Here is a 56856-nt window from a genome sequence, read left to right on the forward strand (position 1 = left end):
AAGGGAGCAGAGAAAGTCCCAAACACGATCTATAAAAGATTTTTTTGTTTCAGCCAAAGTAAAAGTCTCCTTATGGAAGTCTGTCCGAATAGATGACAGATTTGGTCACTATATCTTATCTAGCGACACTGAATGAGGTCAACCGAATGATAGCGGAGCGGTTTAACTCAGGAGAACTACGGTACGAAGACTGTCAAGGGATTGAAAAGGTTTTCGTGAGTTCGTTGAGAATGAAGATAATTGTGGCAGAATATAGAAATGACTTATAAACGGCTTACCTGCTTTGCATTGCGGGGTGAGCGGTTTTGATTCATGGACAAGAGAATACGAGTCCTTGTGCAGGGTCCTGTATTCCGGGATTCCGAGATCGTGCAGAGGACGGGTTGAGTGATGACAGGTCTCAACCTGACAACATGGGGTAGCCATTTCCCGATGGCTGGACGAGTGGCAACTGTCAACCCTGATTGTTGAACAATTATAGTTCTGATGCTCTGGAAACAGGCATGCAAAAGCTGACGGCACCCCGCTGTAAAGGAGCAGCAGCACAGTGAGTGCAAGGATCAGTCGAAACTTATTGTTGGGTTTGTGTTTAGTCACCGTTGCCCTCAGTCGGAGAACAGAATTCAAGTTTACAGATAAATCGGTCACATTGTACTTGTGGTTCACTTAATCTGCAAGTGGAATACCAGTATGGCCTCGTTATCGCAATAAACTGCGGCCAAAAAACTATCAAACCTTTGAACATACTGAAATTAATAAGATAAATTAGAGATCGACGGCCTTAAGTTGTTCCAGTAATTTTTTCTGCTCCGTAGTCAATTGATTGGGAACCACAACTTCTATGACGGCATAAAGGTCTCCAGCTGGTCTTTTTCCCGAAGCCGTTACGCCATATCCCCGTAATCTGATTTTTTGCCCTGGTTGCATGCCTGCGGGAACTTTGACCCTTTTGGGGGTGTCAAGGGTTGGAACTTCAATGGAGGTTCCCAGACATATTCCGCTGTAAGGAATCTCAGCTTTGACGAGCAGATCGCGCCCATCTCGGGTAAAAATCGGATCAGGCTCAATATCGACCTGTAGGTAAAGATCGCCCGGTAAGCCCCCCGCTGGATTCAGTCCCCCTTTGCCAGACACGCGTAATTTGCTCCCTTTTTCGATGCCTGCCGGGATCCGAACCTTGATCTGTTCTATTTTCCCATCATTCTGGTAGTCGATACGTCTCTCTCCGCCCTGAACGGCAAGACGAAAGGGGATGCTGATCTGCATGGAGTAATCTTGCCCTTTGGCCGGAGCCCGGTTACCACGCATGCCGCCACCACCAAATAAGTGACTGAAGATATCTTCAGCACCACGGCCACCACCGCCACCGAAGCTACCAAAGATATCGCCCATGTTCATATTACGGAAAATATCTTCCTGGCTGAAACGTTGATGGAATCCGGCGTCGCCATATTGATCGTACTGTTGACGCTTATCTTTGTCGGATAAAACCGCGTAAGCTTCAGTGATTTGTTTAAACTTCTCTTCTGCTTTGGTGTCCCCCGGATTTTTATCGGGATGATATTTTTGTGCAAGTTTACGATAGGCTTTTTTTATCGTAGCGGCGTCATCTGTGCGGTTGACACCGAGTACAGAATAATAATCTTTAGACATGCTGTGATGTTCCTCCATTTGAGCGTGATTAACACCCTACTATAGAAGTCGTTTTGTGAAGCGTCAAGAAGAAGATAATAGTATGACTTCACTGTCTTGACGTTAACCGGGCGACAAGCTACGATGACGACAAATTCACACTTTTTCCCCATTATTCAGGAGTATTTATGACCCGTATTGCGATTGTTGGAGCTGGGATTTCCGGCCTTGCCACCGCTTATGCCATCGAGCAACAGGCAAAGCGAGCTGAATTTGAGGTTGAAACTCTGGTTATCGAAAAAGAATCGCGAACTGGAGGGAAGATTCTTTCGGTAAAGGATAATGGTTACCTTTGTGAATGGGGACCCAACGGCTTTCTTGACAATAAACCGATGACTCTTGATTTGTGTTGGCAGTTGCAGATTGAGGACCAATTATTGCGATCTGATGATAACGCCCGCAAAAGATTTATTTATGCCGATAAAATTTTGCATCAGATGCCTGAAAACGGCCCCGCATTTTTAAAGTCTAAATTGATTTCCTGGCCCGGTAAGTTCCGTCTTGCGGCTGAATTGGTGATTCCTAAACGGGTGCCAGGTGGCGATGAGACCCTGGCTGAATTTGGTCGGCGGCGTCTTGGAGAAGAGGCTCTCAACAAGCTCATTTCACCGATGGTTTCGGGAATTTTTGCTGGCAACCCCGAAACCATGAGTCTGAAAAGTTGTTTTCCCCGTATTTATGAATTAGAGCAGGACTATGGCGGTTTGATCAAAGCGATGCTCAGGTTGGCTAAGAAGAAGCGTGCTGAGGTCAAAGCGGGTAAGGCGGTAGCGAGTGCGGCGGGTCCCGGTGGAGTGTTGACCTCATTTCAAGGTGGTATTCAGGAATTGACAGATGGCGTTGCCGCTGCTTTATCTGGCACTGTTTTGACTGGTCATGGGGTTGTTCGGATTCAGCAGAAACAGGGCGGAATCTCTCTCCGACTCGATGACGGACAGGAGCATGACGTCGACATGGTTGTCACTGCTGCACCAGCCTATGCCGTTGCTGAGATGCTCGATGAACTCAATGATAAGAGTTCCAAGATTCTTCGACAGATTCCTTACGCGACCATGAATGTGGTCTGTTTTGGTTATCAGAAAGAACGGATTGCGTTTGATCTCAACGGCTTTGGTTATTTGATTCCCAAAGCTGAAGGGTGCCACACCCTTGGGACTCTCTGGGACTCCAGTATTTTTGCCAATCGGGCTCCAGAAGGGAAAGTGTTACTCCGGTCAATGATGGGTGGCGCGGCCAACATGACCGCCATTGAGTTTTCTGAAGATGAGGTAAAGGCACGGACCATGAGTGATCTGAAGCAAATTATGGGGATCAACTGTGAGCCTGAATTTATCAAAATTTTTCGTCATCGTCATGCCATACCGCAGTATATCAGTGGCCATGCACAACGGTTGTTGGAGCTGGAATCATCGCTGCAAGATTCTCCCGATTTGATCTTGACCGGAAATGCTTTCTACGGAGTGGGATTGAACGATTGTGTGAATGCCGCCAATAAAGCTGCGGAAAAAGTTGTCGCCCGATTGCAGGCTAGGGTTAATTAGACCGGTATGGTCTTTGGTTGAGGGGGGTTACAACTCTTCATCCATATCATCGGCGAGTGTCGTTAGCGGAGCATAAGTCATAAGGCGAATTCCCCCTGATCGGGAATTTTCAATGATTGATGTGGGACCAGAAATCTCATCATCTATGGTCGTCAGTGCTTGCCCCAACGCCACGACAACCCCCTCTTTTGCTGCGCCGAGAATATTGATTTTGGGATTTGCTGTTGGGTGCTCTGCTCTTGCAAAGCTTTCCAATTCTTTTGTGAATACTTTTTGTTCTGCATCGAGTTTGGCCGAACGTTTTTTTAATATATCAGAGCGCAGTTCGATGGCTTCCCGCAGTGCTTTACGGGATTTTTTTAAAGGGTTTTTGGCTAAAAGAGTTAACGTCTCTTTAATTGTTTTAACTTGCTTTCCCGTGCTTTTCAGTTGCGTTTTTAGATATTCCAAGCGGTCTTCTTCCGGGAAATAAACTCCGGAAGTGACGTAGGTTTTGACTCCGGCTCTGGCTCCCAGGATTTTGACCTCTATCCCTTCGAGAGCGACTGTTTCACCACCCGTAATCAACCCCTTGGCAACGTCAATACGACCTGTTGATTTTAGTATTGAATTTCTCACCTCACGTACAATTGAGATATTTCCTTGGCACTCAACAGTGACATGGTTGAGATAGTTGGCTTTTAAGTCCCCACGACAATGAATTGACCCCGAACCCTGACCCGCCATGGTGCCAATCGTCACAGGACCTTCAGACTTGATCTGACAATTTCCGACTGCACCTGTAATGGTTACCCCTTTGGTCGCGGTGATGTTGAAGTCATCAAGGACATCGCCTTTAACGACGACAAGTCCATTGAAGTTGACGTGGCCAATAGAGAGATCGACATCTCCGGAAATAAGAAACTCATCCAAGACCGACAGGGTGTTTTTATCGAGGACAGCGCGGCCAGCTTTTGTTGCAAAGACGTGAGTCCCTTCCGGGTTGATCAAAACCCCTTCGCCCGCTACAAAAGGACTGATTTCACCCTCTTTAGCTGGCAGAGGTGTCCCCGTGATCGTCTTACCATCGACCCCTTTTGTCGGTGGGTGGATAGAGCCGATCTGTTGATCTTGTTCGACATTGGAAAAACTTTGAACCGCTTTAAAGTCAACCCGGCCTTTTTCATCCATAGGCAGGGGGGTGTCTTCATCTCCGGTTGAAACAATCAGTTCGAACCAACCATCATCACCTTTGACCGGTTTTATTCCCGTTGCCAGAATAACGCTTTGTGGATTCTCCCCCTGAGCCGCTTCGGAGCAAAAAATAGCGACTTGTTCCAGATCAACAGATTCGACAATGGCGTTCTTTTTTAGCAGGCTTATTAACTCTGCAGGTGGAATGCTGTTCGCGGTGTCATGAACGGTGATGCTGGCATGACATTCTAATTGATGGTCATGTGCTTCTAATGTTAAGTCGTAAGCATCCGTGACATATTCGGCGATTAATTTAATCCCAATCGCGACATTTTTTTGAGTGGATGTAGATTCCATAATACTCCTCTTGTTTGCAAGAAGGACTTTGATTATAGCATGGGAAATATTTCAAGTGTTTATTTCTCTTAATCGTATTTAGGTGGGGGATCGCTTGACGCTCGTCTAGTTGCTGGTTATTCTTCAGGATATTTAAGGGAGGAAGTTGAAATGTCCGAAATCGCTGAAAGTTTTAAGCGTGACCTTGCCGCAGTGAATTGGCGCGAGCTGAGGATTCATTTGCAGCGGGATGCTATTATTGTTGTTGCTGAAGGACTTGATCTGGTCACGGTCGGAGTCGCTGTCGCTGAAGATAACAAGGGGCTTGTTGAGGGCTGGATTGCTGCTCATCAATTGGGAAAACCAAACGAACCGCAGTTACAAAGTTGGGAGCAGGAACCCGACAGAAGGTTTAAAATGTTGATCGTCCAGCCCTTTATCTTGATACAAGATGACAATAATGGCTGATTCGTTTGTTGCCTCACTCAGCCATTATCAGAGTTCTATGGTGTTCAATCCCTGGAAGGATGTTGACCCAGAGCATGATCAAAGTGTCCAGGGTCCACAGATCCGCAGGCGTCAGCTCTGCCACTATTTGCAGGAGCGAATCGGAATTGCTGATACCCTTCTTTGTGCTGAAGCGATCGGTTATCAGGGCGGGCATTTCAGTGGTATCCCGATGACATCAGAGCGGCTTCTGCTGGGAGGATTAGAACATAAAAATCTGTTTCCAGAGATGGTCTTTCGTGACTTATCGCCACAGCGTACGAGTCGCACTGATATTAAAAGTCACGCTGTTCAACAACTTGGATTTACTGAGCCGACAGCAACGATTGTGTGGGGCTTTTTAGCTGATCATCAGGTTGATACGCGACGGATGATTTTGTGGAATGCGTTCCCCTGGCATCCCTATCATCCCGCGAAGGGTCTGTTGAGCAATCGTACCCCTGATGATGCGGAACTGATGGTTGGCCATCAGTTCTTACTCCAGTTGCTCAAACTAGGACAATTTAAGCAGGTTGTTGCGATTGGTGAAAAATCGACTTTGCAGCTGCAACAATTGGGGATTGCCGCTGTCAAGGTACGGCATCCTGCTAATGGTGGCGCTGGAAAGTTTCGGGCACAGATGTCTGATTTATTGCAGAATTGACGTTCAGCAAAAGCAGCAGTCCATTTCCGGCCGATTGTGAAAATGAGGTGTTATGTCAATTGATATTTTAGAGAGTCAGATTGCCCGTTTTCTTGCCAGTGAGGCTCCAGAGGTGATGTCGATTAAAGGAGCCTGGGGGGTCGGTAAGACCTATGCCTGGAATAAATATCTGGTCAGCGCAAAAAACCAGAAGAAGATTGCCCTGAAAAAATATTCCTATGTCTCCCTTTTCGGGGTCAACTCTCTTGCCGATCTCAAGTTTTCTATTTTTGAAAACATGGTTGACGAACAATTTTTTGGCCGTAGACCAACGATTGAGACCTTTAAAGAAAATACCGCCCATCTCCTCAAGTCGTTGGGGAGAAAAACCCTGCCGATCATCTCTTCAAGTGCATCAATTGATCACTACCATTCCATCATCAGTTCACTGTCATTTCTCTCTTTGGGAAAAACAATTATCTGCATTGATGACTTTGAACGTAAAGGAAACAGTATCGATGCTCAGGATATCTTAGGTCTGATTACCCTGCTCAAGGAGCAGAAGAAATGTAAAATCATTCTGATCCTCAATGATGAAAGCCTCAGCAAGGGATCATCTATTGATTATGTCAGGTTGCGGGAGAAGGTCATTGATACCGAGTTACGGTTTGCGCCAACTGCCGCTGATTGTGTTGCCATTGCCCTGAGTGATAGCAAGGTTGCCCATTTATTGGGGAAAAATGTGATTAAACTCGGGATTAACAATATCCGCATTATCAAAAAGATTGAAAAATTGGCGGCATTACTGCTGCCACATCTGCAGAGTTATGATGGCCAGGTTCTTTCCCAGGCGTTACGGACAATCAGTCTGTTGACTTGGTGTTATTATGGGCAGTCAAGTGACACCCCTGATTATAGTTTTGTGATTGGCCGCAATAGCGCCTTCGGTGATCTGGATGATGAAGTGATGCTTTCAACTCAGCAACAGGTGTGGTGTGCAGTTCTCAGGGGCTATGATAACTACTCCGTTGATGAGTTCGATCTGCAGATTGCCAAGTTGGTTGAAAATGGGTACGTTGATGAAGAGGGGCTGCAAGAAGAGGCTGCGCGGCTCAATGAGAAGATTTTGGCCGCTCGTTCGGAAGACTCCTTTCAGGAAGCTTGGCGGAAGTTTCATGGTTCGTTTGATAGTGACGATCAGGAGGTTATCACCTGCCTGTCTGATAGCTTTAAACATAATGCCAAATATATCAGCCCGGTTAATCTGGATGGGACAGTCCGTTTGCTCAGATATCTTGGAAAAGATAAGTTGGCGACAAAGATTATCGATCTATACCTTGAAAAAAGAAAAACAGAGCCCGAGCTTTTTAACCTTGAGATCTCTGCGTTACCTGGAAAAATCAAAGATCCTGAGGTCATAGAGAAATTTAAGAAAAAATATGCCTCACTTAGTACCAAGCGGTCCCTGCTGGAAATCTGTGATCAAATTCTTGCCTGCGATAGTTGCAGCGATGAAGAAGAGATGCATATGTCACAAGCATCAATTCAAGAATATATCGAGTTATTCAAATCGCAAAAAGGACAGAAGCTCTCTCAATATGTTGATCTGTGTCTCAAGTTTCGCCGCCTTGGAGGCACAACCGAGCAACAGGAATTTATTTCGGAAAAATCAACCGAGGCGCTGAAGATGATCGGTAGAGAGAGTCGCTTGAATGCCAGTCGGGTCAGGCGGTTTGGGATAAAGGTTGAATGAGGCTGTTTTGTGAGACCCTGAATTATTAACCAGAGATTTCCCCGTTTTTTATGGAGTTGCTGATGCTGAATAGCTTGAAACGAGTTACGGTTTTTGCGTTGATCTTTACGCTAACGGGTTGTAGTGGCGTTTACTACGGGGCCATGGAGAAAATAGGTGTCCACAAACGCGATATTCTTGTTGATCGGGTGATTGAGGCGCGAGACAGTCAGCAGGCGACCAAAGAGCAGTTTGCGTCAGCGTTGGAAAACTTCAATCGTGTGGTCAACTTCCAAGGGGGAGAGTTGGAAGATAAGTACCGTGAGTTGAAGAAGGAGCTTGATGCAAGCGAAGATCAAGCTGATGAAGTTCACAACCGGATCAACGCAGTTAAAGATGTCGCTGAGGCCCTGTTTGCTGAGTGGGAGGGAGAACTGGAGCTGTACAACAGCGCCAGTTTACGCCAGGCGAGTGAGAAACAGTTAAAACAAACCAAAACCCGTTACAATCAATTAATCGGGGCAATGAGAAAAGCCGAATCCACGATTGCCCCTGTCCTTAATCCTCTGCGTGACCAAGTGTTGTTTCTGAAGCATAATTTGAATGCCCGTGCGGTTGCTTCTTTGCAGGCAGAACTCACTCGGATCGAGGTTGATGTTTCACGCCTGATCCGCGATATGGAAATCGCGATGGATGAAGCGGATCGTTTTATTCAGACCCTCCAAGCGGATTAAGCCTCTCCATCGCGGAATAGATCACGGCTGCTGTGTCGCTGAACATTAAAGTTTTTGACGGGTATTGTTCTGTGGATAAAGGATTGACTTCTGCCGCTGGATAGATAATCTATATAAACAATTATTGCTATTCATAAAAACAATGGAGGGTTTGATGACATTACGTCAACTTGAGTTATTTATTGCGGTTGCCGAAACAAAAAGTTTTTCTCGTGGTGCGGAGCTGATTGCTTTGACCCAGTCGACGGTCAGCCAACATATTGCTGCCTTGGAGCGCGAAACCAACACCAGACTGTTAGATCGGACCAACAAAGGGATTTTTCTTACCGCGGGCGGTGAGATTTTTTTACAGCATGCTCGCCGCGTGTTGGCGGAACGAGATGTATTACTTCAGGCCATGGCGGGATTGCATGGGTTGGAAAAGGCGACTCTCAATCTGGGAGCCAGTAATATCCCTGCTAATTATTTGATTCCCTGCTTTTTGCCTGTCTTAAAAGACAAGTACCCAGGGATTTCTCTGACGATGAGAATTGGAGATAGCAAGGAGATTCTTGATGAGTTGAAATCCGGGCAGCTGGAATTAGGGATTGTGGGGGGGCGTATTGACGATGATGTCTACAGTTATGACCCCTTGCTTAAGGACAAGTTGGTGATGATTGTCGGTCCTGATCACCCTCTAAAAGACCGTCAGTCTATCACCAAAGAGGAGTTGAAAAATGAAGTGATTGTCGTCAGAGAGGAAGGCTCGGGGACTTACCAGGCGCTGCAAAATGCATTTTTGTTGGCCGGTATTGATCATGCATCATTCAATATCGTTGCTCAGCTTGGTAGCAATGAAGCGGTAAGGCGAGCGGTCGCTGCTGGCTATGGTTGTGCTTTTGTTTCTGATCTTTCAATCCAAAATAATTTACGTCATGGAGAACTGTTTAAAATTGATGTTGAAGGCTTAACCATCGATCGTCAGCTCTGGCTGGTCAAGTTACGTGAACGCACCGCTTCACCGGCATCCATCGCCTTTTCTGAATTGCTAAAGAGTAGCGCCATATTAGATAATTTGGGGCAGTGCTGTAATGTTTAGCTCTCATTGATATCGGCCAATAGATTGATCCCGTCCCCACTAAAATCATGGCAACGTCCAGAATTGTTACTCTTTCTCATGGCGTTTGCAGTCCCTTTAAGTTTCGCCGCTTGGCAGGCTTTATTGAACAATTTTGCGATTGAAAGAGCAGCATTTACCGGCAAGGAGATGGGGATGCTGCAATCGTTGCGGGAAATCCCCGGTTTTCTTGCTTTCGGTGTTGTGTTTCTGTTGCTCGTGGTCCGGGAGCAACGTCTAGCAACAATTTCTTTGCTGTTGTTGGGGATGGGAACTGCTCTGACAGGTTTCTTTCCATCGGTCGTTGGTCTTTATGTGACCACGGTGATGATGTCTCTTGGATTTCATTATTATGAAACCATGCAGACATCTTTAACCCAGCAATGGATTGAGAAAGGGCGGGCTGCCGAATTCTTTGGCCGGCTCATCGCTGTTGGTTCGGTTGCGGCGATTGTGGTTTTTATTTTGATCTGGCTGGGGACAAACTTTTTTAATATTGATTATCGCTGGCTCTATCTTGCTTTCGGGGGGATGACCGTCATTATTGCTTTAACGGTATGGGTGATATTTCCCGCCTTTCCTCAGCACAGCGTGCAGCACAAACATATGCTCCTGCGCCGGCGCTATTGGCTTTACTATGCGCTGGTTTTTATGTCAGGCGCCAGGCGGCAGATATTTATGGTCTTTGCCGGATTTTTGATGGTGGAAAAGTTTGGCTTTACCGTCAGCAATATCGCCATGTTATTTATGCTGAATGCTTCGTTCAATGTTCTCTTTGCCCGCAAAATTGGCCGTTTGATCGCTCGGTTTGGTGAACGGAATGCTTTGTTGGTGGAATATACCGGGTTATTCTTTGTCTTTGTGGGTTATGCTTTAGTTGATGTCGCTTGGGCTGGCGCCTCTCTCTATATCTTGGATCACCTGTTTTTTGCTCTGGCAATCAGCATTAAAACCTATTTTCAAAAGATTGCTGCCCCCGAAGATATTGCTTCAACCGCCGGAGTGAGTTTCACCATCAATCATGTTGCTGCGGTCTGTCTCCCCGTGTTTTTTGGGCTTCTCTGGCTCACCTCAACCTCTTTGGTTTTTTATGTCGGGGCCTTGCTGGCTTTGGTTTCATTGTCCCTTTCACTGTTGATCCCCCGATTTCCGCAACAAGGTCGAGAAACCCTTCTGAGTCATTGACGACTTTTGTCGCAGCTATTTGTTTGTTTCCGGAGAATAATTCCACATTATTTTATGTGGTTCAGTTTTTTGTCAGAACGTCATGGTAGGTTTAGTAAACCTTTACGTGAAAGGCAGGAAAATGGAGAGAAAAGCTCTGGTCGTTGATGATGATGTTTATTGTCTGGATATCTTTATTGAATACCTGCAGGACAAAGGCTTTAATGTTGCGTCTTCTCTGAATCCCACCTGTCTGTTGATTGAAAAAAAGCTCGCCAAATGCCCCATGGACGTCCCTTGTTTTGGCATTATCCTTTCTGATAACCAGATGCCTGAGATGACTGGTCTGGAATTTTTTCAATATCAGAGCCAGAGAGGCTGTAAAATTCCTGTTCACCGCAAAGCTCTGATATCTGGTGATATCTCTCCGAAAGAACGGGATATTGCTGAAGGTATGGGTTGTCAATTATTTCAAAAACCAACCTCACTTGAATCTATCGACGCGTGGATTGATTCTGTTCTAGACGAACGTGTTAATTTGTAGTGATGCGCGCTGGAGTCTATCCGGGGAGCAGGCCAATCATCGCTGAATCAGCGTCGATTGGCAACGTTGCTGCTGGGTGAAGATTCAATATCCCAGAAGTGTGAACGAACCGAAGACCATCTGCCAACAACTGATAAGTAGAAATATCAGTGTTGCCCACAGTGAAAACCATAGCCAGTTTCTCTCAATCCTGTCGACCTCTTTTTCTATGCTTTCATGCTGACGTAACGGCTGACAGATCCCCGGGAGCATCCCATATAAGGTGGCGATAAATAGGGCCGCATAGATAGGATAGCCAACATAACCATAATGGCTCTGGAGCATATCAAAGGGGCAATGGTGGCTGGGCATTTGATAGATGTAAAGGGAGATAAATGAGATGATTGCACCTAACGAGATAAAGAGCATGAGTACGGCTGTCATAAACAGCAGGGGTCTCAGGATGGTTGCTTTAAACCTGAGACAGGCAGATAAAACGATCAAGTGAGTGCCCGTCATGGAAAAAAATAACAGCATCGCCTGTCGAGCGGGCATTCCCGCCAGCTCACTGACGACACTTTCTCCGTCCGCACTAAACAACGAGCCGCAACATGAGGTGATGATCTCTGGTTGTAACCCACGGAAATAGCGCCACTGAAGATAGCCATCCAGTGCCACAAGAGGAGTGAGTAATAAGAGAGCAAAGTATTTTTGTCGTACCAATGGGCAATCCTCTGTTCGCTGATCGAGACGGTTCAAGATCACCCAGAGGGCTGCGGCAAACAGTAATATTCCCTTGATGAGAAGAACCAACCAGCCGACCAGATTGGCATTCAAGGACCCCGTAGCGCACATGGCACCGACAAACAGTTGATGGATATCCTCAGCGGTGGCGATAAACAAGAATGCTGAGAAAATTTGAAATCCAAGAGCATAATTCACCAGGGTGGAGACCAACCAGGTTTTCCGTTCCAGAATGATTTGCCCTTCTGAACTGCTGCTGGCATCCCAACTTAAAAGGATCCTGATCCCTAGCCCGCTGGCTATCAACATCACCAGCAGGGTAAGGAGTGATCCACTAAGGAGAGAGAGAATTCCCGGATGCAGAATCATTGGTTTTTGTCCTCGACAATTTCGCCATGGCGTAAACTGACACGCCGCTGAATCAATGGTGACTGATAGATAGCTGGGTCGTGGGTGGCAATGATAATGGTTTTTCCTTCGGTATTCAGGTTGGCTAAAATACCCAGCAGAATTTCAGACAAGTTACTGTCGAGGTGAGCTGTGGGTTCATCAGCGATAATAATATCCGGGTTGGCAACTAACGCTCGAGCTATGGCAACCCGTTGCTGTTCTCCGCCAGAGAGCTGCTTCACTTTTTTTCTCATCATTTTCTGCAACTCAAACCGCTCCAGAACTGCGCCCGCTGTTTTTTTCATCACACGGAACGATTGATTTGAAGGGTAGAGCGGTAACATCACGTTTTCCAGGACACTGACGTCGCGCAACAGATTGTATTGTTGGAAGACGAAGCCAAATGATGTGCGCCTGATTTGCGCCAGAAATCGTTCTGGAAGTTTGGAGACCAGGCGCCCACGTAATTGAATGCTTCCTGATGTCGGTTTCGACATACAGCCAAGCAGGCTGAGTAACGTGGTTTTTCCGGAGCCACTCGGTCCAGTGAGGGCAACAACTTCACCTGCGGTAATCTTTAAAGAGATGTCCCGCAAGGCAATGACTTCATCGGGTTGATGGCGATGATAAATTTTATTCAGGTTTGTAATCGTCAGTAAAGGCGACATATCTCAGCCTCTCATTATCTGTTCGGGGTCGGTCACAGCCGTTTTCCAGGATGGAATGATAGTGCAGACAAGATAAGGGCCGATGGTCAGGAATGCGAGGACAAATAGCTGGTAAAAATCGATAGCGGGGGTGAGTTGAAATTTTGGGAACAGAACCGACCACCCTTTAAGTAGTGGCACCAGTGCCGGTGCAGCGAAAACAAAAACATGAATCCAGGCGGCAAGGATACCCAGCAGAAAGGATGTCAAGGAGAGGACGAGTCCCTCCCAGAACTTGGCGGTGAGAACGTCAGCCGTTTCCCAGCCCAGTGCTTTCAGGATACCGATTTCCTGTTTCTCTGTGGCACTGATTCCAGTCGCCTTGTCCCAAGCCAGGATGCAGAAAGAGATCAGCGCGGCAATCGCAACGGCAAGCATCATCCCGCTCCGCCAGTTGAACAGTGTGTCGTAGGTATGGAGAATTTCATCACGGCTGATGGGGCGGGTGTCAGGAAGCAAGTATTTAATTTTCTTTGCCAACGTTTTTATTTCACGCGGATTGTAGACCTCAACAACCAGATCAGTGGCCATTTCTGGATCCATCGAAAAAAATGTTCTTAAGGTTGTCTCTGGCAGAATAACCAGATCGTTGGTTAACAGGCTGGACTCTGCTTGAAAGATGCCGGTAATTTTAAACCTGTTGCTCTTTTGTTCGTTGTCTTCAAGGACCAGGTTGTCGCCAATGGCAGGGCCAAAGGCATCAGCAACCCCCTTGCCGATAGCACATTCTTGCGGGTTTTCTGGTAGGTTCCCATCCAATAACAGCAATTCTGCTGGCGGATTGTTGCTCCCGATTAAGGTCAGATTGGCTTTGATCAAAGAATCATAGTAATAACCCCAGACTCTTGGAGTTACCGATTTGACGCCTGGCAGGTGTTTGATGGTTGTGGTGTAGTGCGTCGGAATTAAATCGTGACGACCCGCAGAAATCCGTTGAACAGTCAGAGCCGGGGCTTCAGTCAAACTTCCGGTGGCCTCCTCTTTTAACGCATGGGTTAAAAATAACACCGAGCCGAGAGTGGCAATTGTGAAGGCGTAGACAACGATCAGAGAGAAGTTTTTTGCTTTCCGGCGGATCAGGCTGGAGAGGGTATATTCGAGTATTTTTAATTGCCGGCGCATCAGTCCTGCTTCTCTGTTGAAGGTTGAATTCGAACCTGGCTGGCAAATCCAATCGGTCGCGGAGGAATCATCGATCCCGTTGGGAAGTGCTCAAATGCGCCGGGAAAATCCTGAAATGCGGCAAAGACATCGGCCTGAGTGGGGTGCCTGGTATAGCGTGCTTCACTGCTAAGGGAGAGGTCGCTAATGCCCAGAACTTTCACTAGTTGCCGCTTTGCAGATGGATCACTGCTCTGAGTTGTCCCGACTAACAACAAACTGGTCGTTGCCGCTGCCAAAAAGGTGGTCAATGCCAAATAAGCGATTGCGCGGATCATCAGTTCGGCGGCAATAGGTCAAGGGTTATCTGCTCAAATGTCAGGATCTGTGAACCAGAGTGATCACGCATGAAAGTTTCCGCTAACTCTTTTCCTGCAACCGGGATCAATTCTTTGCCCATCGGTCCGTAGACATCACTGCCTGCGACAAAAAAGACTTCATCCACTAGCATGAACTGAGCGCGGTAATATTCGGTCACATAAATTGCGGTAATCTCTCCTTTGGTCCCTTCACCTTCGCCCTCCGGCAATTCCAGATAATAACGGAACAGGTCTTTGCAGCCGTCAAAGAAGATTTGCTGACCATCTTTAAGGACAATTGTGGCAATCCAGTCGGGGTAGGGGGCGACAAACATCCCGCAAACGGGGCAGCGATCTTTTGGCCCTGGCATCTTGGGGCCCGCAGATAGAGCGGCAGTGGAGAACAAGCCGACAAGACAAACCATCACGAAGATTTTTTTAAGGAGTCTCTTCATGGGCTTTATTGTTTCTTCATTTTCATCTTCTTCATGGCCCTCATTTTACGAATTCGCTGGGTATCCTGGTACATGTCTTCGTAACTGGCTTTCATGGCTTGATCAAAATTGGCAATGACACCACCATGACTGGCAATAAAAGCCTCAGCATCGGACTGCTGTGCAAAAGCCCATTTGGCTCTCGAGGTCATCACTCCCTGTTTGTCACCACCAAGAACCCATACCGCTGTTTCAGCGGTGAGAAGTGTTCCGGTCTGATAGTCAGCGACAAAGAGATGTTTCGGTACGCGATCAATCGCATTGGCGAACTCAAGAGCCATACAGTGAATACTGCAGGTGCCGACTTCGCTACCATCCTCATATTCCACCAGCATGCGACTGTGACCAAACTTGGTTCGATCCATCCCGCAATAACTGCAGGTGGCGTGGACAACTTGATCCTGATGTTGTTGCGCTAGAGCAGGAGAGCCCGTCAGACTGAGCAGGAGGATAAATAGCAGAGCCGATAATCTTTTCATCTGGACACCTCTTGGGACAGGGTAGTTGATTGACAATGTGACGAACGGAAAAATGTTTTGTATGAATTTTATACCATGGAACCGATAACTCAACAAATGGCGCTGTAATTATTTGTGAATTCAGCGCCAGAAGTTTGCGATTAATGACAATAACGTTTTTTTTAGAAAAAGTTATTTGCTAAAGTTGATCATTTTGGTAAGCTTTACATCTGTTTTTATTCTGTTAGAGTATGGAAACTATACATTGATATTTTCCAGGGAGGCCTTTTGCTGCACAAAGTTTTATTATTACTGTTGTTCCTCTTGGTGGCTACACCGGTATTTGCGACAGACGGACGGGTTGAGTTGGTTGAACGTCTCGGAGAGAAAATCCCTCTGCAGTTGAATTTTGTTGATTCGACTGGTGTCAATGTCAGTCTGGAAGAGCTGGTCGATCGTCCGACTCTGATTGTCCCGGTGTTCTATGATTGCCGCAATGTTTGTAATATGATGCTGGGAACTCTTTCCGCTGTTCTGCCAGAAGTTAAGATGGAGCCGGGTGAAGCATATAATGTTATAACTTTTAGCTTTGATCCCTTAGAGACTCCCGCAATGGCGGCCCACAGTAAGCAGACATTTCTGACGGCAATGCAAGCGCCTTTCCCGAAACAAGCATGGCGTTTTCTTACTGGCACGCAAGAAAATATCCTGCAGTTGACGGATGCAGCCGGTTACTATTTTAAAAAAGAGGGTGACGAATTTCTCCACCCGATCACCGCGTTTATCGTGACCAAAGACGGAACCATTGTCCGCTATCTGCCGGGACAGAGGTTTTCAGCTATTGATATGTCGATGGCTTTATTTGAAGCAAGCGAGGGTCGCATCGGTAAACCGATCCGTCAGGCTTTGCAGTTTTGTTTCAGTTATGACCCGGAAGGTCGCCGCTACGTATTTAATCTGATGCGAGTGAGTGGCACGGTTATCTTGTTAACTCTTGGCAGCTTTTTGCTCTTTCTTATTTTGAGCGGTAGAAAGAAGAAAAAATGACAAATGAGCCTCTAAAATACACCGGTTTTTACAGCGAAAGTCCCCGCCCTGGAATCCTTGGTTGGCTTTTGTCTACTGACCATAAGCGGATCGGTATCATGTACCTTGTCTGCATCGTGACAATGTTTCTTGTTGCCATGTGTCTAGGTCTTGCTCTGAGACTGGAGTTGATCGCACCGGGCCCGACGATCATGGGGCCGCAGACCTATAATGCGACTTTTACGGTCCATGGCATTATCATGATCTTTCTGTTTATTATCCCGAGTATCCCGGCGGCTTTCGGTAATCTGGTCTTACCGATTCAAATCGGGGCCAGAGATGTCTCTTTTCCGAAGCTGAACCTTCTCTCCTGGTATTGTTATATTATTGGTGGAATTCTTGCTGTCATCTCTATCTTTGCTGGCGGTGGAGCACCAGATACGGGTTGGACTTTCTATGTCCCGTTCAGTACCCAGACCACGACCAACGTCAATCTTGCCGTCACCGGGGCGCTGATGCTGGGTTTTTCTTCCATGTTGACCGGGATAAATTTTGTCACCACAATTCACCGTTTACGTGCAGAAGGGATGGGCTGGGGACGGCTGCCAATGTTTGTTTGGACTCTCTACTCTACGGCCTGGATACAAATACTTGCGACCCCGATGCTCGGGATTACCCTGATATTGATTGTCTTGGAACGTGTTTTCGGGGCGGGGTTGTTTGATGCTGCCCGTGGTGGTGATCCTATTCTTTATCAGCATCTATTCTGGATCTATTCGCACCCTGCCGTTTATATTATGATCCTCCCTGGGATGGGGGTTATCTCAGAGATTATCCCAACTTTCTCCCGAAAACCTTTGTTCGGTTACTGGGCTATGGCTTTTTCCAGCCTGGCTATTGCTTTTGCTGGGTCTCTGGTGTGGGCGCATCATATGTATGCCAGTGGCATGAGTGACTTTGCCATTCTGGTCTTTTCATTTTTGACATTTATTGTGGCTATTCCGAGTGCAATAAAAGTTTTCAACTGGGTTTCAACGCTCTACAAAGGGTCTATTCAGTTAGCTCCGCCAATGTTACACGCCCTTGCTTTTATCTTTAACTTTGCGATTGGCGGTCTGGGTGGTTTGGCTCTGGGAGCTGCAGCCAGTGATATCCATTTGCATGATACGACTTTTGTCGTGGGCCATTTTCATTACACCATGTTTGGTGGAACGGGCTTTGCCTTTTTTGCCGCGCTCCACTACTGGCTACCGAAATTTACTGGACGCATGTATAACCACAAAATTGCTGTGATCAGTTGGGGGCTGGTGTTCGTCGGTTTTAACGTCACCTATATGGCGATGCAAGCTGTCGGTGTTCAGGGGATGCCGCGACGCTACTATGATTATTTACCTGAGTTCATGCCTCTGAATGTTGTCTCCACTGTAGGATCCTGGGTTCTTGCCATAGGCCTGGTGATGATGTTCGTCAATCTTTGGAATGGTATTCGTCGGGGCCATCCCGTTGGTAAAAACCCATGGGGCAGTGCGACTTTGGAATGGACAATCCCTTCACCGCCACCAATGGAAAACTTTGGTGAAGAGGATCCGATCGTGACCAAAGGTCCTTATGATTATAAAGGGGTTGTTGCCGATGAGTATTGAACACCGTGATGATACAGGTGCCCGCTTTGGTATGTGGTTGTTTCTTTATACCGAAGTGATCCTCTTCAGCGGGCTATTTATCCTCTATTCTGTTGGATTGGCTAAATTTCCACAGCAATTTGCAGAAGCGAGCCATAAGCTGAATATCTATTTTGGAACAATTAATACCCTGGTCCTGTTAACCAGCAGTTTAACCATCGCTTTGGCGATTACAGCGATTCAAAAAAATAAAATAAAGCTCACTCTGAATCTGTGCTTTGTTACAATTTTTCTGGCCATTGTCTTTTTGATTAATAAATACTTTGAGTGGTCTGCCGAGATTGGTCATGGCATTTATCCTGGGTCTGAACATCTAGCAGAGATGGGACCTGGAATCACTGCATTTTTTAACCTCTATTACTTTACTGCCGGTCTGCATGGGTTCCATATCTTGATTGGCGGTACTCTGATTGCTGTTGTTGCAACATTGATTGCCAAAGGTAAGGTGACCAGTGATCGCTACACATTGCTGGAAAACAGTGCCCTTTATTGGCACCTGGTCGATCTGGTCTGGATCTTCCTGTTTCCGCTTTACTATTTGATTCTGTGAGGTGATCTATGACAGAGCATAAACATGAACCTGTCCCTTTCCGGACATTTATTCTGATCTGGTTTGCATTACTTGTCTTGACTGTGGTGACTGTTGCCGTTTCCCGGGTCCACTTGGGGGCATGGAATATCTGGGTGGCATTGACCATTGCCTCAATCAAATCAAGTCTGGTGGTTTTTATTTTCATGCACTTAAGGCAGGAATCAAAACTTTTTAAGATCGGGCTTTTGACCCTGCTGATCATTGTCGCAATCTTCATTGGGCTGACTTTTACCGATGTGCTTTACCGTTAGGGAGACATTGTGAACCAATTGAATAATCCTACTGCACAAGCCGTTGATAATGTTTTGATCTATATCTTTGGTTTCTCATTGCTTTTGCTCTTGGGAATCACTGTTGTCACCATCTATTTTGTGGTCAAATATCGACGCTCTAAATGCCCTGAACCGACATCCCAGGTGGAGGGCAGTTGGTTGCTGGAAACGATTTGGACGGTACTTCCAATCATTATCGTGATGACCATGTTCTGGTATGGCTGGAGTAATTATGTCGGTTTGCGTGAAATTCCGGCAGACGCTATGGAGGTCAAGGCAACTGCACGGATGTGGTCATGGCAATTTGAGTATCCCGATGGGCGAAAAGAGACCAAACTCTATGTGCCTGTGAATAAACCGGTTAAAGTGCTGCTCTATTCAACGGATGTCCTGCACAGTTTTTTTGTTCCGGCATTTCGGATCAAGCGTGACACCGTGCCCAATATGGAATCATATGTCTGGTTTCAAGCACCTGAAACCGGAAGTTACGATATTTTTTGCGCTGAATATTGCGGAGTTGGGCATGCTGACATGACGACCAGTGTTGAAGTACTCAGCGAAGAAGATTATGCCCAGTGGGCAAGTTCTGCGACCGTTTCTGCAGACCCAAGAGGCTTAATTGTTTTGAACGAACAGGGCTGTATTGGCTGTCACAGTCTCGATGGCACTGAAAATATTGGTCCAAGTTTGTTTGAACTAGCTGGTAATCCGCGCGAGATTGAGAAGGACGGGAAGACGATTGAAATCATAATTGATGAGGCCTATTTACAGCGAGCTATTCGTGATCCTGACGCTGAAATCACTAAAGGTTTTGACCCGATGATGCCAGCTTATGATGAAGAGGCCATCAACAATGAAGACCTTCAGGCTGTCGTTGATTATCTCCTGGGCAAAGTGGCAGAAGAAGAGCCTGATGGAGACAGATTAATGGTTGAAAATGGTTGTATCGGTTGTCACTCTCTTGATGGCAGTGAAAGTATCGCGCCAACGTTCAAGGGGATCGGACAACGTGAGGTTACGATTGAGCGTGATGGCCAGTCTGTCACTATCAAGGTTGATGCCGAATATCTCCGTCGCGCATTGCTTGACCCTAATGCGGAAATCGTCAAAGGATTTGCGCCGATGATGCCGGCAGCTGATTATTTAAGCGCTGAAGAGATTGACGCAATTATCAAACGCCTACTTCAGGAATAAGGTTTAAGCTTTATGCCAGTCCCGACAATTAATAATCCGACAAAGACACTCCCTGCTCAGATAGCGAGCCTGTTGCAAACCCTGCGGCAACTTTTTCGAGCTGAGTTATCAGCGATGGTTGCTCTTTCTGCCTTGGCGGGTTATTTGTTTTTTGGAGGCCTCTGGAGTCCTCATCCTTTGCTGGTGACAGCTGGCGTTGGCCTTCTGGCCGCCGGTTGTTCGGCATTGAATCAATGGCAGGAGCAGGATTTAGACATGTGTATGGAGCGTACCCAGAATCGGCCATTGCCAACGGGTCAACTTGCTCCGCACATCGCCTTGTTATTGGCATCTCTGGCAATAAGCGGCGGCTCACTTTTGCTTTTAGCGTTACCCGGAAGTCTTTCTCTTTTGCTCGGCCTGCTGGCGGTTATCTGGTATAACGCAGTGTATACTCCATTAAAGCGTCACACCGCTTTTGCCGCTATTCCGGGGGCCATATGTGGGGCATTGCCACCATTAATCGGTTGGACTGCAGCCGGTGGTGATCTGCTCACCCATAAGGCATTAATTCTGGCCGGTACTCTGTTTGTCTGGCAGATTCCACATACGTGGCTTTTGCTCTGTCGATATCGTGACGATCTGCAACGTAGCGGGTTGCCGAATATTTTTAAAACCATACCGACACAAAGACTATTGAGGATCAATAATTGCTGGTTGGCGGGCCTGTTTCTTTGCTATTTGCTCTTTCCATTGTTCGGCTTTATTCACAGCCCGCTTCTTATGGTCTCTTTTGTTTTTGGCCTTTTTATTATCGCATTGTCAATTCTCAAACAACCTGCTGATGTTAAACGGGCAGACTCAGTTTCACGCACATTTCATCTCACCAATATTTCTATGGCGTTGTTCCTCACGGTGCTGATTCTGGATAGATTGGTCAACTAGTTTTTTTGGTCTTTCTTCTAAACAGGTCTGTTTTTAAGCTGGAAACGCGATCCAGAAAGAGAAAGCCATCCAGATGGTCCAGCTCATGTTGAATCGCTACGGCTTCAAAGCCTTCAGCCCGAACCACTTGGAATTGCTGGTTTTGATCAACAAACTGCACGACAATAGATTCTGAACGGGTCACATTACCGGTATAATCGGGAACTGACATGCACCCTTCCCGGACGACTTGATTCCCCTCTCTTTCGGTGATTTCAGGGTTTACCATCTGCAGTAAACCGTGATTCTCTTGCTTTTTCCCTAGTTTACTTTTAGAGACATCGACAACTGCGGCGCGTCGAAGGTCTCCGATCTGTGGGGCTGCGATACCAACTGAATGTCCAGCTTCAACCATTGTATCAACAAGATTCTGCAGCAGCTGCTGCACTGATTCATCAAAATTGACTATCGGGTTACAGTGTTCTTTCAGGCGTGAGTCAGGGTAGACAAGAACTTCTTTGACAGACATCGGCTTTAAAGCTCCATCGTTGCTAGTGAGCGGACAGAAATATCAACCTGCAGCTTCTGTTTTAATGCTTGCATCCAGGTTTCAATATCTTCGATTTCAGTGTTTTCTGGGAGCATGGCTTCCAGCATCATCACGTAGACCAGTTTTCCTGTCTCACCAATCAATTTAGTGTTCAAATCGGTAATATTAATATGGCGTTCACCCAATTCTTTGGCGACTTGATAAACGATTCCAGGTTTGTCGGCACCATAGACAGAGATCATACAGAGTTCCCCTTCCATTTCGGTGCGGACTTCACCGCCAGGCTTCAGGGTGCGGATAAACACAGACAGATTGTGTTCTTCAAGGGGTTTGAATGTATCGCTGAACTCTTCTACTTTTGAAATCTCCGGGTTCGAGATGATCAAGATCATCGAAAATTGCCCGCCGAGAATTGAACAGCTGGAGTCGGCAATATTAAAACCATCGTGAAATAGTATTTCTGTCACCTGCGAAACAATTCCGGGGCGATCACGGCCAATAATAGTCAGGGCAAAATGTTGCACACATTCCTCCTCTTTGGAAAGTCAGGGTTATCTATTGAGATTGTTTTTTTGCTATTATGGACAAAAAATGTATGCATGTCTTCAATATTTATCCCTATGGTGATTTAGATAACCATTCGTTGCTGCATAATCTTGAAAAAGCGATTTAATTTAGGTTACTCACGAAATCCTAACAAATAGCGCTGATGCTGCAAATCTTTAGGTCTCTAGAATATTAAATAGCTGTGAGGTTTTATGGCAGACCAGAAAAATTCCATCCTTGTTGTCGAAGACGAAGAAGATATTCTTGCTTTACTCCATTTCAATCTGATTAAAGCCGGATACAATGCCGATTGTGCATCCCACGGAGAAGAAGCTTTAGCGGCTATCGCGGCGAAAAAACCCGATTTAATTCTGCTAGATCTGATGCTGCCAGGAATTGATGGTCTGGACATTTGTCGTCGGCTACGGAGTCATGAGGATACCAATGGAATTCCAATTATTATGCTCACTGCGCGTGGCGAAGAGAGCGATATTGTTCGTGGATTAGAATTAGGAGCGGATGATTACGTGACCAAGCCATTCAGCATTAAAGTGTTGTTGGCCCGTATCCAGACAGTGCTTCGGCGTAAAACTCTGTTGCAACAGGAAGCGGATCAGACTGAACTCGTGCGCGGTGAGCTCAGGATCCATTCCGGTCGGAGTCTTGCCCAGGTTGAAGGGAAGACAATTGATTTAACCTTTACTGAGTTTAAGGTTCTTGAAGCATTAGCCAGTCGTCCGGGTTGGGTCTTTACCCGCTATCAAATTGTTAATGCCGTGCGCGGTGAAGACTATGCTGTCACTGATCGGGCCGTGGATGTCCAGATTGCAGGATTGAGAAAAAAGCTTGGTTCCTGCAGCTATTATATTGAAACCGTTCGTGGGGTTGGTTATCGCTTTCGGGAGGAATTGTGAAATTACATCGACGCCGTCTCATCTGGCAACTTTATCCCTCTTATCTGATCCTGATTTTCGTCGTTTTACTGGTTGTCGGTTGGTCCTTATCCGGGATGCTGCGCAGCTTTCATTATCAGCAGGTTGAGGACGACTTAAGAGCCCGTGCAGAATTGGTTGAACCGCAACTTCAAGGACACTTAACGATGGGCGATCAGGATCTGCTATTACCCGTTGTAACGCGCCTTGGCGAGCAATCCGGGACCCGTATTACGGTGATTATGAGAGATGGCAGAGTCTTGGTCGATTCTGATGAAGATCCGCGGTTGATGGACAATCACGGCCAGCGAACAGAAGTTGTCGAGGCTCTTGCCGGGCAACAGGGGACATCGATCCGCTTCAGCAATACCTTGGGTGAATCGCTGATGTATGTGGCGATCCCTGTTTATGATGGGGAGCAGATAACCGTCGTTATCCGTACTGCGTTACCCCTCTCTGCAGTCGATGAGACACTTCAGGAAATTTACTGGCAACTGTTTCTGGCTGGGCTGATTATTGGAGCTCTTTTGGCTCCGGTCTGCTGGTGGCTCTCTCGACGTATCAGTCGCCCTTTGGAGTTGATGACCGCCGGTGCGCAAAAGTTTTCACAGGGCCTTCTGGCTATTCCCCTCGCTGTCACCGGATCTGAAGAGACCAGTCGACTGGCTGAAACCATGAATCTGATGGCCGCTAAGCTCGCTGATCGGATTGAACAGGAGATTGGCCAACGGGCTGAAATTGAGACTGTTCTTGGGTGCATGATCGAGGGGATTATTGCCGTCGATAATGATGAACAGATCATCCGTCTGAATCGGGCTGCAGCTGAATTGTTCAATGTCCCACAACAATCGAATGCCGGGCGACCGATTCAGGAGGTGATTCGTCAAGCTGAGTTGCAGCGCTTTATTCAGCAAGCACTGAGCCAGCCAGAACCGCTTGAAAGTGAATTGGTTATGTATGGTTCTGAGAAGCGCTACCTCCATGTTCAGGCAACCCCTCTGACAGGGAAAGAAGATAGCCGCATCGGGGTGTTAATCGTGCTGCATGACTTGACTCGTCTACGGCGTCTTGAGTCTGTCCGTCGTGACTTTGTCGCCAATGTCTCCCATGAGTTAAAGACTCCGATTACTGCCATACGTGGTGCCGTCGAGACCCTTTTGGATGACGAATCTACCGATGTCGCCAGTCAGAGATTTTTACAGATTATTTTCAAGCAGAGTGAGCGGTTGAATGCACTGGTTGAAGATTTACTGAATCTTTCGAGGATTGAACAGGGGGTGGAGACGGGAGGTTGGGAGCTCAGTTGTGAACCCCTGCTGCCGATCCTTCATAGTGCCAGGGCTGCCTGTGAAAGTCTCTTGTCTCAGCAGCAGGTAGGACTCGATATTATATGCCCAGAACAGCTTAAAAACAGGGTTAATGCGCCATTGTTAGAGCAGGCGATTATTAACCTGTTGACCAACGCGATCAAATACAGTGAAGCAGGTAGCCATGTTCTGATTGAGGTTATCGAGCTGGATGAATTCGTCAAAATCCGGGTTGAGGACTCCGGCTGCGGGATTGCTGCGGAACACCTGCCTCGCCTTTTTGAACGCTTTTACCGTGCTGATCTTGCCCGTAGCCGCAGCTTGGGGGGAACCGGACTCGGGTTAGCGATTGTAAAGCATGTTGCCCACGCCCATCAGGGTGAAATTACGGTGAGCAGTGAGGTGGGCAAAGGGAGTTGTTTTACTCTGTTGTTACCACGTCGCCAGAAGCCAGAAGTGGTTTAAGCGGACATGTTTAGTGAAATACTTACGTATTGCTAACATATTCCTAACATTGTAAGTGCATCTTCTCGACCATCAATTAACGATAAAATTATCAAGGAGATGGTCAAACAATGAAACAACAGAAATTAAGGATTTGTACCTTAGCCCTTCTGGCTCTGGTGCTCTTCGCGTCGGCTGGTATTGCCAGCCCCCTCAAGGTTGATGTCAACATCAGTGACTATGTCAAAGTTCAAGGCGTTGCCGGCAACCTCAACAGTGTTGGTTCAGACACGTTGAACAACATGATGACTTTCTGGGCTGAAGGTTTCCGCAAAAAATACCCGAACGTCAATATCCAGATTGAAGGTAAAGGTTCCAGTACCGCCCCTCCAGCACTGATTGAAGGGACCAGCCAGCTTGGTCCGATGTCACGTGCAATGAAAGCAAATGAAGTTCAGGCGTTCGAAACCAAATATGGTTTCAAACCCACGACTATCGGTGTTGCTCTGGACTCGTTGGCTGTTTTTATTAACAAGGACAATCCCATTGAAGGGTTATCCATTCCTCAAGTCGACGCGATCTTCTCAAAAACTCATAAAGGTGGTTTATCGAACGCTGCAACCTGGGGCGACGTGGGCCTGAGTGGCGAATGGGCCAATAAGCCTATCAGTCTCTACGGTCGTAACTCTGCTTCTGGGACTTATGGGTATTTCAAGAGTAAGGCCCTGTTTAAGGGTGACTATAAAGATAGCGTGAAGGAACAGCCAGGCAGTGCATCTGTTGTCCTTGGTGTGACTGAAGATAAGGCTGGTGTCGGTTATTCGGGGATTGGTTATAAAACCTCCGGCGTTAAAGCCATCGCTCTGGGTAAAAAAGATGGTGAAAAACAATATGAGCCTACCTACGCTAACGTTATGAATGGCAAATACCCACTCGGTCGGATGCTTTATCTCAACGTTGTTAAAGAGCCAAACAAACCATTACCCACTCTGGTAAAAGAGTTCCTGAAGTTTGTCCTTTCAACCGAAGGTCAGGAAATTGTCATCAAGGATGGCTACTTGCCACTGACTGCTGAGTTGGTTAAGCAACAGCTTGCACTGCTTGACTAGTTGCCGGCTCAAAAGTAAGAGGCTGCCACGTTAAGGAACAAGCCCTGCCCACCCTTCTGGTCAGGGCTTGTTCTGTGTTGCGATAAAACAGGGAAATTTATGAATCCAGCTTTTTTAAAAAAAGTGAAACGGAATGACCGGATTGCTAGATGGGTTATTACCGTTGGTGGGATGGCGATTATTTTCAGTGTCATTTTTATTCTGATTTTGATCGCAGAGGTCTCTTTGCCGCTATTCCTCTCTCCGGATAAAGATCTGCATGCCAGTTTTCAGTTAGAAGGTAGGGCTGCTGAAGAGAAAATTCTGGCTATGGGGGTGGATGAATATCTGGAGACTGGATACCGTCTGGATCAAGCCGGGAGGGTCAATTTTTTTAATATCGCTGATGGTTCTGCTATTGACAGCCTTCAACTTGTCAGTGACACAGGGTCGAGACGCTTGATAACGGCCCAAACTTATGGTCGCCTGAACCATATGCTGGTGTGGGATGATGGCAGTGTGACGATTGAGAGAGTTAAGTTTTTTCCGTTTTTTGATGAAGCTGATGACAATCAGCGCAGTATCAGACATGAATTGGAGCATCGTGCCATATTTGCCCCGCCAAGCTATGGATTGCCTGTTAAAACTATGGCGCGCGTCAATGATGAGGGACGACAGGTGCGTGTTGACCTGTTCCGCTCAGGGATCTTTCAAATCACAATCATAGAAGAAGAGGAGAGCCTTTTTGGTGCCGGTGAACGAGTTCAGGAAAGCCATCAACTAGAGATTGATAGCGTCGGTGAAGTGACCGCAATGACACTGTCAACCGATGGGATTAAACTGTATCTAGGCACCTCTAAAGGTGAAATTCTACGCTGGGATCTCAGCGAGATTGATCACCCGGTGCTCGAAGAAACGACGCAGGCATTCCTTGACCAACGTGAAATTACAGCTCTAAACATGGTCTTTGGTGATGTTTCGCTGATTGTTGGTGATCAGCAAGGTGGTGTTTCCACCTGGTTCCCGGTCCGGGATGCTGATGTGGGCTGGAAGCTGACGCAGATTCATCAGTTGCATGGACATGCCCATGCAGTGCAGGACGTACAGCCGAGTCCACATGATAAGTCAGTTCTCAGTATTGCCGCTGATGGTATTAATGTGAGCCATATGACGAGTGAACGTTTCCTCGTCAATATCGCTAACGGGGCTGAGAAGATTGAAGCCTTTGCGCAGTCCACCCGTGGCAACGGAATTATTACTCTTAGCGATCATGGCACCGTGCAAAGTTGGAAGCTCGATATCCCTCACCCCGAAGTCAGCCTTAAGACTCTTTTTGGAAAAGTCTGGTACGAAGGGTACCCGGAGCCAACCTGGGCCTGGCAGTCATCTGCGGGAACTGACGACTATGAACCAAAATTAAGCTTAACCCCGCTGATTTTTGGTACCCTCAAAGGAACCTTCTACGCCATGCTCTTCGCGGTCCCTCTGGCGATCTTCGGTGCGATCTATACCAGTCAGTTTGCCCGGCCAAAATTCAAGGGGATTATCAAGCCTGCAGTTGAGGTGATGGCCGCTATCCCGACAGTTATCATCGGTTTTCTCGCGGCACTCTGGCTTGCCCCATTAATCGAACGCTCACTCGGATCGATGTTTTTGAGCCTGATTCTGGTTCCAGCGGCACTAATGCTCAGTATTGCTCTGTGGCAAGGGGCACGAAAATTGTCCCCATTGAAACAGGTTGAGCGAGGATATGAGTTTCTTGTTATTGCTCCAGTGATTGTCCTCGCCGTTGCAATAGCGGCGATTCTTGGCCCAGGTTTGGAGGACTGGCTTTTTGCTGGTGATCTGAAACAGTGGCTGTTTAATGAGACTGGCACCCGTTATGATCCACGCAATTGTATTATCATCGCTTTTGCCATGGGTTTTGCCGTAATCCCGATCATCTTCACGATTTCTGAGGACTCACTGTCCAACGTTCCACCGAGCCTGAAAGCGGCATCCTTGGCCCTTGGAGCCAGCCGTTGGCAGACTGTTTGGCGAGTTATCCTACCATCAGCCAGCCCCGGAATCTTTGCCGGAACCATGATCGGTTTTGGTCGTGCCGTTGGTGAAACCATGATTGTGCTTATGGCCACCGGGAATACCGCTATTATGGATCTGAGCATCTTTAATGGCATGCGTCCGCTATCGGCTAACATAGCGGTGGAAATACCGGAAGCGCCTGTGGATGGTTCTCTCTATCGGACCTTATTTCTGTCTGCAGTGATTCTCTTTATTATGACTTTTATTGTTAACACGGTAGCAGAAATTGTGCGTCAGCGACTGCGAGCTAAATATGGTCGCTTTTAGGATTTGATGATGTCTACAACGACTAAAAATATGAATAAATACTGGCGGATTGGTGAGCCGATGGTGTGGCTTTCCGGTGCTTCATTGGCGATAACATTGCTGACGGCGATTATTCTTCTGGCGGTGATTATGATCAACGGGTTAGGGGTTTTCTGGCCGGCAGAACTGCAACGTCTTGAGCTGCAAGACGGCAATCAGGTTATTGGCAGGTTAATTAAGTCTGAACCGACAGCAGATGGAAGTGCCCTTAGACGACAATATAAGATTGCGAATAGGGATCTGTATGGACTCGACTTTCGCTGGATTGATGAAGATCAAATTGTCAGTCAGGAGGTCCCGCGGAATCTGCTTGTTCTGGAGCGGATTGAGCATGGTGACTTTTATGGTGAGCTGAAGAGTCTGAACCTTAACGGGACAACCCGGACCGCCTCATTACCGGACCTGACTAAGGCGTTAATTGAGGTTGAAACAGAGATTCGCGGGCTTAGAGAACTGGAGGGGAAGCTCAAGGATGCCAGTTATCTGATGGAACAGTTGCGGTTGAAAAAGTTGAAATTTGATTACAAAGGAGTTCCCGCGAACGATCCTAAACAGGTAGCGTTGAGTCAAGAGAAAGCTATTCTTGATGAAGAGTTTGGCCACTTGATCGATATTCAGACTCGGCAAAACGCCCGGGCTCGTGAAGATACCGCGATGTTTACTGACGCTTCAGGTCGGGAAAAAGAGATTGTCCTCGCAGATATCTTTCAAGTGTATGCACCCAATAGTATGGGGTTGGGTGACAAAATTGCTTTTTACTCCGCCAAATTGCTTGAACTGTTTGTCGGCCAACCACGTGAGTCGAACACCGAGGGTGGGTTGTTCCCTGCGATATTTGGCACTGTTATGCTTATCTTTGTGATGAGCTTGTTCTCTTTTCCTTTAGGGGTTATCGCCGCGATCTACTTGCGTGAGTATGCCAAAGAGGGGATCGTTGTCCGGATCGTCAGGATTGCGGTTAATAACCTGGCCGGGATCCCTTCCATTGTTTATGGAATTTTTGGTCTGGGTTTCTTTGTTTATGGTATCGGTCATTCGATCGACAGTTTCTTTTTTCCAGAGCGGCTACCGACGCCTACTTTTGGGACGGGAGGACTGCTTTGGGCCAGTTTGACCCTTGCCCTGTTGACGGTTCCGGTGGTGATTGTCTCTACTGAAGAAGCTCTTGGTGCCATTCCCCGTGAAATGCGTGAAGGCTCCTATGCTCTCGGTTCGACCAAGTTTCAGACGCTGGTGCGCATTCTGTTGCCGATGGCATCACCGGGGATTATGACGGGATTGATTCTCGCCATGGCGCGCGCCGCTGGAGAGGTTGCACCGTTGATGATTACTGGCGTGGTCAAGCTGGCACCAGCGCTTCCCATTGATGGTAATTTTCCATTCTTTCATCTTGATCGCAAGTTTATGCATTTGGGTTTTCATATCTACGATATTGGTTTCCAGTCCCCTAATGTTGAGGCGGCGAAGCCGATGGTTTTTGTTACCACTCTGTTATTGGTGTTGATTGTCTTGCTGATGAGCAGTGTTGCCATCCGGTTACGTAACAAGATGAAAAAACGCTACACTTTCGGGACTTTTTAGGAGAATTAAAAGGATATGACAGCTGTTATAAACGAGAATCCGATCATCCAGGTAAATAATCTGAAATTTTTCTATCCCGGTGATGCCCGAGCATTGCACGGAATCGACCTCAGCTTTCCAGAAAAGAATGTGACTGCTTTGATTGGCCCATCGGGGTGCGGGAAGAGTACCCTGCTACGTTGTTTGAATCGGATGAATGACCTGATTGACGGTTGCCGGGTTGAGGGCGAAATCACTCTGGAAGGGGAAAATATTTACGGTAAGAATACCGATATTATTGAGCTGCGGCGACGGGTTGGGATGGTCTTCCAAAAGTCAAATCCGTTTCCTAAATCCATCTACGAAAATGTTATTTACGGCTTACGGATTGCCGGTGAAAAAGATAAAAAATTGTTCGATGAGCGAGTTGAAAAAAGTTTAAAAGCCGCCGCTCTCTGGGATGAAGTCAAAGATCGACTGCAGGAGAGTGCGCTAGGTTTATCTGGAGGGCAAATGCAGCGCCTTTGCATTGCCAGGGCGATTGCGGTGAACCCGAAGGTTATCCTCATGGACGAACCCTGTAGTGCCCTGGATCCAAAATCGACAGCGCGGGTTGAAGAGACCATCAAAGATCTCCGGGATGATTTTACCATCATTATTGTGACCCATAACATGCAGCAAGCTGCGCGGGTTTCTGATCATACCGCCTTCCTGTTTGAAGGGAATTTGATAGAGTATGGTCTCACCGATCAGTTGTTTGTGAAGCCGCAAGTTAAGCAAACTGAAGATTATATTACCGGTCGTTTCGGCTGAGTTGAGGGAAAGGGAGAATCGTATGGCTGTTTTAATGGAACAAGAACTCAATGTTTTAAAAAAGGAACTTCTGACCCTTGGAGCTGAAGTCGAAGGACGTGTGCAACAGGCAGTGCAGGCCCTTCTTACTGGAGACCGGAAACTGGCACAACAGGTCAGGGGTGGCGATAGTCAGATCGATAACATGGAGATTGAGCTGGAAGAAGAGTGTCTGAAGATCCTGGCATTACACCAGCCGGTGGCGACAGATTTGCGTTTTATTGTCTCAGTGCTGAAAATCAACAACGACTTGGAGCGTGTCGCCGACTTTGCTGTCAATATCGCCGAACGGGCGTTGGACCTCGATCATGTGATCAAAGTTGACTGTCCATATGATATTGCTACGATGGCCAAAGTGGTGGAAACAATGTTGAAAATGGCACTGGATTCCCTGGTGGAACGAAATTCTGACTTGGCACGCCAGACAATTCGCCTGGATGATGAGGTCGATGCTTTACACAAAGGCAATTTTTCACGCGTCAAGCAGGCAATCCGAGACGATATGAACTCCATGGACGGATTGATTAATTATTTGTCTATCTCTCGCTATTTGGAACGGATGGGCGATCTGGCAACGAATATTGCTGAAGATATTATCTATCAAGTCGATGGTGAAATTATCCGCCACGGCGGTATGCAGATCTCTTAACTGATGGAACGGATATTTCTTAAGTATTGATTCTCGCCGATTAAACATAAAATACTATTGTCCTTCCCCGACTCAGCGCGTTATAAATATCGCACTATTCTGCAGTAAGGGAGGACAGATATGCTTGAGGACCTACAAGAACGGGTGATGGAACTGGAGATTCGCTTCAGCCATCAAAGTCAATTACTTGATGAACTCAATGAGGAGCTTACTGATTGTAATCGGCGGATTGATCGGTTGAGGATTGACAATCAGCATCTTCGAGAAGCTGTCAGCACCCTATCCCCGGCACTCGAAGAGTCTCCAGATGAGTAGTCCCGCCCGCATGATCCCTTGGCAGCGCATTATTCTGGAAGCTTTTATTCTCTGTGTTTTGGCCGTTGCCGTTGGCCTGAGTTTGAATTTTAACCTGATATTTAACGCCTTTTCTGGAGCCGTTATCTCTGTTCCACAAGATGCGAACCTTGTCGTTGCAACCGAGTCGTCGGAACCATTTGCTCCTGCACTTGCCTTTCCAATTCCTGTGTCGCTGAATGAAGTTGATGAGCTGTTGGCATCTGGAGCCATCCTGGTTGATGCTCGGACCAGTCATGCTTATACTCAGAGCCATTTAGCCGGGGCTCTCTCTCTCCCTTATGCCGACTTGGATAATCGACTCGCTGCATTCAAACAGCTGGTTTCCCTTGGTGAAACCCTGATCACTTATTGTAGTGGTTATGGTTGCTCTGATTCTTTTGACTTGGGGGAGCGGTTGTTACAAGAGGGATATACCGATGTCCTAGTTTACGAAGGGGGAGTCCCCGAGTGGCAATCGGCAGGACGCCCACTGGTGGGAGGAGAAGAATGACCCTTTTGACTAAAATCCTCTATCATGCGAGTCGGCTGCTTCTGGCCGCAGTTTTTATCTATGCCGGGATGATTAAGGCCAATGATATTGCCGCTTTTGCGGGTCAGGTTGCTAACTATAAAATTCTCCCCTATGCCTGGAACTATTTAGTGGCTGCAATTCTCCCTTATCTTGAACTTTTATGTGGAGTCTTACTGTTGCTCAATAAACGTGTTCGTCCTGCAGTTCTGGTTCTCTTCATCTTGAATATTGTTTTTATTCTGGCTCTGTCATCGGTTATCAGTCGTGGATTTGACATTGATTGTGGTTGCTTTAATCCCAATGCAACGACATCAACCAGTCCTGTGGCGGCGTTGCTACGTGATTTTGGCTTGATTGTGCTGATGATTGTGACTTGGTGTCTGTATTCTGTGTCACAAGCTGAAGGGGCCGAATAATGGCTCAGGAAGAATGGCAACAATCGCTGAAGCAAAGCGTGACCAGTGTCAAACAGTTGGCCGATGACTTTGATTTTGATCAACGTCAACTTGAGGCTGTTGCAGCCCGCTATCCCATGCGGATTAGTCCCTACTATCTGGGATTGATTGAGCAGGTTGGAGACCCTATCTGGAAGCAATGTGTGCCGGATGTTCGCGAATTAGATCCGAGCGGCATGACCGATCCCCTTGCTGAAGAGGATTTTTCACCGACTCCCGCAGTGATTCATCGTTATCCTGATCGAGTGATATTTCTGGTTTCAGGGAGCTGCGCCAGTTATTGCCGTTTTTGTACCCGGAAACGAAAAGTGGGATGTACTGACATGTCCTTGAGCTTTCGTGAGCTGCGTGCTGGTATTGATTATATTGCTGCAAACGCACAAATTCACGATGTTATTTTCTCCGGTGGAGATCCCTTACTGCTGCCCGATTCTGTCCTCCAGGATTTACTCGCGCGGATTTATGCTATCCCACATGTCGAAATTATCCGTATTGGCACCCGGGTCCCGGTGACCCTGCCAGAGCGAATCACCGAACGACTCTGTGCCATGCTGAAAAAATTTCCCCCCCTTTATATTAATACTCATTTCAACCATCCACGTGAGTTGACATCGCAGGCAACGGAAGCCTGTGCCCGTTTGGCTGATGCGGGAATTGTCTTGGGCAATCAAACCGTGCTGTTACGGGATGTCAATGATCAACCGGAGATTATCAGCGAGCTGTTTCGCGGTTTATTGAAGATGCGGGTGCGCCCCTATTATTTGCATCATATGGATCTCACTCGGGGGACGGGACACTTCCGAACCTCAGTTAAGACCGGTTTACAGATCATGTATTCACTGCGTGGGCCGGTGTCGGGCTTGGCATCACCACATTATGTTATTGATCTCCCCAACGGCAAAGGGAAGGTTCCGTTGATCCCTCAGTATGTCAAAAGAAAAGGCAATGATCTAATGATTTATGCGGCCGATGGCAGTGTTGTGGAATACTCTGACATTGTCGATGGATAGCTCAATCTCCCACGTTCTGCAACTTGCTCTTGTGTGGGAGGGGGATGATTCTTTAGCTGTAAAGCTCTGTCTGGCCCCATCTGGAGGAAAATAGTATGTCAATCGCAATTATTTATCCGCATCGAAATGTCAGCGACTGGATCCAGGCGCTACACACACATGGGCCCGATCTGAAGATTGAGGTATGGCCAGATATCTCTGCCCCCGAAGAGGTTGAGCTTGCCTTGTGCTGGAACCATCCGGATGGCAGCTTGCAGCAGTTTCCGAATCTGAAATGTATTTCCTCACTCGGTGCCGGAATTAACCAGTTGTTGGATGATGATTCCCGTCCCACAGAAATTCCACTGGTACGACTTGTTGATGACAACCTGAAGCAGTCGATGGCTGAGTATGTCATGGCTGGAGTTCTTGAGCAATTTCGTCGTTTTAAAGATTATCGTCAGCAACAAAGTGAAAAGCGGTGGGCAGAGCTGGAGATCCCGCATATTTCTGAGTTGTGCGTCGGCATTATGGGCTGTGGCGAGATCGGTCGCTTTGTTGGCAATAAACTGGCCGATTTTGGTTTTACTGTTCGTGGTTGGAGTCGTACACAGCAAGATTGTGGCCAGTTTCATATCTATGCTGGTGATGACGAATTAGAATCATTTCTTAGTCACGCCAATATCCTTGTCTGTTTATTACCATTGACGCCGAAAACTGAAAATATTCTTAACTTGCAGGTCTTCAACCAATTGCCGAAAAATGCATTTTTGATCAATGCCGCCAGAGGGTCTCATCTTGTTGAGGCAGACTTGTTATCGGCACTCGAAAGTGGACAGCTTTCTGGGGCCTTACTTGATGTTTGCAGGCAAGAACCACTCTCGGAACAGCACCCGTTCTGGACGCACAGTAAAATCAGCATCACCCCGCATATTGCCAGCCCTACAAATCCTGAGTCGGCAGCAGAACAGATCGTTGACAACTACCATCGTGTCCTCAGCGGAGAATCACTCCTAAACCTCGTGGATATTGAATGCGGCTACTGATTGGCTGATTTGAACTGAAAAAAGTGTTTTTTTTCTGAGGTTTAGATCTGTTTCGTATCGGCTGTTCGTTGCAAATGCGATAACAAGGTGAAACCTTTTTCTTTTCTCACTGAGCCAGACCTCTGTGGAAAACTCTCTTTCAATACCAACTTCTCATCTCTTGATGATGATCTTATTGACGCTTCACCGTCGGTCAAGAAATTCGGCTTCGATCATTAACTATGGACTTGACAATAGATAGCTGGCTATGTAAAAAGCATAGTCAGCTATCTATTGTTGAGGTGTGTATGGAAAATCAGGTCATCGATAATTTGGGATACAAGTTGCGTTATCTGGCGCGATTGATGATGGGTCACTTGAGTGATCAAATTAAATCGCAAGGCGTATCGCCGGGCCAATTGCCGGTCCTCTGTTGTTTGAATGATGCCGAGGGGCAGACACAGGCAGAACTGTGTCGCCACATTCAGGTGGAACAACCGACGATGGCAAACACTTTGAGACGGATGGAAAGGGATGACCTGATCCAGCGCATTCCCTGTAAAAAAGATAAACGACAAACACGTATATTTTTAACCAGTAAGATTCGGCCAACGGTCGATTTGCTGCAACAAAAGCGGGATGATGTCCTCTCTGAAATGACTCGATTGATGTCGTCAGCAGAGGTGGCAACATTTCATCGACTTCTTGATAGTGCTATGCAGGCACTTGAAGATAACGAAAAAGCATAGGAGAAAAATAGATGCAATCTTTTGACGTTGTTGTGATTGGTGGAGGCCCGGGAGGGATGACCGCTGCTATGACCTTGAACCAGTTGGGAAAGACAGTCGCTATCGTCCAGGCAGAACATGACAGTATTGGCGGAGTCTGCCTTAATCGTGGTTGTATGCCGACGAAATCATTACTGAAGGCGGCAACGGCTTACCGTTATGCCAAGCAGGGTGATAAATATGGTCTGAACCTGTCTGCGGAGAAGGTTGATCTGCAACGTCTGCGCACCATCGTTGACACTGATCTTGACGCCTTGCGCGGCATGATCGCCGGGATGATGGGGCAGGCTCAGGTTGAGGTTTTTTATGGCTTCGGATCGTTTCAGTCTGCACACGAAGTGATGATTTCTCAAGCTGATGGTAGCAGTCAGGTTATTCGTGGTGAACAGATCGTCATCTCCACAGGGTCAGAAACCGTTGAACTTCCCTTCGCCCCCTTTGATGGCCAACATATCCTTTCCAGTGACCAGATGTTGCAGAACACTGAGATCCCAGAAAAGCTATTGATTATCGGCGGTGGAGCCATCGGTTGTGAATTTGCAACCCTCTACCATACCTTTGGTAGCGAGGTGACCGTTGTTGAAGCCCTGCCGACCCTGCTCCCACGGGAAGATCAGGAGGCAGGAAGGGCGTTGCAACAAGCCTTTGAAGCTCAAAATATTACCGTGAAAACCGGTGTTAAGGTCGAACAGATCAAAGTGGAAGGTGGCAAAGTCAGAGTAAAGTTCGATGGGATTGATACCGCTGAAGTTGTGGATATGGTTCTCATCGGCGTTGGCCGCAGGCCGATAATTGACAACCTTAATCTGGACGCTGCTGGTGTTGTGATTGAGAGGGGTGCGGTCAAGGTTAATTCAGCCATGCAAACCAATGTCCCGCATATTTATGCTGTCGGTGATGTGAGCGGTGGGGTGATGCTGGCGCACGCCGCAGAAGTCGCAGGGCAAATGCTCGCGAAGAACATGGTTGAGGGAACAAGCGTCTCTCTTGCAGACGGTGCCATCCCACGTGTTGCTTTCAGCCATCCGGAAGTGGCCGGGATCGGTGCCAGCAAAGAGAGTGACGGCATCCGCAGTTTTACCATGTCGGTGGTTCCCAATGGTCGTTCCGTTGTCGATAAAGTCGCACCAGCCTTTGTTAAGCTGTTTGTCGAAGAGGAGAGTTCAGTCGTGGCAGGAGGGATCATTGTCGGTGAAGCCGCGACAGAAATGATACATGAATTGGCTCTTGCAGTAGAAAACCGCTTAACTCTGGAGCAAGTCGGCAAGACTGTTCATGCCCATCCGACCCATTCTGCCAATGTGGCAACAGCCGTACATATGTTCCGTTGAGTTGCCAGGGGGACAACCTGCTGTCTTAGTTGCAGATGAACAGGCCGAATATCTTAGCTTTAATTGGATATTCGGCCTGTGAGTGCAGTAGATCTGAGGCCGGTTGTTTCTCTGTTTGTTTGCTGTAGAGAAAACCGGTGATCTCAATCCAGTTAAGTCGTCTGACCATTATCAGATTATAACGTGCTGGATTGTATGTTTTTTGCTGCTACAGCTTTCAGGCTGCTGGGACATCCTTCCTCATCCAGATGGACAAAAGTCACCGAGATACTGAAGACCTCTTTTTCTTGAGGTGCTCCTGGAGCATCGGCAAAAACGACGACACTGTAGGTCGCGGAGGTGCGTCCTTGCTTAATCTTCTCAATGTGGAAGCGTAAAATCGAACCATTCTCAACGCGATGTTTGAAACGACAGGCGTCCATGCCAACGGTCACGAGGTTGCAACCCGAAAATTCTCGTGAGGCTGCCATCCAGGCGTTTTCATCGACCCATTTCAGCATGACTCCACCAAACAGATAGCCATGATGATTCAGATGTTCTGGACGGACGATCGTGAAGTTATCCATATTACTCCTGTCTGCTGGCGTCATACTGCTCTTCTGCGTGATAAGAAGAACGAACCAAGGGGCCTGCTTCTACGTGAGCAAAACCCAGGGCCAGCCCTTTTTCAACGTAGCTAGAAAATTCGTCTGGAGTGACGTAACGTTGTACCGGAAAGTGGTCGCGTGTGGGTGCCAGATATTGACCCAGTGTCAGTAACTGACAGTTATGCTTACGCAGATCACTCATGACCTGCAGAACCTCGTCCTCTGTTTCCCCCATTCCCAGCATTAATCCTGATTTGGTAATAATTTTTGGATCCTGCTGGTAGGTTTCTGCCAGCAGGGACAGGCTGCGCTGGTATTCTGCTTCCGGTCGTACCTGCGGATAGAGTCTGGGGACTGTTTCGACATTGTGACCGAGGATATCCGGTTTTTCTGCCAGGATGGTTTTCAGCGCGTCCCAATTCCCTTGAAGGTCAGAAATCAACAGCTCAATCCGGCATTCGCTGGTGAGCTTGCGGATCTCTTTGATTAAATCAGCAAATTGACTTGCGCCACCATCCACCAGATCGTCGCGGGTTACCGTAGTGATGACCGCATGCTTGAGTTGTAATTCATAGATAGCTTTAGCGATCTTGGCGGGTTCCTCGGGGTCTGGAGGGCTGGGATGTCCGCTGCCAACATTACAAAAACGACAGTGCCGGCTACAAACAGTCCCAAGAATCATAAAAGTCGCAGTTCCTTTACTCCAGCACTCCCCTTGATTTGGACATGCTGCGCTACGGCAGACAGAATTCAAGCCGTTGAGTCGGTGGTAACGATCGATTCTGGTGTAACTTTCTCCAGCAGGAAACTTGACCTTAAGCCAGTCCGGTTTGCGAATATGTTTCTCTTTCATATCTCTCTTTCCCTTTTCATCTTATTTTTTATAGATAGTATGGGAAAACAAGTTTCTGTGTCTGTAAATATAATTGCTGATTAAAAAAAACAAGGCTCGATTGTTAGATAACAATCGAGCCTTGAGATTGATTCGAAATCGGCTAAAATTATGCTGGTTCGAAGTCCGATTTAGCCACGCCACAGAGTGGGCAGACCCAATCTTCTGGAATATCCGCAAAGCTGGTTCCTGGCTCAATACCGTTATCAGGATCACCTATAGCTGGATCGTAAATATAACCACAGACAATACACACATATTTTTGCATCTGAACCTCCTTCGTTTTAAAAGTTAAATAGAATGAGCTGGAACTTATCAGTTTTAACCGATCATTACAATACTCGATTGCACAGTTTAGTTATGAAAATTTCTTCTGTCGGACTACGTCGATGGGCCAATCATCTGCATCAGCGCTGCGACAGTTTTCTCGATCCCTTCAGCCGCTTCACTGATATTTCCTGCCAGCATATAGGCGGGAGAGGTGATGATTTTGTTTTTTGAATCGACGACAAATTCATTGACCGGACAAGACAGGTGGGTTGCCCCCAGAGCTGTCAAGGTTTCCGCTGTCTCCTTGTCGGTTCCAATGGTCACTTGTGGCTCCAACTGGTTGTCACCAAGGACCTTGGCAACCAGTGCTGGAGCAATACAGACAGCGGCTAAGGGTTTCTTTGCGGTGACGATCTCTTTGACGACGCGGGCGACTTCGGGGTGAACTTCGCAGTTACTGCCTTTTTCGGCAAAATTGCAGAGGTTTTTTGCAGCGCCAAAACCACCGGGAAGAAACAGGGCGTCCAGTTCAGCGGTATCAACTGTAGCGATATCACGTATGTCACCGCGTACGATCCGTGCCGATTCTTCCAGAACATTGCGAGTCACCCCTGCAACAGGTTCTCCGGTCAAGTGATTAACAATGGTCTGTTCCATATTGGGAGCCATGCAGATAACGTCTGCACCAGCACGATTAAGAGCCAGCAAGGTAATGACGGCTTCGTGGATTTCACTGCCATCGTAGACACCGCAGCCAGAAAGAATAACTCCAACTTTTGCCATGGTTAACCTCCAAGTAAATGATGGATGTTGTTAGCAGATAAATTTAAAAATACCACATAGAAGTCTAGCAGAACAATTTTGTTTTGTGTTTATAAAAGTTTTAATTTCGGGGATAAAGAACCGCAATTCCATGTGCTATCTGGGTGCCCAGAGCCCTGAGCCGATGTGGCTCATTTGAATCCCAGTAGACGGAATCTCCAGCATTGAGGATGTAGGTTTCTTTGCCATGCCTTAGCTCGATCTGCCCCTCTAAGATGTAAAAAAATTCCTCACCGGCATGGCTAACAGGCAGAGATTGATCCGTTTGCTTCGGATCGAATTCAACCAGAAAAGGTTCCATGTGCTTATGTTTTTTTCCGTAAGCCAGAGAATGATAGAAATAGGGTTGCGGAGAACCACTATGACCGGGACTGCGGTTCATCTGTTTGGCATCATCGGCGCGAATAACCAGACACTTTTGTTGATTGTCTTCTTCTTCAAAGAAGGTTTGCAGTGGCACCCTGAGCCCTTTGGCGACCCGCAACAGCGTTGCCAGAGGAGGGATGACCTGATCATTTTCGATCTGTGACAATAACGGTTTGGACAACTCGATGGTGTCAGAGAGATCTTGCAAGGTCATACGTCGCAGTTGTCGCAGTTGGCGGATCTTCTGACCGATTTGCAACTCCTTGACTTCTGTTCTGAATTCGTTCATTGCTATCCTTCTATGGCAGTGTTCTTACGAACTTTTAGCGTCCATTAGCTTTGTAGTCAAGTGTTCATAACGAAGTCGCTATTGGACGCGTATTTCATCTCTGTGGTAAAAATAGTTATGACACTTTTAAAGACAGGGAGCTCTATGTCCAAAACAAGGCAGAAGAACGCAATTAAAGCCGTGTTGTTTGATCTTGATGGAACCTTACTTCGCGCCCAGATGCGAGAGTTTATTCCCCGTTATCTCCGGGCTCTGTCGGCATATTGTGCTGATACTGTCGCTCCTGAAAAATTCGCAAAAACGCTTCATGGAATTATCCGCGACCTCATCCATACTGAAGGGGATGGATTGAGAACCAACGAGGAGCGGGTCTACTCCAAGGTCGATAACGATCTTGCTATTTCCGAATCGAAAATGCGTGAATGCCTGGCGCAGTTTGAGAAGAATGATTTACCCGGATTGCAGAGTTTCATCCGCCCAATTCCTTTGGCTAAACAGATTATCAAGGATTGTCATGCTGCTGGCGTCCCTCTGGTGTTGGCGACGAATCCGGTGTTTCCGATGTTTATGATCAAGGCGCGAATGCAATGGGCCGAATTGGAGGAAGAATCCTTCGCCTTTATGACTAGCTATGAGAACAGTTACTATTGCAAGCCGCAGTCAGGGTATTTCGAAGGCATCGCTGCCCAGCTTGGTCTCGCTTCAGAAAATTGCCTGATGGTTGGCAACGATATCAATCATGATTTGGCTGCGGGGGCGACAGGGATGAAAACCTATTTAGTGGATACTTGGCTGGTAGACCGCGACGGCCCCGAATGGCCTTGCGAAAATCGTGGTGACCACAGTTCCCTGCAGAAATTCTTGCAGCAGGAATTGGATTACTGAGCAGAAAACTTGTTGCATCTGTCCCGGGGATATTGCCGGAGCACAGAAAGGATGGTTTTGTGAGTAAAATAACCGAAGAAATTATTTATCAGGGGCGTATCCTGGATTTAGTCAGTGAAGTCCATCTCATGCCCAATAACAGCGAATCACGCTTCGAAATTATAAAGCATCCCGGAGGGGCCGCAGCCTTGCCGATTCTGGCTGATGGACGGCTGTTACTGATCCGTCAATATCGCCCTGCTGTCGAAGATTATGTTTATGAAATTCCGGCGGGACGATTAGAAATTGGAGAAACCCCTTCAGATTGTATCGCACGAGAACTGGAAGAAGAGATCGGTTATCGTCCAAAGAAGCTTGAATCTTTGGGGTATGTCTATAGCAGTGTTGGTTTCTGTACGGAAAAAATATTTATTTTTATCGCCACGGAGCTTGAGCAAACGCAAACAGCTCTTGAGCCCGATGAATTTATCGAGCCCTGGATCGTTACTCTGGATAAAGCCTTAGAGATGATCTCTGCGGGAACGATTACCGATGCAAAGACTCAGCTTGCGCTCATGCGTTATGCACTGAAATAAAGACTTGAAACTGTGGGTGAATCGACGAATAATAATGAAATTATTGATTTGTCTAACGTATTTTATGCGTCACTGAAGCCATAAGGTCAGCGCACCCTTTGTCGCCCTTATCCTGCATGGGCACATACCAATCCAGAACAAAGAGAAAGCATCACGATGTCACAACACCATCCTTCTCCTTCGCCAGTTGATCTCCCTTTCAACCGGGCCAGCCTTGATACCGACTTTCAACTTGCAACTCCTGACCAAGATCCCGGAGGGGAAGGTGTCTGGTTGCCACTGCAAGGGCAGAACCTCATAACTATGACCACTGATCAGGGGGCGACGTTGCCAGAGGGGGAGAACTTCTCTTTGGCGCCAATGTCTCTGCCCCTTTATATCGGGCAGTGGCAAGGGCGTCCTTGCCGGTTGTTGCATATTGATAATCGTGTCGAGTTGCCTCCGCAACTGCAAGCGCAGTCTTTGCGGGCGACAGTTGAAAACCTGCCGGTTGCTATCCTTTCTCTGGCTGGTGTCGGACAGATGATCCTCCATTGGGAACAGTGCAGCAGCCATTGTGGGGATTGTGGTGAACCGATGGTGCGACTACCAAAGCAGTGGGGGAAAGCATGTCCATCGTGTAGAAAGCATCATTTTCCCCGAATCCATCCCTGTGTGATCGGTCTGGTTGTTAAGGGGGATGAAATTCTCCTTGCCCATAAAGGGGAATGGGTTGATGGACGCTACAGTTTGGTTGCCGGGTTTGTTGAGTTTGGTGAATGTCTGGAAGAGGCGATGGCACGGGAAACACTGGAAGAGACCAATATCAAGATCAAGAATATCCGTTACATTGGTAGTCAATCCTGGCCTTTTCCCAGCCAGTTGATGTGTGGATTTGTTGCTGACTATGCCGGGGGGGAGATTGCCTTGAATGATAAAGAACTGGCCGATGCCAAATGGTTCCGTCTGGATCAGCTTCCGACGCTGCCGCCGAGCCGCAGTATTGCTCGCCACTTAATTGATCGAGCCGCAGAATTTTTGCGCTAGAACCAGACCTTTAGAAACCCACAATCGCAGAAAGAGAACTGTTTTTATTATGAAATATATTGGTGCCCACGTCAGTGCGGCGGGTGGCGTTTTTAACGCTCCTCTTAATGCTGCCGAGATCGGTGCAACGGCTTTCGCCCTGTTCACCAAAAATCAGAAGCAGTGGAAGAGCTCGCCTCTGAGCGAAGATGTTATCGCCAAATTCCAACAGAATTGTCAGCAATGTCACTTCAATCCTGAACAGATTCTTCCTCATGACAGTTATCTGATTAACCTGGGTCATCCTGAAACAGATAAGCTGGAAAAATCACGGCAAGCCTTTGTTGATGAGCTCCACCGTTGCCAACAGTTAGGGTTGATCTATCTCAACTTTCACCCCGGATCGCATTTGAAGCAGCTCGATGAATCTGCCTGTCTGAGCCGGATCGCCGAATCAATCAATTTAGCCCTACAACAAACACGGGGTGTCACTGCTGTGATCGAGAATACCGCAGGGCAGGGGAGCAATCTCGGCTATCGTTTTGAGCAGTTGGCTCAGATTATTGACCAAGTGGATGATAAGACGCGTGTTGGTGTTTGTCTGGATACTTGTCACACTTTTGTCTCTGGTTATGATCTGCGCGGAGCAACAGCCTGCGAGGATACTTTTGCTGAATTTGAAACGGTCGTGGGCTTCCATTACTTGAAGGGGATGCATCTCAACGACAGTAAAACTCCGTATGCCAGTCGTGTTGACCGTCATGCTCCTCTTGGTGCTGGAGAGATCGGCTGGGACTGTTTCAAATATATTCTTGCTGACGCCCGTTTTGACGGCATACCGCTGATTCTGGAGACCACTGATACGGATCTGTGGCCACAAGAAATTTCAGAGTTGAAGCGTCTGGCCGGTCTGGCCGCTTGACTTCTTCCCGACAGGGGGCTTTGTGAAGATCATTGATTCTGTTGCTGGAGTCTTTTGTCATCAGGATTTTGTCTTTGCGGTGCGACGTCAGTCACATCTTCAGGCTTTTCCAGGCTATGAGTCTTTTCCCGGTGGTAAAATTGACCGGGAAGACAGTCCTCAGCAACATCCATCCCCCTTTCTTTGTGATTTTGACGGTCAATCTATCCATGCTCTGGTTCGGGAAATTGCCGAAGAATTAGGTTATGATCTGGTCGCTGCTATCTCTGCAGGAGAAGTCACAGCGGTTAAATTTCTTGCAACCGCTTTAGCTCCAGCGACCGCTCCGGTTCGTTTCCGCGTGCATTTTTTCCGTATCGATCTGCAGTCGCGCCCTTTATTTGAACTGGATGCCGGGGAGATTGCTGCAGGTTTCTGGAACCGACCTGAACAATTACTGGCAAGATTCCGTCGGGGTGACGCCTTGATGGTTCCACCTTTCCGCTGGGTCCTGGAACGCTTGCAACGGAATCCAGCCGACTATAACTTGGGGAACCTATCACCACAGACGGACGAAACATTATTTGTTCCCCGGTTTGAACTGCTGAGCGGTCTGATGACCCTCTCGGTCCCTTCGAATACCTTTCCACCCGAAAAACGGACGAACGCCTTTCTGCTTGGAGATCCACAGGCTCCTCAGGTTCTTGTTGACCCTTCGCCTGAAGCTCCTCAGGTTTTTGAGCGGTTAGTGCGAACCCTTGAAGCTGATGATCTTGCAGCGATTTTTTTGACCCACCATCACCACGATCATCATGAGTTCGCTCCAGAATTAGCAAAACACCTGAATATCCCTATTTGGTTGAGTGCAGATACTCTGGACCGCATTCTGCAGAAACAGGGGAAAGACTATTTCTCCGCAGTCACTGTCGAAGTGCGGCAGGCTGGAGATTGTTTGACCACCTGGAAAGGTGAGAGCGTACGGGTTTATTCCGTCCCCGGACATGATGCCGGGCAACTCGCCCTTGCTCCCGATTCATTGCGCTGGTTTCTGGTTGGCGACCTTATCCAGAGTTTTGGAACGGTTTTAATCTCAGCCCCAGAAGGTGACATGACGGATTATTATCAGACTTTGAAGCAGATTATTGCCCTTGATCCTGCGGTTATCATTCCATCTCATGGGATGCCGATGCGCAGTACTTTCCGGTTGCACTCAACGTTGCAGCATCGAATGAAACGTGAAAATAAAATCCTCACCATGCATGCCAGTGGAAAAACCCCGGTCGAGATGCTTAATTCCATCTATCAAGGGGTGGACCAGCGGCTCTTCCCCTTTGCTCTGGAAACGATTAAGTCCCATCTCCGCAAATTGCAGCAGGAAGGGAAAATCTGATTCCAGAGCTCAGAGGTAACGATGAGATCGCTCTGACTTTTCTTATTTGTTTAAGCTTTCGGCCAACTGTCAAAGGCTTGTTTTTCAAATTTCATTTGACCATCCTTGCCCTGATAGATATTGATCCAGGCATTCCAGTTTTTCCTGTCGATGTCTGGGTAATCAAGACGGTAATGACTGCATCGACTCTCTTTGCGCATCAGCGACGCCTTTAACTTCATCTCAGCATTGACGATCATGTTGGCGGTTTCGTGAGCCAAGCGTAATTCATGCAGATCCGCGGCGCGGAGCAGTGGCAGGTGGTGGTCGCGCAACTCTTCAATATAGGCGAGGGCTGCCTTTAACAAGCTCTCTTTTTTGATATAGAGGATAAAGTTGGGGATCATGATCCCCTGCAATGTCTGGGTGACCCAGGCAGGACCGTAACCCTTCTCTCTTTTGAGTGGTGCAAGAATCTCTTCTCTGAGGGCCTTGATCTTTGCCAGCGAGATGCTGGGCATTTCCAACCCGTGGCAATATTCAGCGGCTGCTTCAGAAACGATCGCCCCTTGCACCGCTGAACCGGCCAAAGAAGATCCTACTTGTGTATAGATGGCTCCAGCCATGTATGAGCCAAGAGCATCTCCTGCCGCATAGAGTCCAGGAATATTGGACGCCCCTTTGTCGTTGATGGGGACCAATCCTTCGGACTTATGAATTGACATCCCAGCTGAGGAACCGCCAACGGAACTACCATTGGACATGCCGGGAGGAGGGCCACCACCTTCGTCGTGGTGACCTCCTGGAGGAGGATTACCCCTTTTGTTGTTGCCATCACCTGGGGGCGGTCCAGGACGCCGGTCCTTTTCGCTGAATTCAGCCGGGCGAGTGGGACCGCCGCTGATCTGTTTGCCGGTGTTCCGACCCGGAGGGCCACCAGCAAGCGGGTTCCCCGCCATGTAAGCTTGATAATTCATCTCCACGCCAAGATCATGATGGACTTCAACTCCGGTTAAGCCCGGCTTGCGGTCAAACATCCCGTGCCAACCGTCGTAGCAGGCCGCAGCGTTGGTTGCCTGCCCGATGTGGCCGTCGTTCCATTCTTTACCTGTTACCTTGGCACCTATTCTATAGGCCATGACAGTGCCATCGTGGGTGAGGTCACAGATCGGAAATCCGTTTGGTTTGAATCCTCCAGCGCCAGAGCAGAGGATGACGCTCTTGGCTTTGAAGATGTGCACCTTGGCTTCATCAACGCTGAAACCCGCTGCACCGGCAATCTTGCCGTTCTCTTTGATCAGGTGGGTGATCATGACCCGCTCGATGATCGGGACGTTGCGCTCGTTGAGGGGCTTGCTGAAAGAGTTAAAGTAGAGGGGAGAATCAAAGAAACCCCACTCTCTCAAATCTTTAACCCGAGCTAGAGAATGTTCGGCCATCTGCCGGGTAAAAACCGGGTTATTGGTTCCCAGTGCCGAACGGGAGACGGTCGCAACAAATTCGTCCAGACTTAACTTCTCTTTGGCCGGATCGTAGCTAAAGATCCCTTTGGCAAATGGGGTCTGGCCCGAGGAACCAAGGCGACCTTTGGAAACCATCATCACTCTGGCTCCAGCATCGTGTCCTTTTACGGCTGCGAATAATCCGGCAATACCGCTACCGACGACCAGGATGTCTGTTTCATTTTCCTGGTAAGTTATTTCATTGAGATCGATTTCACGGATATTTGCTTGCAGTTCAGACTCTCTTGCCGAGATGCCTATTGTAGCCATCGCTGCCAGTCCCGCAGCGCCGCCAGCCAGAGCCATAAAATTGCGGCGTGTCAGACCGTTATTGTGTTTTTGTGATTTCATACTTTTTCCCCTGTTTTCTGGTCTTTGGACGTGTAGCTGTTGAGCAGTAAATAGAGTCCGCCTGTTGTTAACAGAGTGATGAAGATGATCATGGGGAAACCGCTGTGACGACCAAGATAGAAGACATGAAAGGTGGCACATAAAGCGCTTAAAGATGCCAATACAGCATGGAAAACCCGCCATGTTTGATATCTTATAGGGAGTTGTTTGCGGCACAAAGAGGTTACGCCGATAAGTAGCATCAAGCTCCAGGCGAGAAGACCGAGCACAACCCCCTGACTGGTGAATGTCGTTACGATTGTTGTGAAGGCCTCAAACGGTGCAATACCAGCTTCGAAAAAACGTGGTATCACCAACGTAACTGGGTGGAGTAGCAGCAGTGTGACCGCTGTATATCCGATGAACTTATGCAGTCCGATTAACGTGCTGAACTTCATTTTATTGACAACAGATTGATTGGTTCTCGACAGGTAGAACAGGCTTATCATCAAGCTGAAAGCGACGAGAGTGACAATCGATAATGACTCTTTTAACAGTGTTCGTTGTGGTTCATTGCTAACGGACCAGATCATCAGTGGCAGAATAATAGAGGCTATCAGAATCTGCAGATGGACGTTTTTTTTAATGTATGCAACCATTTTTAACCCCATGAAACGATGACCGGAATGGATTTGTCCGGTGTAATAGTGATGGCATCTACCGGACAATACATCCGGCATAGATGGCAGATCTGGCAATCGGCCGGATACTTGATGAATGCTTTGCCGGTTTTTTCATCAGGGCGGATCACATCTGTCGGGCAGGTCTGGATGCAAGTTCCGCAGCCGATGCAACCTTTAATCTGTTTGATGGCCATGTTCAAATCCCTGTAACTGGTAGAGTACTTTTCGATTTTTTAAGTTTAATTCGTAAGATATAGACGTTTTTTCTTGCAGCACATACTGCAACGAATTGACAAGCCCTTCTAGCTCATAGGGTTTATTGATCACGAGATCAAAGTTACTATCATCGAAGCAGAGGGATGCGGTCAAAGCAACGACGGGAGTCTTCTTGCTAATGTTATGAATATATTGAGCCAGAATGTTGCCATTGATCCCGGGCATATCGACGTCGGTCAGCACCAGATCAAAGTCTTCGTGATTGAACCTTTCCAGTGCTTCATATCCACTATTCACGGTAACGACGGTAAAACCACTTTCTCGCAACCAGATATTCAGCAGTTGCAAGTGGGTTCTGTTGTCATCGACAACGAGAATCTTATAATGACTGACATCCATCTTTTCATTTTTTGCTGCTAACATTGGGTTTCCTTTCCGCCTCCTCAGCAGGAATTCTGCAACAGTATTCCTGCTGAGGATCTTGATTATGAACGAGGAGGACCACCTTTGGGCATATCTTCTGGTACGGCAACGATTTGTCCGTCAACCTCTTGACAGGTGGATTTAATGGACTCGCCTTCCCGACCCGTAAAGGTGACACTGTCACCGACACTTTTTCCTTCGCAAGCGGCGATTGCTTCCGGTGGCGGCCCCTGGGGACGTCCTTTGCCGCCGCTGGCGCAGCCGACGATTGGTAACAATATGACCAGAGTTAAAATCAAGACAGTCTTGGTCAACAGCTGTTTTTTCATCATGAAACTCCTTTGTGTTAATGGCATTAATTTGTTGATTGGAATCGTAGTGAGAAAATAAGGAGAGAATAGGGAAGAAATATGGAAATAGCCGAGTGACAGTACAAGACGAAAAAACCTGAATCCGGTATTCCGGATTCAGGTTATGGGGGATCGTCAAGTTGTTGCAAAAAGTTATTTTTATCAATCTGTGGAGGGTTAGGCGGTTGCCTCCAGTGAAGAGTAGGTCACTTCACTTTCGCTGTTGCCGGTTAAGAGTTCAATCAGCTGGCTGATCGTATCTTCGCCACTATTGGCCTCATAGGCAGAACTCGCTTGTTGTGGTGGTGGCGGGGGTGGTGGCATCATTTCCGAATCACTACTTTCACCACTGACCATCCCTCCAGGATTAAATCCTTGACTGGATAACAGTCCAAACAGCTCTTCGCCGCTTAAACCGCCATCCCCGTCGGCATCGTATGTTGCAAGTGTTTCTTCAACGTCAATACTGTTGCCGGTGAGTTCTTCTATTCCTGCGGCCAGCGTTTCCAGCTCGGTTGAGGATACCAGCCCGCTACTGTCTGAGTCCGCCACTTGAAAAACATCTTTGTCCTGTGGTGGCGGTTGTCGCTGCATAGAGCTGGTGCCCATTGTCGACATGCTGCTCATGCTTACACTGTTAATCATTGTGACCTCCAAAATTTAGGTTGTCTGCTTCCATCTGTTCATCGACGGTCTTCCCATCTCTTTCTTATCGAACGGTGGCAAGAAGATGTTTGTGGTGATTTTGTCTCATGAATGTAACAGTTTGTAGCTTTCTTGCGAGTGTATGGGCTGTTCGCTAGATGCAGCAACGAACTGGTAACCAACACCGCGAACAGTTTTCAGGTAACGAGGGGCGACGGGATTATCGCCAATCTTCTTTCGTATTCTGGAGATGTAGATGTCTATTCCCCGGTCGTATCCGTTATAGGATGAGTTGTAGAGTTCGTTGTGGATGCGTTCGCGGCTGACAACGCGACCGGCCTGTTTCACTAGCAGCCAGAGCAGATTAAATTCAACCGTTGACAACTGCGCCGGTTGCCCAGTAATGAAAACATCCCGCCTGTTTGCATCAACCGTCAAGTGACCAAAGGTTTGTACCGGTTCAGGTTCGCAGGTTACGAAGCGTCGCAGAAGAGCTTTAATTTGAGCCGTTATCAGGGCGGTCCCAGCATTTAGCGGCAGGACAATGTCAGCGCCCATTTCCAAGGCGAGGAGGTTCAGAGATGGATCTGGTTTTTCTGTAATCAAGATCAATATCCCATGATAATCATTGCGTATTTGACGACATAGGCGTAACCCCTCAACCTCTGGGCTCGGGCAGATCAAAACCACAAATTGCAAATCATCGGAACCGATCTCCGAATGAAGATTTTCCCAGCGCTCAACCAGGCTGGTTTCGATATTCTCCAGCTTCAGGTTTTGAGTCAGGTTAATGAGAGGTGCTGTTGTTTTGGAGATGATAAAAACGGTCATTGTTCTCATTGTCTGTGTTATTCGTTTTTTGTCTGGTTCCTCTGCAAAACGGGATGACAGCTCAGGTAGACAGAAGATCTGGATGTTATCTCTTTCACCAAAGCTTCAAAACAATGACGCCATAATGCACAGTAAATGAGGAAGAAATAAGGATTCTGGCCGGATGAAGACATCTTTTTTGGAGGGGAATGGTGACTGCCATGGTCGATGACGTATTTTCTCCCATTCATATTTCTTTCACATTCAGAAATTATGATTTATTGGTTGGGAAAAAATGCTAGGTTATTTCATGATTTGCCGCTCTTAAAAAGGAAACAAAGGGTTTGTATGAAACTGCAGATTAGGCACAAACTATTTTTTACCCTCCTTCTGACCAGCATTGTTGTCTCTAGCGGGATGTTCCTGTTCATGCAGTGGAGTTTTGACCGTGGTTTTCTTAATTACGTCAACAATCAGGAGTTGCAGGAACTTGATCAACTTTCTGAACGACTTATGACCAGTTATGCGGAGCATGGGAGCTGGAATTTTTTAGTGGGGAATCCTTTCCTCTGGGAAGAATTTCTGCGTGCTGCTGAAAATGAGAGTGCACGGCCAGAGCCGCGTATGGAACAAAGGGGCAATCGCCCCGCTGGTCTGCCGCCAAAAAGAGGGCCACGGGTCGCTCTTTATGATGCGCAAAAACAGAGTATTTTTGGCCCTCCGGCAAAAGTGGATCATTTCCAACTGCAACCACTCTTGTTTCAAAAGGAGGTTGTTGGTTATCTGGCGATTCTGCCGGTTGAAAAGATTTTTGCTTCTGGTGACCTGCTGTTTGTCGAAGAGCAAACAGAATCCTTTGCTCTGATTGCATTGGTGATGGCGGTGCTCTCGTTGCTGCTTGCTTACCCGCTGACCATTCACTTGCTGCGACCGATCAAAGAGTTGACAGCGGGGACCCGTAAGCTGATCGCTGGAGAGTATAATACCCGAATTCCTATTATCACCAACGATGAATTGGCACAGCTATCGACCGATTTTAACAGTCTGGCTCGCACCTTGGAGAAGAACGAAGAAATTAGGCGACAATGGGTCGCCGATATATCTCATGAGCTACGGACCCCTTTGGCGATTCTGCATGGTGAAGTAGAGGCATTGCAGGATGGTATCCGCCAGCCCGGTACCGAAACATTTGCAGCGTTACACAGTGAAACGACGCATCTGGGGCGATTGGTTGATGATCTCTACAAACTTTCCATGTCAGATTCAGGGGCCCTAAATTACAAAAGAGTGACCCTCAACCCTGTTGCTATCCTGACTGGAACCATAGAACTCTTCGAGTCTCGTTTTGCTGCCAAGAACATCCAGATTCACAACGAAATATCACCAGGCTGTGCACCGCTTCTCCTTGCAGACCCCGACCGATTGCAACAACTGTTCAGCAACCTCATGGAAAACAGTTTGCGCTACACCGATTCTCCTGGTCAACTAACGATCCGGATGGCACTCGACAAGGAGAATCTCTTCTTCTATTTTGAGGACTCAGCCCCCGGCGTTGCAGACGAACAACTCAGTAAACTTTTTGATCGCCTTTATCGCGGCGAATCCTCACGCAATCGAGCCAATGGTGGCGTAGGACTCGGAATGGCTATTTGTAGTAATATTGTTGAGGCTCATCAAGGCGAAATCAGTGCCAGTCACTCTTCAATGCAGGGGCTAGCCATTACCATTAAACTTCCGCTATGAAATTGGGAACCGTTATGAATAGCAAGATTCTTATTGTTGAAGACGAACAAAAACTGGCTGAATTGCATCGTGATTATTTGCAGAAATCTGGATATACCACCGCATGGTTGGCCGACGGATTACAAGTTATCTCTTGGGTCAGAGAGAACTCTCCCGATTTGATTCTCCTGGATTTGATGTTGCCCGGCAAAGATGGGTTGGATATCTGCAAAGAGATCCGGACCTTCTCCAGTGTCCCGATTATTATCGTGACCGCTCGTGTTGAAGAGATCGACAGGCTGCTGGGGTTGGAATTAGGGGCTGATGATTACATATGCAAACCCTTTAGTCCCCGTGAGGTTGTCGCGCGGGTCAAAACCGTGTTACGTCGCAGTGCCCCGCAAACAGACGAAGAGCAACAGCTTTTAGTCTTGGATGAAGAGCGTTACCAAGCCACATTGAAGGGGACAAATCTTGATCTGACTCCTGTCGAATTTAAACTTTTGAGCATCTTTTCCCAACGCCCGGGTCGGGTCTTTTCCCGCAATCAGGTGATGGATCTCCTCTATTCTGATCAGCGCATCGTCTGTGATCGGACTATTGACAGCCACATCAAAAAACTACGTAAAAAAATAGCGATTGCAGCGCCGGAACTCGAGTTGATTCATTCAATCTACGGAATTGGGTATAAATACGAACCGTCGCCATAGAAAGGTCTTTGTCCCAATAGTCTTTCCAGGAACAGAACCCGTTTGCCAGCTATAAATTTAGATCGAGTGGCAATGACGCGCCACGAATCTGTCTGGGCTTATAAAATGCGATGGCATTATCATAGAATACTTTGGCCGCAAGCTTTTCACCAACAGCTTCAATAACAAGCAGATAATCATCGTCCAGATATGGTCGAATTGCCCGCGTTGAAGGTAAGTCGGTACCGAAAATAAGGCAGTTGGGGTTGGTGGAAACGATCTGCTGTAATGCTTGTTTAACATTAAAATCAACGCGATAAAATCCTGTCGCTTTAACGGTGATCCCTCTTTCTGCTAATTTCAACAATGTTGCAAAACCTGATTTTGACAGTCCTAAATGAGCGATTGACACCGAAGGGAGTGAAATCAGAAGTTCATATAGATCTGCCAGATCTGATGAATCAATATACAACTCGACGTGCCAACCAGCCAGTTCATAGAGTCTACATGCAAAAGCCTCGAGGTTTTCCAGACCCTCTGATCCTCCCCGTTTCAGGTTGAAACGTACCCCCCTGACTCCAGCCGCATTCAGAGTTAAAATCTCTTCGTCAGCAACAGTTGCAGGTAATTGGGTCACGCCAACATATTCAGGACCCAGTTGCTGCAGAGCTGCAATCAGGTAGTTCTGGTCAAATCCTTGAAATGATCCAGAGACAATCGCGCCTCCAGCCAGATCATAATCTTTGAGCCTTTCTGCATAAGCGGTACCGGGGAAGGGCTCAGGTAAAAAGCCGTTGTTTTCTACTAGTGGAAAACGCGGGTCGATAATATGAAAATGACTATCGAATAATTTAAAATCTTTTGTTGTTTTCACTTTCTATAACCTTTTTCTGTGTCAATCTAGCGAATGACGATATGGTAGCGAAAGCTTTCGCCACGCCCAAAACTGCGTCGCCATTCAACCGGAATGTCTTCATAGGTATGTGCTAATCGTTCAACACACATAACCGGGGCACCTATTTCTATCCCCAGTGCTTCAGCGGTTTCCTGATCCGCAATCCCCGGTTGAAGATATTCATCTGCCCAAATAATTGGGGTCGAAAATTTCTCATTATAAATAGGGTAAAGTAGTTTGTTTTCGATTAAAGATTTATCCATCCCCTTGAATCTTTCATAGGGGAGAAACAGTTCTTCTATGGAAAATGGAGTTTTCTGCAAGGTTCTGACTCTTTTGATCTTTAGTACTTCAGTGCCTGCAGCTAAATGTAATATCTCTGCAATCTGTGAATCAGCTTTGATAACAGTCATATCAAGGATGACACTACCAGGGCTGTCACCGGACAAATCGCCGGTCTGCCCATAACGGAAAAAGCGGCTGAAACTCTTTGAGAAATCAGGAGTAGCAACAAAGGTTCCTTTTCCCTGACGCCGGAAAAGAACTCCTTCCTGAACAAGTAATCCCAAGGCTTTTTTGACCGTACCGACAGAGACATCAAGCTCTCTGGAGAGCTCATTTTCTGAGGGGATCATCATGCCGATTTTCCAGATATTACTGGAAATCTTTTGCTTGATAGCCTCGGCCAGTTGCAGGTAGAGAGGCTTTTCGTTTTTGAAGTCGATACTCGTCTGATTCATATTTCAATCCATCATAGTGTGAGTTTTTATTGCCACAAAATTGACATACCTTGATGCAGAGAAACTAAGCAGTCATTCTCTGCGCGCAGGATGTTACCTCAAACTAAGAGTTTTCGTCTTCATTTTCAATTGTCTCTACTCCAGATAGAGCTGTTTTTCCACTTCTGACCATTTTAGCTAAGATGACTGGAAGGGCCAATACCGCGATTGTCGCAATGAAAATAACCAGAGCAATCGGGCGCAGAAAGCTGTCAATGCCGCCGATTTCCACTGCCCAGAAAAAATTCCGCTCGGCTAAAGGACCTAAAAGTAATCCCAGCAAAAAAGCGGGTACTGAGTATCCGAAACGCGTTAACAGCGCACCAAAAACCCCGAAAATCACGACCAAATACATATCAAATAGCATCTGCCGTGATGCAAATGCTCCGATGAGGCAAAAAAGAGCGATGATCGGTACCAAATATTTGTTAGGGACTGAAGTGACATTTGACGCAAGGCGGGCAACCACCAGACCGATAGGCAGCAGTAAAATATTTGCAACAACCAGAGAAAAAAGGATCGCGTATGCTTCAACAGCATGCTCGCCAAAAAAACTGGGTCCTGGTGTCACACCATTGATCATCAAGGCTGCCATAATGACCAACGTCGTTCCAGATCCGGGGATTCCTAAGGTGACAGTTGGGATTAGCGCGCCTCCGGGAACCCCGTTATTGCAAGCATCTGCGGCGACCAATCCTTCATCATGGCCGGTTCCAAATTTATCTGGGGTTTTACTCCATTGTTTGGCTTGTCCATAACTGACCCAAGTGGCAATAGCTGCTCCGGTGCCAGGTATCAAACCGACGAGGATGCCGATCAGTCCAGAACGAACCATGTTGATCTTATGTTTCATTGAGGCTTTGAGTCCTTCTATTATTGGACCAAATCCATTGACCTTTTTTATCCCCTCAGCGACGAGATTTTTTTCTCCGACCAGACTGAAAAGTTCACTGAAACCAAAAACACCGAGCAGTACTGGAATCAGGGGGAAGCCCTCATAGAGCTCGAAGAATCCAAAACTGGCTCGTGTATAACCTTCTTGAAACTCTGTTCCTACACAGGCAACAAACAATCCTAGTGCCGAAGAAAAAAGGCCTTTTAATAGTGATTTTCCAGTCAGAGAACCAACAGCTGTCATGCCAAAAATTGCCATCATGAACAGCTCGGCTGGACCAAAATTCAAGGCGTAAATACCGACCACCGGGGTTATAACTAGGGCAACCAATGCTGACAAGATTCCCCCGACTGTTGAAGCACCAATCGATAAACCCATGGCATATCCAGCTCGACCCTGTCGGGTCATCTTAAAGCCCTCAAGACAAGTTGGAGCATTTGAGGGGGTCCCAGGGATATTGAGTAAAATCGCAGGAAAAGATCCTGCAGCTTGTGAGGCACAAAAACATGCCATCATAAAAACAACAGCATTCATTGGACCGAGATAAACAGTGAAAGGGAGGACCATTGCTAAAAAATTAGTGTCATTGAACCCTGGTATCGCCCCAATCAAGAGCCCGGCAAGCATTCCGAGCGGGAGCCACATAAGATGTTCAGGTTGTAGTAGTAGTCCCAAACCAGAAAGGATAACGTCTAAACTTGCTATACCCACGATATCACCTCTATAGGATAAATGAGCCAATTTCCAAACGAGGTAGCGACATTTGCATCAATAAAACCATCGCAACGTAAAGAACGGCTGTAATAGTAAACGCGATTATTGTATTTCTGGACCATGATTTCCCACCTAGCCATCTAAACAACAGTGTTAGAAACACAAAACTGCTTAAAGCGAATCCAAGGTAGGGCATCGTTGCGATATACAATAGAGGAGCAATCAGAATAATAAGAGGTTTATATTTGTTTGCTGGTGTATCCGTTTTTTCTTTTTTCACTGGGATAGAAAAAACATAAGTGAAGATAATTCCCAGTAAAAATAAACCAGTGAGTGTCCCTAACCCATAGGCCCACTTGATAGCAATCCAAGAAGCATCTGCAGTCTGAACAAAGTAGGCAATACCGAATAAGAGCGAGATTCCCGGAACGATTGCTTCATTCGGATTAAATCTTTTTTTATTTTTTTCCATAGTGGCCTCTTCTTAGGTGTGGCAGGGACATAAGTCCTAGCCACACCTGCAATCTCAAGCTGAAAAAATCACATCAGATGCTTATATTCTTCCCAGACACTTTGAAATTCCTGCACGTAAGCATCACATTCTTCAGGTGTCCAGTAGTCGATAAAAGGAGCCATCCCTTGTTGCTCTGCAAACTCCAATGTTGAAGGAAGAGAGACCGCTTCTTTAAAGGTGGTAACAAGTTTGTTGTAGTTTTCTGGTGATTTTTGCATCACATCGCGTTTGATCATGAAAGCAAAAGGTTCTACTAGGTTTGGAAAATTTTTACCTGTGGCTTCTGTCAAAGTGGGAATGTCCCATAATCCTGAATAAACTTTCTTGTTTGTGAAAGAGGCCAGCGCTTTAATGAATTCTTTCTTTGATGAAGCCGAGAAATAAGGACCGATACAAGCATCAACCTGTTTGCCAGCGAGGGCGTTACGAGCTTTAGACCCACCATCAAAAGGAACAACTTTAGCGTTAATACCTGTCAGTTCGATGAGAATCTTAGCGGCCAGAGTTGAAACCGCTTTGGGATGAGAAGTTGAAATTGTTAGCGGTTTCTTCGCTGTTTTGCCTGCTTTAATAAATTCTTCAATCGTTTTGTAAGGGGAATCATTGTGCACGAGTAAGACATTGGGGTCGGTGATGAGGTTACCGACAAAACCGACTTTGTCCCATCCTGCCTTAGCTACGCCAGTGTTTACATTCATCGCATACATTGCAATGGTCGTCATGATGGTTGTGTATCCATCAGATGGTCTGGCCATCATTTTACCGAATCCAATGGCACCAGAAGCTCCTGGTGAATAATCGAAGGTAATTGGTTGGCCTAGAATTTTTTCCCAGCCTACTGCCTGAACTCTTGATGAGCGGTCAAAGCCACCACCAGCTTTCGCAGGAACAATATGAGTTATTGGTTTTGATGG

At 47.2% G+C, this 56856-nt stretch carries 63 protein-coding genes (2 of these 63 running past the window's edge); 35 read left to right on the forward strand and 28 right to left on the reverse strand.

Going from position 1 to position 56856, the window contains the following annotated elements:
* Together resB and BLU87_RS02310 are read right to left on the reverse strand one after the other, a co-directional pair.
* Positions 1–57, reverse strand: partial view of a cytochrome c biogenesis protein ResB gene (gene resB, locus BLU87_RS02305; protein WP_092344314.1) — the start only. 1323 nt of this gene lie to the left of the window's left edge; only the first 57 of its 1380 coding nucleotides appear in the window; the start codon lies at positions 55–57; the stop codon falls past the left edge of the window.
* A gap of 708 nt (positions 58–765) precedes the next feature.
* A complete protein-coding gene (locus BLU87_RS02310; protein WP_092344315.1) occupies positions 766–1653 on the reverse strand; it encodes a DnaJ C-terminal domain-containing protein in 888 nt (295 codons plus the stop codon).
* A gap of 167 nt (positions 1654–1820) precedes the next feature.
* Here BLU87_RS02310 and hemG point away from each other — a divergent pair, with 167 nt between their 5' ends.
* Positions 1821–3233 (forward strand): protoporphyrinogen oxidase, encoded by a 1413-nt coding sequence (gene hemG / locus BLU87_RS02315; RefSeq protein WP_092344316.1) that lies wholly within the window; start codon positions 1821–1823, stop codon positions 3231–3233.
* Positions 3234–3260: 27 nt separating this feature from the next.
* On the opposite strand, the gene BLU87_RS02320 is transcribed toward hemG, so the two are convergent.
* A complete protein-coding gene (locus tag BLU87_RS02320; RefSeq protein ID WP_092344317.1) occupies positions 3261–4763 on the reverse strand; it encodes a flagellar assembly protein A in 1503 nt (500 codons plus the stop codon).
* A 150-nt stretch (positions 4764–4913) separates the two neighbouring features.
* On the opposite strand from BLU87_RS02320, the gene BLU87_RS02325 reads away from it, so the two are divergent.
* The 7 genes from BLU87_RS02325 (at position 4914) to BLU87_RS02355 (ending at position 11141) form a co-directional block, all read left to right on the forward strand.
* A complete protein-coding gene (locus BLU87_RS02325; RefSeq protein ID WP_092344318.1) occupies positions 4914–5210 on the forward strand; it encodes a DUF2288 domain-containing protein in 297 nt (98 codons plus the stop codon).
* Positions 5203–5892 (forward strand): uracil-DNA glycosylase, encoded by a 690-nt coding sequence (locus BLU87_RS02330; RefSeq protein WP_092344319.1) that lies wholly within the window; start codon positions 5203–5205, stop codon positions 5890–5892. Before BLU87_RS02325 ends, BLU87_RS02330 begins: the two co-directional genes overlap by 8 nt.
* Positions 5893–5944: 52 nt before the next feature.
* Complete coding sequence (locus BLU87_RS02335; RefSeq protein WP_092344320.1) at positions 5945–7624, forward strand: P-loop NTPase fold protein; 1680 nt, start codon at positions 5945–5947, stop codon at positions 7622–7624.
* Between the two features lie 62 nt (positions 7625–7686).
* On the forward strand, positions 7687–8337 hold the full coding sequence (locus tag BLU87_RS02340; protein ID WP_092344321.1) for a DUF2959 domain-containing protein: 651 nt from the start codon (positions 7687–7689) through the stop codon (positions 8335–8337).
* A 154-nt stretch (positions 8338–8491) separates the two neighbouring features.
* On the forward strand, positions 8492–9415 hold the full coding sequence (locus BLU87_RS02345) for a selenium metabolism-associated LysR family transcriptional regulator (RefSeq protein WP_175498240.1): 924 nt from the start codon (positions 8492–8494) through the stop codon (positions 9413–9415).
* Between the two features lie 78 nt (positions 9416–9493).
* Positions 9494–10618 (forward strand): MFS transporter, encoded by a 1125-nt coding sequence (locus tag BLU87_RS02350; RefSeq protein WP_092344323.1) that lies wholly within the window; start codon positions 9494–9496, stop codon positions 10616–10618.
* A gap of 121 nt (positions 10619–10739) precedes the next feature.
* Positions 10740–11141 carry a DNA-binding transcriptional response regulator gene (locus tag BLU87_RS02355; protein ID WP_175498241.1) on the forward strand — a complete coding sequence of 134 codons (402 nt, stop codon included), beginning with the start codon at positions 10740–10742 and terminating at the stop codon, positions 11139–11141.
* An 84-nt stretch (positions 11142–11225) separates the two neighbouring features.
* Here BLU87_RS02355 and BLU87_RS02360 read toward each other — a convergent pair whose 3' ends face one another.
* The 6 genes from BLU87_RS02360 to BLU87_RS02385 are packed head-to-tail and all read right to left on the reverse strand — an operon-like array spanning position 11226 to position 15394.
* Entirely contained in the window at positions 11226–12233 is a 1008-nt protein-coding gene (locus tag BLU87_RS02360) for a hypothetical protein (RefSeq protein WP_092344325.1), read from the reverse strand.
* Complete coding sequence (locus BLU87_RS02365) at positions 12230–12922, reverse strand: ABC transporter ATP-binding protein (RefSeq protein ID WP_092344326.1); 693 nt, start codon at positions 12920–12922, stop codon at positions 12230–12232. The genes BLU87_RS02360 and BLU87_RS02365 overlap by 4 nt, the downstream gene beginning before the upstream one ends.
* A gap of 3 nt (positions 12923–12925) precedes the next feature.
* Positions 12926–14083 carry an ABC transporter permease gene (locus BLU87_RS02370; protein WP_092344327.1) on the reverse strand — a complete coding sequence of 386 codons (1158 nt, stop codon included), beginning with the start codon at positions 14081–14083 and terminating at the stop codon, positions 12926–12928.
* A complete protein-coding gene (locus BLU87_RS02375; RefSeq protein ID WP_092344328.1) occupies positions 14083–14400 on the reverse strand; it encodes a hypothetical protein in 318 nt (105 codons plus the stop codon). Before BLU87_RS02375 ends, BLU87_RS02370 begins: the two co-directional genes overlap by 1 nt.
* Complete coding sequence (locus tag BLU87_RS02380; RefSeq protein ID WP_092344329.1) at positions 14400–14876, reverse strand: nitrous oxide reductase accessory protein NosL; 477 nt, start codon at positions 14874–14876, stop codon at positions 14400–14402. The genes BLU87_RS02375 and BLU87_RS02380 overlap by 1 nt, the downstream gene beginning before the upstream one ends.
* A gap of 5 nt (positions 14877–14881) precedes the next feature.
* Positions 14882–15394 (reverse strand): nitrous oxide reductase accessory protein NosL, encoded by a 513-nt coding sequence (locus BLU87_RS02385; RefSeq protein WP_092344330.1) that lies wholly within the window; start codon positions 15392–15394, stop codon positions 14882–14884.
* A 267-nt stretch (positions 15395–15661) separates the two neighbouring features.
* Here BLU87_RS02385 and BLU87_RS02390 point away from each other — a divergent pair, with 267 nt between their 5' ends.
* Genes BLU87_RS02390 through BLU87_RS02415 form a run of 6 tightly spaced genes read left to right on the forward strand, consistent with a single transcriptional unit; the run spans position 15662 to position 21063 of the window.
* A complete protein-coding gene (locus BLU87_RS02390; RefSeq protein ID WP_092344331.1) occupies positions 15662–16420 on the forward strand; it encodes an SCO family protein in 759 nt (252 codons plus the stop codon).
* On the forward strand, positions 16417–18042 hold the full coding sequence (locus BLU87_RS02395) for a cytochrome c oxidase subunit I (RefSeq protein WP_092344332.1): 1626 nt from the start codon (positions 16417–16419) through the stop codon (positions 18040–18042). The genes BLU87_RS02390 and BLU87_RS02395 overlap by 4 nt, the downstream gene beginning before the upstream one ends.
* On the forward strand, positions 18032–18631 hold the full coding sequence (locus BLU87_RS02400; protein ID WP_092344333.1) for a cytochrome c oxidase subunit 3: 600 nt from the start codon (positions 18032–18034) through the stop codon (positions 18629–18631). The genes BLU87_RS02395 and BLU87_RS02400 overlap by 11 nt, the downstream gene beginning before the upstream one ends.
* Before the next feature lie 8 nt (positions 18632–18639).
* Complete coding sequence (locus BLU87_RS02405; RefSeq protein WP_092344334.1) at positions 18640–18924, forward strand: cytochrome C oxidase subunit IV family protein; 285 nt, start codon at positions 18640–18642, stop codon at positions 18922–18924.
* A gap of 9 nt (positions 18925–18933) precedes the next feature.
* Positions 18934–20139, forward strand: a complete 1206-nt coding sequence (gene coxB / locus BLU87_RS02410) for a cytochrome c oxidase subunit II (RefSeq protein ID WP_092344335.1) — start codon at positions 18934–18936, stop codon at positions 20137–20139.
* Positions 20140–20151: 12 nt separating this feature from the next.
* Positions 20152–21063, forward strand: a complete 912-nt coding sequence (locus BLU87_RS02415; RefSeq protein WP_092344336.1) for a protoheme IX farnesyltransferase — start codon at positions 20152–20154, stop codon at positions 21061–21063.
* Here BLU87_RS02415 and def read toward each other — a convergent pair.
* Both def and BLU87_RS02425 read right to left on the reverse strand, forming a co-directional pair.
* The gene (gene def, locus BLU87_RS02420; protein WP_092344337.1) at positions 21056–21571 is read right to left on the reverse strand and encodes a peptide deformylase; all 516 of its coding nucleotides are present in this window, start codon (positions 21569–21571) and stop codon (positions 21056–21058) included. The genes BLU87_RS02415 and def overlap by 8 nt on opposite strands.
* Before the next feature lie 5 nt (positions 21572–21576).
* Positions 21577–22116, reverse strand: a complete 540-nt coding sequence (locus tag BLU87_RS02425; protein WP_092344338.1) for a glycine cleavage system transcriptional repressor — start codon at positions 22114–22116, stop codon at positions 21577–21579.
* Between the two features lie 234 nt (positions 22117–22350).
* On the opposite strand from BLU87_RS02425, the gene BLU87_RS02430 reads away from it, so the two are divergent.
* The 14 genes from BLU87_RS02430 to lpdA all read left to right on the forward strand — a co-directional run bounded on the left by BLU87_RS02430 (position 22351) and on the right by lpdA (position 36814).
* On the forward strand, positions 22351–23052 hold the full coding sequence (locus tag BLU87_RS02430; protein WP_092344339.1) for a response regulator: 702 nt from the start codon (positions 22351–22353) through the stop codon (positions 23050–23052).
* Positions 23049–24842, forward strand: coding sequence for an ATP-binding protein (locus BLU87_RS02435; protein WP_092344340.1), 1794 nt, complete (start codon positions 23049–23051; stop codon positions 24840–24842). Before BLU87_RS02430 ends, BLU87_RS02435 begins: the two co-directional genes overlap by 4 nt.
* Positions 24843–24952: 110 nt before the next feature.
* Entirely contained in the window at positions 24953–25930 is a 978-nt protein-coding gene (locus BLU87_RS02440) for a PstS family phosphate ABC transporter substrate-binding protein (RefSeq protein WP_092344341.1), read from the forward strand.
* A 99-nt stretch (positions 25931–26029) separates the two neighbouring features.
* Entirely contained in the window at positions 26030–28258 is a 2229-nt protein-coding gene (locus BLU87_RS02445; RefSeq protein ID WP_092344342.1) for an ABC transporter permease subunit, read from the forward strand.
* 30 nt (positions 28259–28288) lie between these two features.
* Complete coding sequence (pstA, locus tag BLU87_RS02450) at positions 28289–29878, forward strand: phosphate ABC transporter permease PstA (RefSeq protein ID WP_092344635.1); 1590 nt, start codon at positions 28289–28291, stop codon at positions 29876–29878.
* Positions 29879–29893: 15 nt separating this feature from the next.
* Positions 29894–30670, forward strand: coding sequence for a phosphate ABC transporter ATP-binding protein PstB (gene pstB / locus BLU87_RS02455; RefSeq protein WP_092344343.1), 777 nt, complete (start codon positions 29894–29896; stop codon positions 30668–30670).
* 22 nt (positions 30671–30692) lie between these two features.
* Positions 30693–31358: a phosphate signaling complex protein PhoU gene (gene phoU, locus BLU87_RS02460; RefSeq protein WP_092344344.1), complete on the forward strand. Its 666-nt coding sequence runs from the start codon at positions 30693–30695 to the stop codon at positions 31356–31358.
* 120 nt (positions 31359–31478) lie between these two features.
* Entirely contained in the window at positions 31479–31673 is a 195-nt protein-coding gene (locus BLU87_RS02465; protein ID WP_092344346.1) for a SlyX family protein, read from the forward strand.
* Entirely contained in the window at positions 31666–32205 is a 540-nt protein-coding gene (locus tag BLU87_RS02470) for a rhodanese-like domain-containing protein (protein ID WP_092344348.1), read from the forward strand. Before BLU87_RS02465 ends, BLU87_RS02470 begins: the two co-directional genes overlap by 8 nt.
* On the forward strand, positions 32202–32642 hold the full coding sequence (locus BLU87_RS02475) for a MauE/DoxX family redox-associated membrane protein (RefSeq protein WP_092344350.1): 441 nt from the start codon (positions 32202–32204) through the stop codon (positions 32640–32642). The genes BLU87_RS02470 and BLU87_RS02475 overlap by 4 nt, the downstream gene beginning before the upstream one ends.
* Positions 32642–33691, forward strand: a complete 1050-nt coding sequence (locus tag BLU87_RS02480) for a KamA family radical SAM protein (protein WP_092344352.1) — start codon at positions 32642–32644, stop codon at positions 33689–33691. The genes BLU87_RS02475 and BLU87_RS02480 overlap by 1 nt, the downstream gene beginning before the upstream one ends.
* Positions 33692–33786: 95 nt before the next feature.
* Positions 33787–34716, forward strand: a complete 930-nt coding sequence (locus tag BLU87_RS02485) for a 2-hydroxyacid dehydrogenase (protein WP_092344354.1) — start codon at positions 33787–33789, stop codon at positions 34714–34716.
* Between the two features lie 287 nt (positions 34717–35003).
* Complete coding sequence (locus BLU87_RS02490) at positions 35004–35444, forward strand: MarR family winged helix-turn-helix transcriptional regulator (protein ID WP_092344356.1); 441 nt, start codon at positions 35004–35006, stop codon at positions 35442–35444.
* Positions 35445–35455: 11 nt separating this feature from the next.
* The gene (gene lpdA, locus BLU87_RS02495; RefSeq protein ID WP_092344358.1) at positions 35456–36814 is read left to right on the forward strand and encodes a dihydrolipoyl dehydrogenase; all 1359 of its coding nucleotides are present in this window, start codon (positions 35456–35458) and stop codon (positions 36812–36814) included.
* 176 nt (positions 36815–36990) lie between these two features.
* On the opposite strand, the gene BLU87_RS02500 is transcribed toward lpdA, so the two are convergent.
* The 5 genes from BLU87_RS02500 to BLU87_RS02520 form a co-directional block, all read right to left on the reverse strand.
* On the reverse strand, positions 36991–37380 hold the full coding sequence (locus BLU87_RS02500; protein WP_092344360.1) for an acyl-CoA thioesterase: 390 nt from the start codon (positions 37378–37380) through the stop codon (positions 36991–36993).
* Between the two features lies 1 nt (position 37381).
* Positions 37382–38254: a lipoyl synthase gene (gene lipA / locus BLU87_RS02505; protein WP_092344362.1), complete on the reverse strand. Its 873-nt coding sequence runs from the start codon at positions 38252–38254 to the stop codon at positions 37382–37384.
* A 148-nt stretch (positions 38255–38402) separates the two neighbouring features.
* A complete protein-coding gene (rd, locus tag BLU87_RS02510; protein WP_092344364.1) occupies positions 38403–38561 on the reverse strand; it encodes a rubredoxin in 159 nt (52 codons plus the stop codon).
* 113 nt (positions 38562–38674) lie between these two features.
* Entirely contained in the window at positions 38675–39346 is a 672-nt protein-coding gene (gene elbB / locus BLU87_RS02515; RefSeq protein ID WP_092344366.1) for an isoprenoid biosynthesis glyoxalase ElbB, read from the reverse strand.
* A gap of 100 nt (positions 39347–39446) precedes the next feature.
* Positions 39447–40040 carry a helix-turn-helix domain-containing protein gene (locus BLU87_RS02520; RefSeq protein ID WP_092344368.1) on the reverse strand — a complete coding sequence of 198 codons (594 nt, stop codon included), beginning with the start codon at positions 40038–40040 and terminating at the stop codon, positions 39447–39449.
* Between the two features lie 144 nt (positions 40041–40184).
* On the opposite strand from BLU87_RS02520, the gene BLU87_RS02525 reads away from it, so the two are divergent.
* The 5 genes from BLU87_RS02525 to BLU87_RS02545 all read left to right on the forward strand — a co-directional run bounded on the left by BLU87_RS02525 (position 40185) and on the right by BLU87_RS02545 (position 44796).
* A complete protein-coding gene (locus BLU87_RS02525; RefSeq protein ID WP_175498242.1) occupies positions 40185–40925 on the forward strand; it encodes an HAD family hydrolase in 741 nt (246 codons plus the stop codon).
* 59 nt (positions 40926–40984) lie between these two features.
* Positions 40985–41500, forward strand: coding sequence for an NUDIX hydrolase (locus BLU87_RS02530; RefSeq protein ID WP_092344372.1), 516 nt, complete (start codon positions 40985–40987; stop codon positions 41498–41500).
* A 156-nt stretch (positions 41501–41656) separates the two neighbouring features.
* Positions 41657–42526: an NAD(+) diphosphatase gene (gene nudC, locus BLU87_RS02535; RefSeq protein WP_092344374.1), complete on the forward strand. Its 870-nt coding sequence runs from the start codon at positions 41657–41659 to the stop codon at positions 42524–42526.
* A gap of 49 nt (positions 42527–42575) precedes the next feature.
* A complete protein-coding gene (nfo, locus tag BLU87_RS02540; RefSeq protein WP_092344376.1) occupies positions 42576–43427 on the forward strand; it encodes a deoxyribonuclease IV in 852 nt (283 codons plus the stop codon).
* A gap of 22 nt (positions 43428–43449) precedes the next feature.
* Positions 43450–44796 carry an MBL fold metallo-hydrolase gene (locus tag BLU87_RS02545; RefSeq protein WP_092344378.1) on the forward strand — a complete coding sequence of 449 codons (1347 nt, stop codon included), beginning with the start codon at positions 43450–43452 and terminating at the stop codon, positions 44794–44796.
* Positions 44797–44846: 50 nt separating this feature from the next.
* Here BLU87_RS02545 and BLU87_RS02550 read toward each other — a convergent pair whose 3' ends face one another.
* From BLU87_RS02550 to BLU87_RS02580, 7 genes are all read right to left on the reverse strand, one after another.
* Complete coding sequence (locus BLU87_RS02550; protein ID WP_092344380.1) at positions 44847–46628, reverse strand: FAD-dependent oxidoreductase; 1782 nt, start codon at positions 46626–46628, stop codon at positions 44847–44849.
* Positions 46625–47266: a ferric reductase-like transmembrane domain-containing protein gene (locus BLU87_RS02555; protein WP_092344382.1), complete on the reverse strand. Its 642-nt coding sequence runs from the start codon at positions 47264–47266 to the stop codon at positions 46625–46627. The genes BLU87_RS02550 and BLU87_RS02555 overlap by 4 nt, the downstream gene beginning before the upstream one ends.
* 2 nt (positions 47267–47268) lie before the next feature.
* Complete coding sequence (locus BLU87_RS02560; protein WP_092344384.1) at positions 47269–47484, reverse strand: 4Fe-4S dicluster domain-containing protein; 216 nt, start codon at positions 47482–47484, stop codon at positions 47269–47271.
* Positions 47465–47929, reverse strand: a complete 465-nt coding sequence (locus tag BLU87_RS02565; protein ID WP_092344386.1) for a response regulator — start codon at positions 47927–47929, stop codon at positions 47465–47467. Before BLU87_RS02565 ends, BLU87_RS02560 begins: the two co-directional genes overlap by 20 nt.
* Before the next feature lie 62 nt (positions 47930–47991).
* Complete coding sequence (locus BLU87_RS02570; protein ID WP_217637419.1) at positions 47992–48261, reverse strand: hypothetical protein; 270 nt, start codon at positions 48259–48261, stop codon at positions 47992–47994.
* 195 nt (positions 48262–48456) lie between these two features.
* The gene (locus BLU87_RS02575) at positions 48457–48924 is read right to left on the reverse strand and encodes an EF-hand domain-containing protein (RefSeq protein ID WP_092344388.1); all 468 of its coding nucleotides are present in this window, start codon (positions 48922–48924) and stop codon (positions 48457–48459) included.
* A 105-nt stretch (positions 48925–49029) separates the two neighbouring features.
* On the reverse strand, positions 49030–49755 hold the full coding sequence (locus BLU87_RS02580) for a winged helix-turn-helix domain-containing protein (RefSeq protein WP_175498243.1): 726 nt from the start codon (positions 49753–49755) through the stop codon (positions 49030–49032).
* 327 nt (positions 49756–50082) lie between these two features.
* Between BLU87_RS02580 and BLU87_RS02585 the strand changes: the two genes are divergently transcribed.
* Complete coding sequence (locus BLU87_RS02585; protein ID WP_175498244.1) at positions 50083–51477, forward strand: ATP-binding protein; 1395 nt, start codon at positions 50083–50085, stop codon at positions 51475–51477.
* A 14-nt stretch (positions 51478–51491) separates the two neighbouring features.
* Positions 51492–52166, forward strand: coding sequence for a response regulator (locus BLU87_RS02590; protein WP_092344639.1), 675 nt, complete (start codon positions 51492–51494; stop codon positions 52164–52166).
* A 49-nt stretch (positions 52167–52215) separates the two neighbouring features.
* On the opposite strand, the gene BLU87_RS02595 is transcribed toward BLU87_RS02590, so the two are convergent.
* From BLU87_RS02595 to BLU87_RS02615, 5 genes are all read right to left on the reverse strand, one after another.
* Positions 52216–53019 (reverse strand): amidohydrolase family protein, encoded by an 804-nt coding sequence (locus BLU87_RS02595; protein ID WP_092344394.1) that lies wholly within the window; start codon positions 53017–53019, stop codon positions 52216–52218.
* Positions 53020–53045: 26 nt separating this feature from the next.
* Positions 53046–53780 carry a GntR family transcriptional regulator gene (locus BLU87_RS02600; protein WP_092344396.1) on the reverse strand — a complete coding sequence of 245 codons (735 nt, stop codon included), beginning with the start codon at positions 53778–53780 and terminating at the stop codon, positions 53046–53048.
* A 103-nt stretch (positions 53781–53883) separates the two neighbouring features.
* On the reverse strand, positions 53884–55425 hold the full coding sequence (locus BLU87_RS02605; protein ID WP_092344398.1) for a tripartite tricarboxylate transporter permease: 1542 nt from the start codon (positions 55423–55425) through the stop codon (positions 53884–53886).
* Positions 55426–55435: 10 nt separating this feature from the next.
* Positions 55436–55900, reverse strand: a complete 465-nt coding sequence (locus BLU87_RS02610) for a tripartite tricarboxylate transporter TctB family protein (RefSeq protein WP_092344400.1) — start codon at positions 55898–55900, stop codon at positions 55436–55438.
* 68 nt (positions 55901–55968) lie between these two features.
* Positions 55969–56856 carry the 3' portion of a Bug family tripartite tricarboxylate transporter substrate binding protein gene (locus tag BLU87_RS02615; RefSeq protein WP_175498245.1) on the reverse strand. The gene runs 69 nt beyond the window's last position, so 888 of the gene's 957 nt are visible here — the last part of the coding sequence; its start codon lies beyond the right edge, outside the window — the gene reads right to left on this strand; its stop codon occupies positions 55969–55971.

It is taken from the genome of Desulfuromusa kysingii, assembly GCF_900107645.1.
Taxonomy (GTDB): domain Bacteria; phylum Desulfobacterota; class Desulfuromonadia; order Desulfuromonadales; family Geopsychrobacteraceae; genus Desulfuromusa; species Desulfuromusa kysingii.

Bases quoted from the DNA above. Each gene is read 5' to 3' on its own strand.
- BLU87_RS02310 (WP_092344315.1), bottom strand. From the start codon at position 1,653: ATGTCTAAAGATTATTATTCTGTACTCGGTGTCAACCGCACAGATGAC.
- hemG (WP_092344316.1), top strand. From the start codon at position 1,821: ATGACCCGTATTGCGATTGTTGGAGCTGGGATTTCCGGCCTTGCCACC.
- BLU87_RS02320 (WP_092344317.1), bottom strand. From the start codon at position 4,763: ATGGAATCTACATCCACTCAAAAAAATGTCGCGATTGGGATTAAATTA.
- BLU87_RS02325 (WP_092344318.1), top strand. From the start codon at position 4,914: ATGTCCGAAATCGCTGAAAGTTTTAAGCGTGACCTTGCCGCAGTGAAT.
- BLU87_RS02330 (WP_092344319.1), top strand. From the start codon at position 5,203: ATGGCTGATTCGTTTGTTGCCTCACTCAGCCATTATCAGAGTTCTATG.
- BLU87_RS02335 (WP_092344320.1), top strand. From the start codon at position 5,945: ATGTCAATTGATATTTTAGAGAGTCAGATTGCCCGTTTTCTTGCCAGT.
- BLU87_RS02340 (WP_092344321.1), top strand. From the start codon at position 7,687: ATGCTGAATAGCTTGAAACGAGTTACGGTTTTTGCGTTGATCTTTACG.
- BLU87_RS02345 (WP_175498240.1), top strand. From the start codon at position 8,492: ATGACATTACGTCAACTTGAGTTATTTATTGCGGTTGCCGAAACAAAA.
- BLU87_RS02350 (WP_092344323.1), top strand. From the start codon at position 9,494: ATGGCGTTTGCAGTCCCTTTAAGTTTCGCCGCTTGGCAGGCTTTATTG.
- BLU87_RS02355 (WP_175498241.1), top strand. From the start codon at position 10,740: ATGGAGAGAAAAGCTCTGGTCGTTGATGATGATGTTTATTGTCTGGAT.
- BLU87_RS02360 (WP_092344325.1), bottom strand. From the start codon at position 12,233: ATGATTCTGCATCCGGGAATTCTCTCTCTCCTTAGTGGATCACTCCTT.
- BLU87_RS02365 (WP_092344326.1), bottom strand. From the start codon at position 12,922: ATGTCGCCTTTACTGACGATTACAAACCTGAATAAAATTTATCATCGC.
- BLU87_RS02370 (WP_092344327.1), bottom strand. From the start codon at position 14,083: ATGCGCCGGCAATTAAAAATACTCGAATATACCCTCTCCAGCCTGATC.
- BLU87_RS02375 (WP_092344328.1), bottom strand. From the start codon at position 14,400: ATGATCCGCGCAATCGCTTATTTGGCATTGACCACCTTTTTGGCAGCG.
- BLU87_RS02380 (WP_092344329.1), bottom strand. From the start codon at position 14,876: ATGAAGAGACTCCTTAAAAAAATCTTCGTGATGGTTTGTCTTGTCGGC.
- BLU87_RS02385 (WP_092344330.1), bottom strand. From the start codon at position 15,394: ATGAAAAGATTATCGGCTCTGCTATTTATCCTCCTGCTCAGTCTGACG.
- BLU87_RS02395 (WP_092344332.1), top strand. From the start codon at position 16,417: ATGACAAATGAGCCTCTAAAATACACCGGTTTTTACAGCGAAAGTCCC.
- BLU87_RS02400 (WP_092344333.1), top strand. From the start codon at position 18,032: ATGAGTATTGAACACCGTGATGATACAGGTGCCCGCTTTGGTATGTGG.
- BLU87_RS02405 (WP_092344334.1), top strand. From the start codon at position 18,640: ATGACAGAGCATAAACATGAACCTGTCCCTTTCCGGACATTTATTCTG.
- BLU87_RS02415 (WP_092344336.1), top strand. From the start codon at position 20,152: ATGCCAGTCCCGACAATTAATAATCCGACAAAGACACTCCCTGCTCAG.
- def (WP_092344337.1), bottom strand. From the start codon at position 21,571: ATGTCTGTCAAAGAAGTTCTTGTCTACCCTGACTCACGCCTGAAAGAA.
- BLU87_RS02430 (WP_092344339.1), top strand. From the start codon at position 22,351: ATGGCAGACCAGAAAAATTCCATCCTTGTTGTCGAAGACGAAGAAGAT.
- BLU87_RS02440 (WP_092344341.1), top strand. From the start codon at position 24,953: ATGAAACAACAGAAATTAAGGATTTGTACCTTAGCCCTTCTGGCTCTG.
- BLU87_RS02445 (WP_092344342.1), top strand. From the start codon at position 26,030: ATGAATCCAGCTTTTTTAAAAAAAGTGAAACGGAATGACCGGATTGCT.
- pstA (WP_092344635.1), top strand. From the start codon at position 28,289: ATGAATAAATACTGGCGGATTGGTGAGCCGATGGTGTGGCTTTCCGGT.
- pstB (WP_092344343.1), top strand. From the start codon at position 29,894: ATGACAGCTGTTATAAACGAGAATCCGATCATCCAGGTAAATAATCTG.
- phoU (WP_092344344.1), top strand. From the start codon at position 30,693: ATGGCTGTTTTAATGGAACAAGAACTCAATGTTTTAAAAAAGGAACTT.
- BLU87_RS02465 (WP_092344346.1), top strand. From the start codon at position 31,479: ATGCTTGAGGACCTACAAGAACGGGTGATGGAACTGGAGATTCGCTTC.
- BLU87_RS02470 (WP_092344348.1), top strand. From the start codon at position 31,666: ATGAGTAGTCCCGCCCGCATGATCCCTTGGCAGCGCATTATTCTGGAA.
- BLU87_RS02475 (WP_092344350.1), top strand. From the start codon at position 32,202: ATGACCCTTTTGACTAAAATCCTCTATCATGCGAGTCGGCTGCTTCTG.
- BLU87_RS02480 (WP_092344352.1), top strand. From the start codon at position 32,642: ATGGCTCAGGAAGAATGGCAACAATCGCTGAAGCAAAGCGTGACCAGT.
- BLU87_RS02485 (WP_092344354.1), top strand. From the start codon at position 33,787: ATGTCAATCGCAATTATTTATCCGCATCGAAATGTCAGCGACTGGATC.
- BLU87_RS02490 (WP_092344356.1), top strand. From the start codon at position 35,004: ATGGAAAATCAGGTCATCGATAATTTGGGATACAAGTTGCGTTATCTG.
- lpdA (WP_092344358.1), top strand. From the start codon at position 35,456: ATGCAATCTTTTGACGTTGTTGTGATTGGTGGAGGCCCGGGAGGGATG.
- BLU87_RS02500 (WP_092344360.1), bottom strand. From the start codon at position 37,380: ATGGATAACTTCACGATCGTCCGTCCAGAACATCTGAATCATCATGGC.
- lipA (WP_092344362.1), bottom strand. From the start codon at position 38,254: ATGAAAGAGAAACATATTCGCAAACCGGACTGGCTTAAGGTCAAGTTT.
- rd (WP_092344364.1), bottom strand. From the start codon at position 38,561: ATGCAAAAATATGTGTGTATTGTCTGTGGTTATATTTACGATCCAGCT.
- elbB (WP_092344366.1), bottom strand. From the start codon at position 39,346: ATGGCAAAAGTTGGAGTTATTCTTTCTGGCTGCGGTGTCTACGATGGC.
- BLU87_RS02520 (WP_092344368.1), bottom strand. From the start codon at position 40,040: ATGAACGAATTCAGAACAGAAGTCAAGGAGTTGCAAATCGGTCAGAAG.
- BLU87_RS02525 (WP_175498242.1), top strand. From the start codon at position 40,185: ATGTCCAAAACAAGGCAGAAGAACGCAATTAAAGCCGTGTTGTTTGAT.
- nudC (WP_092344374.1), top strand. From the start codon at position 41,657: ATGTCACAACACCATCCTTCTCCTTCGCCAGTTGATCTCCCTTTCAAC.
- nfo (WP_092344376.1), top strand. From the start codon at position 42,576: ATGAAATATATTGGTGCCCACGTCAGTGCGGCGGGTGGCGTTTTTAAC.
- BLU87_RS02550 (WP_092344380.1), bottom strand. From the start codon at position 46,628: ATGAAATCACAAAAACACAATAACGGTCTGACACGCCGCAATTTTATG.
- BLU87_RS02555 (WP_092344382.1), bottom strand. From the start codon at position 47,266: ATGGTTGCATACATTAAAAAAAACGTCCATCTGCAGATTCTGATAGCC.
- BLU87_RS02560 (WP_092344384.1), bottom strand. From the start codon at position 47,484: ATGGCCATCAAACAGATTAAAGGTTGCATCGGCTGCGGAACTTGCATC.
- BLU87_RS02565 (WP_092344386.1), bottom strand. From the start codon at position 47,929: ATGTTAGCAGCAAAAAATGAAAAGATGGATGTCAGTCATTATAAGATT.
- BLU87_RS02570 (WP_217637419.1), bottom strand. From the start codon at position 48,261: ATGATGAAAAAACAGCTGTTGACCAAGACTGTCTTGATTTTAACTCTG.
- BLU87_RS02575 (WP_092344388.1), bottom strand. From the start codon at position 48,924: ATGATTAACAGTGTAAGCATGAGCAGCATGTCGACAATGGGCACCAGC.
- BLU87_RS02580 (WP_175498243.1), bottom strand. From the start codon at position 49,755: ATGACCGTTTTTATCATCTCCAAAACAACAGCACCTCTCATTAACCTG.
- BLU87_RS02585 (WP_175498244.1), top strand. From the start codon at position 50,083: ATGAAACTGCAGATTAGGCACAAACTATTTTTTACCCTCCTTCTGACC.
- BLU87_RS02590 (WP_092344639.1), top strand. From the start codon at position 51,492: ATGAATAGCAAGATTCTTATTGTTGAAGACGAACAAAAACTGGCTGAA.
- BLU87_RS02600 (WP_092344396.1), bottom strand. From the start codon at position 53,780: ATGAATCAGACGAGTATCGACTTCAAAAACGAAAAGCCTCTCTACCTG.
- BLU87_RS02610 (WP_092344400.1), bottom strand. From the start codon at position 55,900: ATGGAAAAAAATAAAAAAAGATTTAATCCGAATGAAGCAATCGTTCCG.